General features: G+C 57.3%; 31 protein-coding genes, 1 tRNA gene and 1 pseudogene (1 of these 33 cut by a window edge). 21 read left to right on the top strand and 12 right to left on the bottom strand.

Features of this window, described 5'->3' with window-relative positions; all coding sequences use genetic code 11:
- Positions 1 to 551, bottom strand: the 5' portion of a protein-coding gene (locus tag ACP15U_RS08045) for an alpha-hydroxy acid oxidase (RefSeq protein WP_425044634.1). 613 nt of this gene lie to the left of the window's left edge; 551 of the gene's 1,164 nt are visible here — the first part of the coding sequence; the start codon lies at positions 549 to 551; its stop codon lies beyond the left edge, outside the window.
- 221 nt (positions 552 to 772) lie between these two features.
- Positions 773 to 1,564 carry a tryptophan synthase subunit alpha gene (gene trpA / locus ACP15U_RS08050; protein ID WP_425044635.1) on the bottom strand — a complete coding sequence of 264 codons (792 nt, stop codon included), beginning with the start codon at positions 1,562 to 1,564 and terminating at the stop codon, positions 773 to 775.
- 176 nt (positions 1,565 to 1,740) lie between these two features.
- Here trpA and ychF point away from each other — a divergent pair, with 176 nt between their 5' ends.
- The 7 genes from ychF (at position 1,741) to ACP15U_RS08085 (ending at position 9,810) form a co-directional block, all read left to right on the top strand.
- The gene (gene ychF / locus ACP15U_RS08055; RefSeq protein ID WP_425044636.1) at positions 1,741 to 2,838 is read left to right on the top strand and encodes a redox-regulated ATPase YchF; all 1,098 of its coding nucleotides are present in this window, start codon (positions 1,741 to 1,743) and stop codon (positions 2,836 to 2,838) included.
- A 193-nt stretch (positions 2,839 to 3,031) separates the two neighbouring features.
- Positions 3,032 to 3,121 (top strand) — tRNA-Ser (locus tag ACP15U_RS08060).
- 381 nt (positions 3,122 to 3,502) lie between these two features.
- Positions 3,503 to 3,739: a helix-turn-helix transcriptional regulator gene (locus ACP15U_RS08065; protein ID WP_425044637.1), complete on the top strand. Its 237-nt coding sequence runs from the start codon at positions 3,503 to 3,505 to the stop codon at positions 3,737 to 3,739.
- Positions 3,740 to 3,861: 122 nt separating this feature from the next.
- A complete protein-coding gene (locus ACP15U_RS08070) occupies positions 3,862 to 5,658 on the top strand; it encodes a DUF927 domain-containing protein (RefSeq protein ID WP_425044638.1) in 1,797 nt (598 codons plus the stop codon).
- Between the two features lie 269 nt (positions 5,659 to 5,927).
- A complete protein-coding gene (locus ACP15U_RS08075; RefSeq protein ID WP_425044639.1) occupies positions 5,928 to 6,329 on the top strand; it encodes an XRE family transcriptional regulator in 402 nt (133 codons plus the stop codon).
- A gap of 1,240 nt (positions 6,330 to 7,569) precedes the next feature.
- A complete protein-coding gene (locus tag ACP15U_RS08080) occupies positions 7,570 to 8,895 on the top strand; it encodes a hypothetical protein (RefSeq protein WP_425044640.1) in 1,326 nt (441 codons plus the stop codon).
- A gap of 63 nt (positions 8,896 to 8,958) precedes the next feature.
- Positions 8,959 to 9,810 (top strand): hypothetical protein, encoded by an 852-nt coding sequence (locus ACP15U_RS08085; RefSeq protein ID WP_425044641.1) that lies wholly within the window; start codon positions 8,959 to 8,961, stop codon positions 9,808 to 9,810.
- Here the strand turns inward: ACP15U_RS08085 and ACP15U_RS08090 are convergent.
- Positions 9,807 to 10,412 (bottom strand): hypothetical protein, encoded by a 606-nt coding sequence (locus ACP15U_RS08090; RefSeq protein ID WP_425044642.1) that lies wholly within the window; start codon positions 10,410 to 10,412, stop codon positions 9,807 to 9,809. The genes ACP15U_RS08085 and ACP15U_RS08090 overlap by 4 nt on opposite strands.
- 141 nt (positions 10,413 to 10,553) lie before the next feature.
- On the opposite strand from ACP15U_RS08090, the gene ACP15U_RS08095 reads away from it, so the two are divergent.
- Genes ACP15U_RS08095 through ACP15U_RS08105 form a run of 3 tightly spaced genes read left to right on the top strand, consistent with a single transcriptional unit; the run spans position 10,554 to position 12,660 of the window.
- On the top strand, positions 10,554 to 11,021 hold the full coding sequence (locus ACP15U_RS08095) for a hypothetical protein (protein ID WP_425044643.1): 468 nt from the start codon (positions 10,554 to 10,556) through the stop codon (positions 11,019 to 11,021).
- Positions 11,021 to 12,499, top strand: coding sequence for an HNH endonuclease (locus ACP15U_RS08100; RefSeq protein ID WP_425044644.1), 1,479 nt, complete (start codon positions 11,021 to 11,023; stop codon positions 12,497 to 12,499). Before ACP15U_RS08095 ends, ACP15U_RS08100 begins: the two co-directional genes overlap by 1 nt.
- Entirely contained in the window at positions 12,496 to 12,660 is a 165-nt protein-coding gene (locus ACP15U_RS08105; protein WP_425044645.1) for a hypothetical protein, read from the top strand. The genes ACP15U_RS08100 and ACP15U_RS08105 overlap by 4 nt, the downstream gene beginning before the upstream one ends.
- Before the next feature lie 314 nt (positions 12,661 to 12,974).
- On the opposite strand, the gene ACP15U_RS08110 is transcribed toward ACP15U_RS08105, so the two are convergent.
- Positions 12,975 to 15,035, bottom strand: a complete 2,061-nt coding sequence (locus tag ACP15U_RS08110; RefSeq protein ID WP_425044646.1) for a hypothetical protein — start codon at positions 15,033 to 15,035, stop codon at positions 12,975 to 12,977.
- A 327-nt stretch (positions 15,036 to 15,362) separates the two neighbouring features.
- On the opposite strand from ACP15U_RS08110, the gene ACP15U_RS08115 reads away from it, so the two are divergent.
- From ACP15U_RS08115 to ACP15U_RS08135, 5 genes are all read left to right on the top strand, one after another.
- Complete coding sequence (locus ACP15U_RS08115; protein ID WP_425044647.1) at positions 15,363 to 18,383, top strand: BPTD_3080 family restriction endonuclease; 3,021 nt, start codon at positions 15,363 to 15,365, stop codon at positions 18,381 to 18,383.
- A gap of 130 nt (positions 18,384 to 18,513) precedes the next feature.
- Positions 18,514 to 19,224, top strand: coding sequence for an NYN domain-containing protein (locus ACP15U_RS08120; RefSeq protein ID WP_425044648.1), 711 nt, complete (start codon positions 18,514 to 18,516; stop codon positions 19,222 to 19,224).
- Positions 19,224 to 22,121, top strand: coding sequence for a site-specific DNA-methyltransferase (locus ACP15U_RS08125; RefSeq protein ID WP_425044649.1), 2,898 nt, complete (start codon positions 19,224 to 19,226; stop codon positions 22,119 to 22,121). Before ACP15U_RS08120 ends, ACP15U_RS08125 begins: the two co-directional genes overlap by 1 nt.
- A 2-nt stretch (positions 22,122 to 22,123) precedes the next feature.
- Entirely contained in the window at positions 22,124 to 22,555 is a 432-nt protein-coding gene (locus ACP15U_RS08130; protein WP_425044650.1) for a hypothetical protein, read from the top strand.
- The gene (locus ACP15U_RS08135; protein ID WP_425044651.1) at positions 22,552 to 24,549 is read left to right on the top strand and encodes a UvrD-helicase domain-containing protein; all 1,998 of its coding nucleotides are present in this window, start codon (positions 22,552 to 22,554) and stop codon (positions 24,547 to 24,549) included. The genes ACP15U_RS08130 and ACP15U_RS08135 overlap by 4 nt, the downstream gene beginning before the upstream one ends.
- On the opposite strand, the pseudogene ACP15U_RS08140 reads toward ACP15U_RS08135, so the two are convergent.
- Positions 24,550 to 24,669: pseudogene (locus tag ACP15U_RS08140) on the bottom strand (integrase core domain-containing protein); the annotation flags it as partial.
- Between the two features lie 123 nt (positions 24,670 to 24,792).
- Here ACP15U_RS08140 and ACP15U_RS08145 point away from each other — a divergent pair.
- Positions 24,793 to 27,699 carry a UvrD-helicase domain-containing protein gene (locus tag ACP15U_RS08145; protein WP_425044674.1) on the top strand — a complete coding sequence of 969 codons (2,907 nt, stop codon included), beginning with the start codon at positions 24,793 to 24,795 and terminating at the stop codon, positions 27,697 to 27,699.
- 183 nt (positions 27,700 to 27,882) lie between these two features.
- Here ACP15U_RS08145 and ACP15U_RS08150 read toward each other — a convergent pair whose 3' ends face one another.
- A complete protein-coding gene (locus ACP15U_RS08150) occupies positions 27,883 to 29,130 on the bottom strand; it encodes a tyrosine-type recombinase/integrase (protein ID WP_425044652.1) in 1,248 nt (415 codons plus the stop codon).
- A gap of 261 nt (positions 29,131 to 29,391) precedes the next feature.
- Between ACP15U_RS08150 and ACP15U_RS08155 the strand changes: the two genes are divergently transcribed.
- The 3 genes from ACP15U_RS08155 to ACP15U_RS08165 all read left to right on the top strand — a co-directional run bounded on the left by ACP15U_RS08155 (position 29,392) and on the right by ACP15U_RS08165 (position 34,675).
- Complete coding sequence (locus ACP15U_RS08155; RefSeq protein WP_425044653.1) at positions 29,392 to 31,113, top strand: DUF6538 domain-containing protein; 1,722 nt, start codon at positions 29,392 to 29,394, stop codon at positions 31,111 to 31,113.
- Between the two features lie 114 nt (positions 31,114 to 31,227).
- Positions 31,228 to 32,253, top strand: coding sequence for an AAA family ATPase (locus ACP15U_RS08160; protein ID WP_425044654.1), 1,026 nt, complete (start codon positions 31,228 to 31,230; stop codon positions 32,251 to 32,253).
- Positions 32,219 to 34,675, top strand: a complete 2,457-nt coding sequence (locus ACP15U_RS08165) for a S8 family peptidase (protein WP_425044655.1) — start codon at positions 32,219 to 32,221, stop codon at positions 34,673 to 34,675. Before ACP15U_RS08160 ends, ACP15U_RS08165 begins: the two co-directional genes overlap by 35 nt.
- Positions 34,676 to 34,923: 248 nt before the next feature.
- Here ACP15U_RS08165 and ACP15U_RS08170 read toward each other — a convergent pair whose 3' ends face one another.
- From ACP15U_RS08170 to ACP15U_RS08195, 6 genes are all read right to left on the bottom strand, one after another.
- Positions 34,924 to 35,097, bottom strand: a complete 174-nt coding sequence (locus tag ACP15U_RS08170) for a hypothetical protein (protein WP_425044656.1) — start codon at positions 35,095 to 35,097, stop codon at positions 34,924 to 34,926.
- 142 nt (positions 35,098 to 35,239) lie between these two features.
- Positions 35,240 to 36,226 carry a hypothetical protein gene (locus tag ACP15U_RS08175; protein ID WP_425044657.1) on the bottom strand — a complete coding sequence of 329 codons (987 nt, stop codon included), beginning with the start codon at positions 36,224 to 36,226 and terminating at the stop codon, positions 35,240 to 35,242.
- A 346-nt stretch (positions 36,227 to 36,572) separates the two neighbouring features.
- Positions 36,573 to 37,127: a recombinase family protein gene (locus ACP15U_RS08180; protein WP_425044658.1), complete on the bottom strand. Its 555-nt coding sequence runs from the start codon at positions 37,125 to 37,127 to the stop codon at positions 36,573 to 36,575.
- 172 nt (positions 37,128 to 37,299) lie between these two features.
- A complete protein-coding gene (locus ACP15U_RS08185; RefSeq protein WP_425044659.1) occupies positions 37,300 to 38,871 on the bottom strand; it encodes a sulfatase family protein in 1,572 nt (523 codons plus the stop codon).
- Positions 38,868 to 40,784, bottom strand: a complete 1,917-nt coding sequence (locus tag ACP15U_RS08190; protein WP_425044660.1) for a TRAP transporter permease — start codon at positions 40,782 to 40,784, stop codon at positions 38,868 to 38,870. The genes ACP15U_RS08185 and ACP15U_RS08190 overlap by 4 nt, the downstream gene beginning before the upstream one ends.
- Before the next feature lie 71 nt (positions 40,785 to 40,855).
- Entirely contained in the window at positions 40,856 to 41,863 is a 1,008-nt protein-coding gene (locus tag ACP15U_RS08195; RefSeq protein ID WP_425044661.1) for a TAXI family TRAP transporter solute-binding subunit, read from the bottom strand.
- 89 nt (positions 41,864 to 41,952) lie between these two features.
- On the opposite strand from ACP15U_RS08195, the gene ACP15U_RS08200 reads away from it, so the two are divergent.
- Positions 41,953 to 42,864 carry a LysR family transcriptional regulator gene (locus ACP15U_RS08200; protein WP_425044662.1) on the top strand — a complete coding sequence of 304 codons (912 nt, stop codon included), beginning with the start codon at positions 41,953 to 41,955 and terminating at the stop codon, positions 42,862 to 42,864.
- A 511-nt stretch (positions 42,865 to 43,375) separates the two neighbouring features.
- A complete protein-coding gene (locus ACP15U_RS08205) occupies positions 43,376 to 44,308 on the top strand; it encodes an IS5 family transposase (RefSeq protein WP_425043710.1) in 933 nt (310 codons plus the stop codon).
- The last annotated feature ends 53 nt before the right edge of the window (positions 44,309 to 44,361 follow it).

Genomic DNA, 44,361 nt, shown 5'->3' on the forward strand with positions numbered 1-44,361 from the left:
ACTGATTTTGCAGTGAGCTTTGGCGGCGCGCTGAGCCCGTTCTTGAGATCCTTGTGCCTCTGCCCCATCAGTTGCAGATCGACGGTAATCACTGCGGCCGAGCATTTGGCAGCTTTTGCCCGGTCAAACAGGCGCTGCATGAAATCACTGTCTTTCAGCGTGTAGACCTGCATCCAGAAGGGCTTGTCCGTGTTCTCCGCCACATCCTCGATCGAACAGATCGACATGGTGGAAAGCGTGAAAGGGACCCCGAAGTTCTCGGCCGCGCGGGCCGCTTTTATTTCTCCGTCTGCGCATTGCATTCCCGTCAACCCAACCGGTGCGAGAGCGACGGGCATGGATACATTCTGCCCGATCATCTGGCTGGCCGTGTTGCGGCCCGTCATGTCAAAGGCGACCCGCTGGCGCAGGCGGATCTGCTCGAAATCCGACGTGTTTTCCCGAAAGGTCTGTTCCGTCCAACTCCCGCTCTCCGCGTAGTCATAGAACATGCGCGGAACGCGGCGTTCATAAATCCGCCTGAGATCCTCGATGGTGGTGATTACCGGCATTTGAACGACCTCTTCCCAATTTGGTTAGTTTTTCTTACCAATTAGAGAGGCGGGGTGCAAGAAATTGGTCGGCTCACGCTCGGGAGCAGATGGGATTCCTTCGGAAGGTCGCCAAAATGAGCGGTTTCAATGTGTTATGAACTTCATAGTTTCGACAGTCACGGGCGCGGCGCAGCTGCCGCAGCCTCGTTAGTCAGAAAACCGATCAGGATCTCAAGGAATCAGGCTGAGTGAGCGCCATCGGCCAGAGATCGCACAAAGGCCAATACTTCCGGTACGGGCTTGCCGGCACCGATCTGGCTGACAATGGCGGATCCCACCACCGCACCATCGGCGATTTCTGCGATCGCACGGGATTTTTCCGGTGTATTGATTCCGAACCCGACAATCACCGGAAGGTCGGTCGCCGACTTGATTCGCGCGACTTCGGGGCCGACATCTCCGGACTGGGCTTCGGCTGCCCCGGTTATCCCGGTAATCGAGACGTAGTAGACAAAACCGGACGTGTTCTGCAGAACGCGTGGCAACCGTTTGTCATCAGTTGTCGGCGTGGCAAGCCGAATGAAGTTCAGCCCTGCCTTTTGCGCGGGCAGGCACAGTTCGCTGTCTTCTTCCGGGGGAAGATCCACGACGATCAACCCATCAATCCCGGCTTCGGTCGCCTGCGCCAGAAACGTATCGACGCCGCGGCTGTAGATTGGGTTGTAATACCCCATCATCACGATCGGTGTCGTGTTGTCGGTTTCGCGAAACCGCCGGGCCATCTCCAATGTGCGGTCAAGCGTCATGCCGGCTTCGAGCGCCCGCTGACCGGCAAGCTGGATTGTGGGTCCGTCGGCCATCGGATCCGTGAAGGGAAGGCCAAGCTCGATCACATCGACACCAGCGCCCGGCAGTCCTTTGACGATTTCCAGAGAGGTGTCGAAATCCGGATCACCGGCCATGACATAGGCAACGAAAGCCTTCTTACCTTGCGCTTTCAACTCTGCGAATTTGGCGTCGATACGGGTCATGCGGTTTCCTTGATCTCGGGTTCCTGCCCGATGTGCAGAAACTGAGGGGGAAAATCAATCCCATCCGGAAAAACAGCCGCATCAGAATTTGGTTTTACGGGTTCGCTGCCGTGGCAACTTGCGTCTTTGTCCATTGCTGCCTAGAAGCAGCGGTCGAATGGCATCAGGAGGCCGGCATGGGCTTTAAAATGGGAATCGTGGGTCTGCCGAACGTGGGCAAGTCGACCTTGTTCAACGCGCTGACAAAAACCGCGGCGGCACAGGCGGCGAATTTTCCTTTTTGCACGATTGAACCCAATGTCGGAGAGGTCGGGGTTCCCGATGCCCGCCTCGACAAGCTGGCGGCAATCGCCAGCTCGCGGCAGATCATTCCAACCCGAATGACTTTCGTGGATATCGCAGGGTTGGTGAAGGGCGCCTCCAAGGGTGAAGGGCTCGGCAATCAGTTTTTGGCCAATATCCGCGAAGTAGACGCGATCGCCCATGTGTTGCGCTGCTTCGAGGATGGCGACGTGACGCATGTCGAAGGGCGCGTGGATCCGGTTGCGGATGCTGAAACCATCGAAACCGAATTGATGCTGGCCGACCTCGAAAGCATCGAAAAACGGCGGGCCAACCTCGTTCGTAAGCTCAAGGGCAATGACAAGGAAGCCCAGCAGCAGGACCGACTGCTTGCCGCCGCGCAAGGCATTCTGGAAAGCGGTAAGCCTGCCCGTCTTGTCGAAGTCGATGCCGAGGACGCAAAGGCCTGGAGTCAATTGCAGCTATTGACGACCAAACCCGTTCTATACGTCTGCAACGTTGGTGAGGTCGAAGCGGCCGATGGAAACGAGCATTCCACTAAGGTTGCTGAGATGGCTGCTGCTCAGGGAAACTCCCACGTCATCATTTCTGCCCAGATCGAGGAAGAGATCAGTCAACTCGAAGACGATGAGGCGACAATGTTTCTTGAGGAAATGGGCTTGGAGGAAGCTGGTTTGGATCGACTGATCAAGGCCGGATACGAGCTATTGCAGCTCGAAACCTACTTTACCGTCGGCCCCAAGGAAGCCCGCGCCTGGACCATTCGCCGTGGCACAATGGCACCTCAGGCTGCCGGAGTGATTCACGGGGACTTCGAGAAAGGATTCATCCGGGCAGAGACGATTGCCTACGATGATTACATTGCCTGCAACGGCGAACAGGGCGCCAAGGAGGCGGGCAAGATGCGCGCCGAAGGCAAAGGGTATCTCGTCAAAGACGGCGACGTGATGCATTTCCTTTTCAACACTTGAACTCGCGTCCGGCTTCATCGTTCCGAATTCCCTTAGGCGCAAAGACTATCGGCCGAGTTTCGGAATCGGACTACGCCAGCCCGTCGGGAAAGGCAGGAGGTTGATCGTCGGGATGAACGTCATTTGGCAAATTTTCCAACCCCGTTGCTTTTGCCCTTGTTCCCGCCTCGCTTCCCCTTGTATAGCGGTCGGCGGAGACGTGGCCGAGTGGTCGAAGGCGCTCCCCTGCTAAGGGAGTAGGCGGGAAACCGTCTCGAGGGTTCGAATCCCTTCGTCTCCGCCATCATATCGACCAATATATTGTTATTTAACGATTATTGTGGTGGCTTGCGGCGTGCGCCACCATTGTTGCCACCAAAAATCATCCTATTGAATGCAACAAAATGCATCGGGCTGCTATTCCGGCGCTTGTTGCGCCTGTGTGTTCTCTCTCTGAAGTCCTCACGTAGCATCGCGGCCCAAGTGGACACTTGGAGAAGTTACCTTGGCAGTTCGGCAACACCAAGTTTGGAGAAAGCAGAATTCTCCCGAATTCTCAGGAAATTCGCGAAAATTTCTGCTATAAGCAAACCATACATCAACATGCACCCGTGTGGCTCTGCCGGATCAGTAGGACTGTCCGAAGCAGGCTGCATTCGTGTGCCTAAATAGGAGATCATCGACAGTGACTGCCCCCGCGAACACCCTCTACCTTTCTGTTGATCAGGTTGCGCATCGGTTCGGCGTTTCCAAGGACTCGATCTGGCGCTGGAAGCGCAAAGGGGACTTCCCGGCGCCCGTTAAGCTGGGAGGCACTACGACTCGCTGGCGCCTTGCCGACATCGAGGAATGGGAGGGGCAGCTCGCCTGTGGTCTTGTCGCTTTTCTTGAGTTCGAGCCGGATGCCTTGATGGCAGGCTGACGGTCCACTCCTCCACTTGTTCATCCTGATCCAGCGCTCCTGCTTCTGCAGCGCGCAATGCCGCTAGGCGGCGCGACTACTGTCGCGCCGGTCGCTATCCTTTTGTCAAAGAGAGAGACTAAATGACCGACCAGACTATCACTTCCCGTCCCGGCTCCAACATCCAGAACGTAGTATCCTTCCCCCGCAATGTCGGGGCGCAGGCAGGCATCGCGCTTTGCGCCAAACCGGTGTCTGTCTCCGATGGTATGCCCTGTGACTACTCGCTGAACGCCGATGGAATCCACCAGTTGCGGCCGGGCGAGGATGATGACCTTGTGCCTGTGCGGATCTGCTCACCTCTGATTGTGAAGGGGATGTGTCGCTGGCCGAAAGGCGGCGGCTGGGGCCGGGTGGTGGCTGTCGAGGATCCAGACGGGAATTGGAATGAGGTGATCCTTGAGGCTCGGGACGTCTCAAAGAAATCTGCCACAGCTCTGGGTCCCTTGTTCGATCGTGGGTTGGAGCTTGCGCCTATCGAGGAGGCGGCACAGAGCGTGGCGGCACTGATCGCAGCCTGGAGGCCGCAGGCACGGTATCTGCGCTCGGATCGGCTGGGATGGGCTGACAAGAGCTTCAGTGCCTTCACTCTGGGGGATGGTCGCGTGCTCGGCGAGGGGTTGGTGGTAACTGATGCGGTCTCGGATGATGTCGCCGCCGCGATGCATGCAAGAGGCAGCCTGGAAAGCTGGCGTCAGGCTGTGGCCGAGCCCTGCGTCGACAACCCGCTGATGATCCTCGCGCTGTCGCATGCGTTCACCGGGCCGCTCCTGTCGGTTCTGGGGCGCGATGGCGGCGGATTCCACCTGCGCGGCGTCTCCTCGCGTGGCAAGTCCACGCTGTTGGGTGTAGCGGCGTCGGTTTGGGGCGCGCCGTCATTCATGCAGAGCTGGCGCGGCACGGACAACGGGATCGAAGGGATCGCCGCAGCATGCAATGATAGCCTGCTGGTGCTCGACGAGCTCCACCAGGTAGATCCGAGCGTGGCCGGGGAGATCGTCTACATGCTGGCGAATGGCCGTGGGAAGATGCGTTCGAACTCGAACGGTAGGACCCAGCGCACGCTGAGCTGGACGGTGCCTGTGCTTTCCAGTGGTGAACTCTCCTTGGAGGAGCACATGGCGAGCGGCGGCCGCACTATGTATGCGGGGCAGGACATCCGGCTGATCGACCTTGCCGCTGATGTCCGCCTGCGTGGAGCCTTCGACTGTCTGCATGGAGAACCTGATGGCCGGGCGTTCGCTGAGCGGATGAAGCAGGCCGGGCAGGAGAACTACGGCGTTGCCGGTCCGGTATTTGTCGAGAGGCTCATGAAGAACTCGGACAAGCTGGAAGGCTTCAGCCGCGTTGTGAGTGGCTACTGTCGCATGTGGGACAAGAACGTAGATCTTCCGCCCGACGGCCAGGTCCAGCGTGTTTTGGTTCGTTTCGCTATTGCCGCGGTCGCTGGCGAAACGGCGACGAAATTTGGGCTCACCGGCTGGCCTCGCGGCGCCGCGCAGGCGGCTGCGTTCGAGCTGTTCCAGAGCTGGCTCGATGCGCGCGATGGGGCCACCCGCGCCGAGATCAACGGGGCTGTTGAGCGGACCCGGACATACGTATCGAAGAACCTGGAGCGCTTTGCGGTGGTCGGCACTGGAAGCGGTGAGCCTCTCGACGGCTGGCGGGATGAAGGCTGGATCTACATCACTCCTGAGTGCTGGCGTCGGATCCATCAGCACGACGATGCGGTCGAAATGGCGCGCGTCCACAAAACTGCTGGTCATCTCAAGACACAGAAGGGTGATGGGCTGCAGTTCAGGCTGGGTCGCGCAGTGCCTGGGCGCCCGAACGTATACGCGGTTCGCGCTTCGGCACTCGTTGGTGCCACTAGTAGCTGACGGCAGCATCAAGAAACCAGGTGCGCAGCTGACGGTTGCGCGCCTGATGCGACTTGGACCGCTCAGACCTGCAGGACCATCGTTGACAAGGGGCACACCCGGCGTTGACAAGGGGCACACCCGGATTTCTGCTGGTCCGAGTGGTCCGAGTGGTCCGAGTGGTCCGAGTGAAGTGTCAGGTTGATCTCTTCCCGCCACAAATCCCCATGCACGTCCTTTCTATAACGAAGATGAGCAGCGCGTGCTGCGTCACTTCTGAGAGGATTGAGATGAGCAAGAAACCCCATGAGGACAGCCGGTTGGCGAAATACGTCGAGCGCCGGGTGTTGGAATTGAAGTCGAAGAAATCACAGTTACAGATCGCCAGCGAGGCCGGGTTCCCGAATCCGAACATGGTGACCATGATCAAGAACGGCACCAGCAAGCTGGCCCTGGATCGCGTGCCGTCGATGGCGCGTGCCCTGGAGTGCGACCCTGCCTACCTTATGCGCCTGGCCCTTGAGCAAGCTGTTGGCGATACGTCGGCTCAGGCCATCGTGGAGATCTTCGGCACACCGGTCACCGCAAACGAGCTGGGGTGGCTTCAGGAGATCCGGGATGCCGCTGACCACAGTGATCCGCGGATCACCAGTAGGTCACGGGCAGCTCTCAGGGCGATCTTTGGGAGGTAGTAAATGTGTGATCAGAAAGACCTGACACAGAATGAACGGGCCTGGCTGAGCTTCCTGCGCGACATAAGCCTGAACCGTGATCCTGCGCCTACCTTGCGCCGGGTGCAGCTGCTGCGCAGGATTTGTAAGAGATCACGGCCTTAGTGTTGCGTGATCTGGAATGCCAATTGGGAATGGCTGCGCTGTCGGCCTTCCCCGGATCCCAATTCGGTTTTCCCGGAAACGCCACGTTGGGTTTACATGCCGTTAACATTCTGGACGAAAAAGGTTGCCTTAAGTTTACATGAGTAAAACAGTTGGAAACCTTTGAGGGCCAATTTGGGGCATTTTTGGCCTAAAATGCCCCAAAAGGTTTACATTAAGTTTACATTAAGTTGACAGATTTTGCCCGAAAATCACTTTTTTCACGAGAAATGTTAACCCTTGCGATGCTATAGACCCAAGAAAACATAGGTATCGGTTGAAACCGGTCCATGTGGCGAGCAAGAAATGGTGGGCATCGCCACTCTCCGCGTGAGTGAACGAGCCGAGTTTTGAGGCACTCGCATCGTCACACAAGGCGGCTCCAGGTGCACGCCTGATAGTGTTCCCCAAATTGTATATGAACCATGACGATTGCTGCGATGAGGTCGGTCCTGAAGTTAAGGTAAGCGGGTCGCTGGCATGGTTTTGATCCATATATCGTCCGCAGGAGCTTACAATACGGCCACGCAAGCGACAGCTCCATCACCAAGCGCAACGGCAATCCTCCCGGAGAGCGTGCAGAACGAACTTACACAGATGTGTTGCGTGAAATCGATGAGCCTCACAGTCTTACGCACAAGCAGGTGGTCGACCTTCTGAACATGAAAGGGCTCCTCACACTTCAGGGAAAGGAATGGACAGCGTCCCGGGTTCGGATACCGTTGAAGAAAGTGCGTGAACTGCTGCTTGACGAAGAGGATGCAGAGATGCGGAACCAGCCACATTTTGCGATGTTCTGAACCAGGGCGAGGAATGGCTGCATATCCCGGGACCGGTAGATGGGCATGCTAGGAATTTGGTCGAAGTCCTAGAGATTTTCGAGATTTGTGATGGGGATGCATTCCGGCGCCGCCAAGTTGGGGTGGTTGAAACCTCCTATATGTGAGGGAGCGACGTTGTTGATGTTCTTCATTCCCCTCAGCCCAAATCAGTCAATGGCATTTAGTCTATCTTTCAACGACTTGCTAATGCTGTCTTCGTTGTCCATGTTCTGATCATGAACCAGGCAAACGATCCGACAACACCGATCACTGCAACGTCCATTCTCTCTGGCCTCGGCTCTCTTAATCGCGAAGAGATTTGCACTTTCCTCGCAATCCTAGAGGGGATCGGCGCGATCTCGTTGGCCAAGGGCGCGCTGGAAGATGTCGGCAAGCGAATGAAACTCGTCGACGGCACGTCGGTGTCATCAATTGACCAAGCGAAACAACGATTGATGGATGCTCCCACCTCTGACGCGGTCTTGCGACATCGCCTATGGGTGCGACTTGCCGAGGCGCTGATGGTGCCGACAACGGTTCCATTATCCAATCGCTCTGCGCGCAGAGCCGCTGCGTCCCTGGCCGTCCGTGCATCAGAAAGGCTGACCCCGTCCGTCGTGGAGCAACGCAAGGAGAAGAAGACGGCGCAAAGCGACGAAGACCTCGCTGTCCTTGTGGGCAGAAAGGCAGCTGATCTTTGGAATGCCGGGAAGAAGCTGCTCGCTCGCACGGACCCAATGTCCTTTCCGGATCTGGTGCACGAAGAACTGCTGAACATGCTGGCGGATGAGGATCTGGTGGCAGCGGCCGCCATGCAGGCTGATCCGGAAATCCAGGATGCACTGCGAAAGGCCCACGGTGCCGCTCAGAAGGCGATCGCGGCTGGTGGTGGCTGGGTCGCATTTGCGACGATTGTCGGGAACGCTGGCTTTCTACCTTACATTCTGGCCGCCCAGCTCAGCGCCTGGATCCCGATGGTCGGTGGTCCAGCGCTTGTATCGCTGCTCGCAACACTGGTTAACCCGCTTACGGTCGTCGCCGGCTTAGGATCTCTCGGCTGGCTTGCAGTGGGTAAGGGATCACAGGTCGTCCGCAGCCAGGTCGCCGCGCGCATTTGTGTGCTCTTGGCGATCCCGGGAAGCCAGAGCAGCGCAAGCGGCTTGGACGGCTTCCTGACTGACATGCGCGCGTTGGACCAAGAGCCGCCACCGGCCGGTTCGACTCCGCCGCCCTGGAATCAAAGTCCACACCAACTTGATGTCGCAGAGACCGCCCTTGTGACCTCGCTGACGGCCGGAGAAATGCTGTGGCATGCCGTTGCCATCGACGAGAACGTAATGCAGGCTGCCGACTTTTCGCGTGCGGCCGATCTTGGCGATCCGTTGAGTTTTGCAGCCGCGGCGCAGAGCTTTGTGCTGAAAGGTGCAGGCTATTCTTTAAAGGGGTATGCCGCCGAGAGGCTTGTTCTGGATGCACTCGTCGCGGACGGTCACGACGTTGAACTCGCGGAAGCCAGCAATACTCCCGGATTGGACTTGATTGTTGATGGTAGCCCCGTCTAGGTGAAATGCGGCTCAGAGCTTTCGAACCTATCGGAGCACTTTCAAAAGTATCCGGACATCCCCGTGATCGCGAACCAGGAGCTTGCTGAAGCGGCGGCAGAGAGCGGCGAGGTCTGGGCGGACATGGTCACGACGCTTCCCGGATTTGAGATCCAGGTCGTCGAGGCTCAGTTGGCGGAAGCGCTCGAACATGCAGGAGGTCTTGCGAATCCGGACATTTTGGAGTTCGCGTTCTCTATTGGCGTTCTTCGGGGCGGTATCGAGGTCATGCAGGGTCGGATCCCCGCAAGTGATATACCCGCCTGGCTGCTGCTGGATGGCGCTTCACGAGGTGCGCTCGGATTTGCAGGAGCGCAAGCCGGGGGCTGGCTGGGGTTGGTTGCGATCGGACCTGCCGGTGCGCTTGTCCTGGGGCCGGCAATCGGGTGCGCAGCTTTGCTTGGCAACAGTGCGGTCAAAAACAAGGCGCAGGAGCTCCTGATGCGAAATTGGATCAGCGAACTGCTCGATCTTGGTTCAGAACTTCACAGCGCGCTCACAGCAGCGCTGGAGGGGCGTATTCGGCATCTCTCAGATCGCACGACCAAGCTGCCGTCGGTGTCGTCAAGTGAAGCGGCGCTGAACGCCTGGATGGCAGCCCGCTCACAGGATGATCTTGTCGCCGCGATAGAAGATCTGTCTGAACTCGGTGAGCAGCCGACCAAGGAAGAGCATTGTATCGAACTCCTGTTCAAGGCCTCGGACCTGGCCCCTGCCAATGGCTGCGTGTTGTCCTCGGCAAGTAAGCTAAGGCGCAAGTTTGGCGAAAAGCCCGGACTGCAAGAATTGCTTGTTGGTAAGAAACTCGACATGGTCGGTAGTGCCTACGACAAGCACCTGAGATCCCGTCTCGGTTCCTGGTTTGCCCGAGGTTAGTTCATAATGAACCTGTCAGTCTCATACACATACACGCGATCCGCGGAATTGAACGAGCATTTGTGAAGCTGAAGCACTTCCTTGAGCCCACCGAAGGAATCAATTCGTTCGGAGATAACAAACTTCATGGCCACGTCACTACTGTATTCTCGAATTGACGCCATTGTTCTCTCTATTTGAGCCGAAACAAGAGAATGACCAGAAGCCTCAGATCCAAGAGAAGTTGCTCTCAATCCCATAAGTGTTGCATCCCTGATTGACCTGAACTTGTCCGGGTCAAGATCGACGAAGTCCCAACCAAAGTTTTCTTTGTTGCTAAACATAGTCGTAATTGACTCCACACATTTCTGGCCGGCAACTTGAAAGTCGCTCCTGGTCATAGCAACCAGTTGTTCATGAGCTATCTCTCGAGCTCGCTGGGCTTTCTTCAGTTCGTTCTCCACTCTCTCCTTCTCGGTCGTCAATCGTAACTCTTCGGCGACACGGTGGTTTTGTCTCGCTTTGTTTACCACTGATATGCCAGATGCTATCGCGATGGCGAAAATGAATGCAACAGCGGCAATCGCGATCGCAGAAGATGGCTTGTTTCTTTTTTGTTCCAAAGGTTTTCCAGTTTCTCAATTGATTGGGCAGGATACAATCCAACGCCGACGGCAAAATCAACCATAAAGTGTAACCTCGATCACGCTTGCACTTGACGTCAAATCGGAACATTTTGCCCAAGAACAAGAACAGAGGCACATATGAGCGGCACCGACATCAACAGCTTGGGCAGTTTCGCCTGGCCGACTGCCAAACTTCCACAGGACGATTTCATGCAGTCCGAACATGGCAAAGTCGCGCTGCCCTTCGTGACTCTGCGTCGCCTCGATTGCTTCTTGGCACAGACCAACGAGGCCGTGCTCTCCCTGGCCGACACCTTCCCAGACGACATGGACGAGATTGCCCGGTCGCAGATCCTCTACGCGGCCAGCTGTGATGGTATCCCGCTGCCGTCACAACATGAGAAAGCGCAGATTTCTGCTGCAATCGAAGCCTCGAGTCAACAATCGCCGGAAACATCTCGGCGAGTAATCGAATCCATCGACCGCCTCCGCGAACACCGCGCCGCTCCGGTCACTGCCGCAGTCACACACCATATCGACGTGAACAGATACGGCAACCAAAGCGCAACCGACCGCACTCTCGACCGGATCGAGGAGGTGGGCTGATGAGGCGCTATGTGATCAAGACCAATGGTGCGAGTTCATTCCCGAACGGCGTCTGCCAGCCGAAGTGCGCTTCAGAGTGGGCTGGCGGGGAACTTCGATGTGCCATCACTCCAGCTCTGGCCCAGGAGGGAGAAAAGCAGGAGGCCCCTCCGATCTCCGAAGGCGACGAATTGTGGCTATGGGCCCACGAGTCGAAAGAATATGGCGGCGGCCTGGGGATAACAGCGAAGGCAACCGCAGGACCGCAGCGAGTCGACGGCGATAGGTTGTATGTGTCGTTGCAAGACATAGACGTTCTCGATCGTCCATTCGGTTTCAAGGACATCGGCATGGAACCAAGCGGTAGCCGCTTGTTTGATTTCCTGAAAACCTACCGTCAGCGCACAACCTATTTGATAGAGGACAACGACTATCCGGACTTCATAGGACTCGTCGATACACATGCCTCGGTTTTGCCTGATGAGAAGCAATCTCCTAGTGAATCGGAAAGGCCAGGCGAGTTTCGAGAGAACAAAGGTGAAGCATCGGAAGCTCTCGCTGACAGACGGGTGAACCGGTTCTTTCTCAAAGTGAATGGCGTGCTGCACTGCCCAGACGGGATCTGCCGACCTACCAAGGCTGAAGAATGGGAAGGCGGGGATGTTCTGACACCGCTCGCCGGGCCACTGAGAGCCGAGCCTGGCCTTAGCCAGGAGGCTCTACAGATCCAGCCTGGTGATGAGCTTTGGATATGGACACACGAAGACGATCAGTTTGGCCGCGGTTGGGGCCTGACCGCCAAGGCGATCGCAGGGCAGCGAAGAGATACTGGCGAACACTTGGCTGTCCCTGTGACCAAGGTAGAACTAATGTCGCGCCCCTTCGGGTTTCGTGACCTAGGTGACGGTGCTACTGGGTCTCGCCTGCTCGACTACGCGCGGTCCCGCAGACATTACCAAGTCTATCTGATCAAGGACGCCGACTATGATGATTTCCTTCGGGTGGTCGAGGAACGCTCCGTGCCGATCTCGGAAGAAGAAAAGAAGAGATACATCAACGATCGAGATGTCGCGATTGATCGGCACAAGGCAGATCTTCTTGCCGCGTCCGAGGAACGGCGGCGAGGTCTGCGAAAGCTCCGCCCACATCAACAGCGCTTCAGAGAGACGCAAATGGAGCGCCATCGCGGTCGGTGTGTGATCTCTCGATGCCGGGTGCCAGAGGCGTTGGAAGCAGCTCATGTGGTGCCACATAATGGCGATCCGGCCTTTGAGGCGCCGGATAATGGCCTCCTTCTGCGCAGCGATCTCCATAGGCTGTTCGATGCCTATCTTTGGTCCATTCATCCAGGCTCCGGCAAAGTCCGCATTTCCTCTGAACTCAAGGACACAGGATACGCCAAGTTGTCGGGTAAGGATGTTGAGCATAAGCTGGCGCAAGAGTTTCTGACATTTCATTTCAAGCAGTTCGAGAAGGTCGAAAAGGATCGACAAGGATGACCGAAACCCATCCCACCCATTCCATCCACAAGGAGATCGTCGTCGAGGAACGCATCGTCTCACAACTGGTCAATGGGCTGGGTTATATCGAAAGTTCGCCCGAGGCCTATGGCAGCTCTGACTTCGATTCCACTAGCCGCCACGATCTGGCGCATGATTAGCTCCTAAGGCGGCCAGTTTGACGCCAGTTTCTCGGATCGCGGCACCGCGAGGAGCTGATCGGAGCAGACCGAGGGCCTATTGGGGATCAGTAAATGCTTACTTTAAGGCGTTCTGCTACCTCCTGCGGAAGCTGGAGAGTCGTGCGGCCCTATTAACTGGGGAACCCCATAGATCTATATACCCCTTCTACTACACCATACCTACTCCCACATCACCACGCACGAGGAAGAGGCAGGTGCAAAGGGGTGGGTTACGAAGCTGAAGGCGCGCCCTCCAAGCACGTCCGGCAACCATGTCGATCGGCGCGGAGCGTCTACGTCCACGAGAAGCCGCTCCAGCGACGCTGCAGCTCGTCTAGAGATTTGCCGACCACATCGTTCATCTCCCCCCAGCTCTGCAGACCTTGGCCCTCGCGATCAGTTTTCCGCGGCAGTTTCTCACCCGCTCGGCGCAGTTCTTCACGCTCCTCCAACGCTTGGGCGCGGTTTCTCAGCTCAATGCCGTAGACGCCGCGTGTTCGCATCTGAACCTGGGCGTCCTCCAAGAGATGCTGCCAGGGCTTGGACGTGCCGAGCGCGAACGAAAGGAAGGGCTTGGTCAGTTTTCGGAACGAAACGGACCCCAGATCATCAATGGTGGTGAGACCGCGTTCCATGAGTGTATCGCTCCCGGAGATTGTGACCTCGATGCGCGCGCGGCGTTCGTGATCCTCCAGGATGTCCCTCGTGTTTTTCTCTCGGTTTCTGCGGTTTGCTATCTTGTGCTGGATGCTCACCTGGCAGTCGGCGTTCTTCGCGCCCTTCCACAAGGTCGAGTTGAGGTAGAGGTTCTCGCTTGGTTTGTGGGTCAGGATGCGCTGTCTGATCGCCGGGATGCCGATGGTGCTGTCCGAGTGGAAATGATCGCCTGCCTGGTGCGCGAACAGGTATCGAGGTCCGCGCCGGTCACCGTGGATCTGACGCGCATCGACATATCGCGGAACGGCCGGATCGTGGTGGTGAAATCGACTGTGAGGTGCCCAGTGATGGCGATGAAGAAGGCCGACCATCTGCTCGCGGAGCAGTATGGAATCCTCGGCCGATCTTGTGCTGCCCGGATAGAAGTCGACCGAGACCTCGATCAAGTGAAATGTGACCGCACCGTCGATCCCGTGGGCGTCGCGGATCACGTTCAGGATAGCACATAACAGTTCCGGCTTGGGGTCCTGGATCATAATCGCGAAGTGTTGACCCGTTGCTGCCGCGGGATCTTTGATCGGAAGCGCAGCGCCCCAGTCATTGTTGCTGCCCTGCGCTTTCAGATCATGCACGTAGATCTTCGCCTCGGTTGCCTTGTCTATCTTGTCGTGGAGACAATGCGGTGCTGTTGGGGCCGTGGTGTTGACCAGGATCACCATCCGGTCGATCAGCGCCTCGACTTTGTAGCTTTCGCGGATGGCGACATCGGGCATCAAGACGATCTTGTCGGTCCGATCTGCGCGGACCTTTCCTCTCGCGGATGTGGATGGGGTCGAGGTGGGTGAGTATCGCAGATGCGACGGCGGCAGAGAGGTCGCGGCACTATTGCGATACTCCTCCTCCTGCGCAGGCGACGAGTAGCCAAGCTCGATCTCAAACGGCGACGGCTTTGCCGGCACAGGTATCACTGGCTTGGTCATCGCGGGGGCCTGCGCCCTCGGTCGAGTCTTGTTCTTGTCGGTAACCGCCTTTAGCACCTTCTCGATCTCAGGCGATTTCATAATCTGCTTGCCGTCAACTACAAAGCCCCCGGACTTCATGTGCTCCAGGTAGGCGGGCAGGATGCGCTTCATAGACCGCAGCCGGGCATCGAAGAAGGAGGGCTCTTTTGGCGAACCGAAGATCCCGTGCCATCGCAAGGCTAGATCCTGTTTCGTGATCGCCTTCGTGCGGCTATTCCGCCCGGTTTGGTCAAGACCGTGCTCTTGGAGTTTCGGCCGGACGCGCAGCTCATACATTGCGACCGCGACACATTGCAGGATCGCGCGCTTGTTGGGCTGACGGCCGCCAAGCTTTTTTATCCCAGGGTGTCCATCAAGAAGTAGCCAGCGCCCGAACGCGGCCACCTCGGCGTGGGTGCTCAGAATTCCAGTGACAGAAACAGCGTGTGCAAGATCGATAGGTGTGTTTTTCTCGGCATCCTTGAAGCGTTGCGCCACGATGGTATTGAGGCGGAGACTGAAGCTTTGGTCAGAAATCTCATCTGAGAGCTCGCCAATTTCGAATAGGGCAGAAGCGGCCGCTAGGCGTTGCGCGCGCATCACGGAACGCGCCTTTGTTGCCGGTGTGTTCATGTTGGGATTGATAGGTTTTTCTTCTAACTGGTTTTGTTTACGTGGTGGCAGCAAAATGCTCAAGCTGCACAATTCCCGAACGTTGCGGCGTGAAGAAATAGAGCAAGCGACAGAAATGATGCGCTTTTTCGCCCAGGTCCGCGGTATCTTTCTTGCAAAGTCCGCTTCACCGCACACCATCAGCATCTGAAAGAAACCGGAATTTTTTGACACGCAAAAAAGCTGCGCCGAGGTCAACCTGCCGTAGACTATTCCCAATAATCCAAATATCTATCGCGCAATTTTTTGTTTCTAAGTAATAGCTTGCCTCCGTTCTTTGCATTCGAAACAACCATTGCATGTATGCCGGGTAACTGATTTGGTATGTGAAAATCCTACCGTGAGGCACTCGTGTCATTTTTCGAACATCCCATCCTCAACTCGCCCTACACCGTTCCTGCGGAACATTGGGAACTTGACACAAGCGGCCGCCCTACAGATCGGATCATTCCGAGTCGCCGGCGTTCTGATCTCATCTCGGCGATGCCGAAGGCAAAGAGCGTCAAGAAGAGCGGTGGCCAACAGGCGGAATTGGGTCTGAATGAAGCTGGCCTTGAGACCCAGGAGATGGCCTACAACGTAACTGAATTCGTCAACGACTTGCGTAGCCAGGTTGATAGCTGGCGCGCCCTGCCTAACCCGAACGACTGGCGGGTTACTCCGACGACACAGAGGTTGTTGCAACACTGGCGGGCCATCCAGCAGGATGAAAGCCAGACCATCCGGCCGTTTTTCTGCCAGCTTGAGGCAGTGGAAACAGCAATCTTTCTGGCGGAAGTCGCGCCGAAGATGGGCCCGAGGGGCAAACGCTTCCGGACCAGGCTAGAGGCAGCGAACGCAGAGGCGAACCCTGACCTATTCAGGGTGGCAATGAAGCTTGCCACGGGAGCGGGGAAGACGACCGTGATGGCGATGCTGATTGCCTGGCAAACGCTCAATGCTGTGCGAAGCCCCAACTCCAAGTCATACTCCCGTGGTTTCCTGATCGTTACCCCGGGTATCACGATCCGCGACCGCCTTCGTGTTCTCCTCCCGAACGATGCCGAAAACTACTACATGCGCATCAACCTTGTGCCGACGGACCTCATGCAGGACATGCAGAAGGCCAAGATCGTTCTCACGAATTATCATGCGTTCAAGCTGCGCGAGACGCTTCAGCTTGCCAAGGGAACAAGATCGGCACTGCAAGGCCATGGAAGCCAGCTCAAAACGTTGGAGTCCGAAGGGCAGATGATAAAACGCGTCATGCCTGAGCTGATGGGGCTTGGAAAGATCAACGTCATCAATGACGAAGCTCACCATTGCTACAGGGAGCGTGCAAACACCGAAACCGAGCGCCTCAAGGGCGACGAGAGGAAAGAAGCCGAAGAAAACGCCGAAGCTGCCCGGCTTTGGATCTCAGGGCTCGAAGCGGCCAAGCGTCAGATCGGCGTGCAGATCGTGTATGACCTGTCTGCTACTCCCTTCTTCCTTGCCGGATCGGGGTGGGTAGAGGGCACGCTTTTTCCCTGGGTGGTGTCTGATTTCTCGCTGATGGATGCCATCGAATGTGGGATCGTGAAGTTGCCCCGGGTCCCTGTCGCTGACAACCTACCGAGCGGCGAGGTGCCTCTTTACCGCGATCTGTGGAAAGAAATTGGTAAGAAGATGCCTAAAAAGGCGCGGGGGAAGACAAAGCCTAATCCGCAGAGCCTACCCATCCCGCTAAAGACAGCGATCGACGCACTGTATGGTCATTACGAGAAGACCTTCAAGCTCTGGCAGCAAGGAGGTGTTCAGATACCTCCCGTTTTCATTGTCGTCTGCAACAACACCACGAACTCCGAGCTGCTGCGTGACTACATGTCTGGGTATGAACGCGAGAACCCGGACGGCACTATCGAAGTTGTTCACGGAAAATGCCCGCTCTTTGCCAATTTCTCTACCACCGATGATGAACGCCTCCCACGACCACGCACGGTCCTGATCGATAGCGCTACGCTGGAAGCGGGTGGTGACATCGACAAGTCCTTCCGCGACGCACACGCCGACGAGATAGAAGCCTTTCGCCGGGAGCAGGCGGAACGGGGTTCATCTGAGGACCTGACAGATGCCGACATTCTTCGCGAGGTGATGAACACTGTCGGGAAAAAGGACCGGCTCGGAGAGCAGGTGCGTTGTGTTGTTTCAGTCTCCATGCTGACGGAAGGGTGGGATGCAAACAACGTAACACACATTCTCGGCCTTCGCGCGTTTGGAACGCAGCTCATCTGCGAGCAGGTCATCGGCCGCGCCTTGCGCCGTTTGTCTTACGACCTTGACCCTGACACAAAGCTCTTCCGCACGGAATATGCCGACATCATGGGCATCGACGGATTGAACTTCTCCGACCAGCCTCGTGTCGCTCCACCGCAAAAGCCGCGAGATGTAATCCAGGTGCGTGCCATGTCGCCGGAACGCGATAACCTGGAGATCACATTCCCTCGTGTGCAGGGCTATGTGGCTGACTTGCCGTCTGAGAAGCTTGAAGTCGATTTCTCGAAGACAGAGCCATACGTCCTGACACCCGAAAAAGTCGCGGCAACCGTCGTGACCATGCAGGGCATTATTGGTGAAAGCGAAAAGCTCAACCTCGACTATCTCAAGACGGCGCGGCTCTCGACCATCGCCTACAACGTCGCCAAGCACATGATCTTCGAGAAGCTGCGCGACGAGAATGGGGCGCCCAAGATGCATCTTCTGATGCCGGCCAAGCGGATTGTTCTGCAGTGGTTGAAAGAGGGCCATTTCGTCTGCAAGGGCGATACTGTGCCTGCCCAGCTCCTTTATCGCGAGCTGGCCGATGAGGTTTGTGACATCATTTTCGGTGCGCTCATCGAAGGGCCGCGTGGCGACAGCATTCTGCGCGCCGTTCTTGATCCCTACCAGCCCGAGGGGTCGACCATGGGTGTGCATTTCAACACCTCTGTCGCCACGCGCTATTCGCCACGTCCGGACCGCAGCCACCTGAACTGGATCATCACCGACAGCGACTGGGAGGACAAGCTGGCCGCCCGGATCGAGGATCACCCGAAGGTCCTCGCCTACGCCAAGAACCATAACCTAGGCTTCGAAGTGCCCTACCTCAGGGAAGGCGAGCCACATGTCTACCGTCCCGACTTCCTGATCCGCCTTGACGCGCCGGAGCCGGTGACGCTGGTGATTGAGGTCAAGGGCTTCCGTGGACACGATGCCATGCTCAAGGCCGAGACCATGCGCAACAAGTGGATCCCGGCAGTCAATCGGCTCGACGGCTTCGGCCGCTGGGGCTTTGCTGAACTGCGCTCCGCTCATGACTTTGGCCCTGACCTGGACACGGCAATTGAAGAAATGCTTGGAGCGGTGTCTGCATGAGCCAAATTTTTCTTCCAATGTGCAGAATGTGCGCCTATATATTTCTTATCCGCCCCTCGGCAGTAAGCGTTGCTCCTCGAAATCCAGAGTTTCGCCGACACCTTGGGGCTTTCTCGTTTCTGGCGTTCACATGACAAAGGTCGCAATCCTCATAGATGGCGGCTACTTTCTCAAACGCCTACGCACGGTTCGCCCTAAAACGGACACGAACGACGCCACTGCAGTTTGTCGTGACATCAGTCGCCTGGTGTCCAGCCACCTAAAGCAGATCAACAAGGTCGAGCGCGTTCCGCATGCACGTTCATTGCTATACCGCTCTTTTTTCTATGACGCGCGGCCGTATCTCGACAAAGGGCATTTGCCTGTCAGCAGCAAGGGCATAGACTACAGCAAGACAGATCGAGCCCGCTTTCACCTTGATCTGCATGACAACCTTCGTCGCACGTCCAACATGGCGGTGCGACTGGGAGAAGTTCGGCGAGACCCAGACAGCCTTTGGGAGTTGAAGCCGGCTGTCCTGCGCGATCTCCTGAAGAAGAAGCGTGATTTTGACGATCTCACTGATGATGAGTTTCGCCCTACGTTTCGGCAGAAAGCCGTCGACATGAGGATTGGATTGGACATCGCGTCTATCACGCTCAAACGACAGGCTGACATAATCGTTCTGGTCGCAGGCGACAGCGATTTCGTGCCAGCGGCCAAACTCGCCCGGCGTGAGGGTGTGAAATTCGTTCTCGACCCGCTGTGGCGTAAAGTCGACGAGAATTTGTTTGAACATATTGACGGGCTGCGCAGTGGTTTCCCCAAACCGACGCCAAAGACCGAACCGAAGGCAGAGTAATGACTGACAAGAAAACCCCCATCGAGCCCATCACCCACGAGGACGAGCGCCTGAACATCCCCACGCCGGAACTGGCGCCGATGATGGATCCCGAGGACGCACGGCCGATCAAGGTGGCCTATGAACAGCGCAACCCGGATCTCGATCCGCAGCTGATCTGGCGCGGCAAGGATATCGACCAGGAGGCGGTGACGGTGGATGCGCCGCCGATCTACCTGCAGGAACAGGTCCACCCTAAGGCGATCATCGAGGACCTGCGCGCCGGCAACAAGCGCAACGGCGAAGGCGGAGGCGCGGACCTGTTTGATCATTTCGGGCTGACCGACGAGGACCGCGAGGCGGAGATCGAGTTTTACCGCCACCATCGCAAGTGGTCGAACCGGATGATCCTGGGCGACGGGCTCCAGGTCATGGCGTCCCTCGCCGAGCGCGAAGGGCTGAAGGGGCAGGTGCAGGCGATCTATATCGACCCGCCCTATGGCATCAAGTTCAACTCCAACTTCCAGTGGTCCACCACCTCGCGCGATGTGAAGGACGGCAAGCTGGAGCATCTGACCCGCGAGCCCGAGCAGGTGAAGGCCTTTCGCGACACCTGGCGCGACGGCATCCATTCCTACCTGCAATACCTGCGCGACCGATTGGTCGTAGCGCGGGAACTGCTGTCCGAGAGCGGGTCATGCTTTGTTCAGATCGGGGACGAGAATGTCCACCGTGTGCGCGCGCTGATGGATGAGGTGTTCGGTGAAGAGAATTTTGTCGCGCAAATCTCGGTGAAGAAAACGAGCGGTGCGACTTCCGATTATATGCCAGGCACCGTGGATTACATCGTCTTCTTTGCGAAGAATAAGCCGCGTTTGAAATATCGACAGCAGTATCTCGAGCGCGAACTTGGAGATGATGGCGACAAAACCTACAGGTTCCTTGACGGTGAAGATTTTTCGAGACGCGGGTTGTCGGCCGTCGAGATCGCCGAGGTGAAGAAAACTAAAGCTCGTTTTCGTGTCTTCCGGCAGCAAACAATGACCAGTCAGTCAATCGGACGGGAAAAGGGCGAAGGCGCTGCAAGTTGGTTTGGCGTCACACTTGCAGGAAAGACGATCAAACCGCCGGCAACTGCACGCTGGAAAACTAACGAAATCGGAATGGAGCGATTGGCGAAGTCCCGCCGTGTTGAGCCGACTGGGCGACTGATATCATATATCCGGTTCCATGGCGATTTTCCGGTATATCCTGTCACTGATCTTTGGACAGACACACAATCCGGAAGCGCGATGGGCAAACTCTACGTCGTGCAAACGAGCCAGAAGATCGTCCAACGCTGCCTCCTAATGACCACCGACCCGGGCGATCTCGTGCTCGATCCCACCTGTGGATCCGGCACTACCGCATCTGTGGCCGAGCAATGGGGACGGCGTTGGATCACCATCGACACCTCCCGCGTGGCCCTCGCCCTCGCCCGCGCGCGGATCATGGGCGCGAAATACCCCTGGTATCTGCTTAAGGACTCTGAGGCTGGGCAAAGGAAAGAGGCCGAGGTCACCCGCTCCGCCCCCGCCACGGCAGCGACCTACAACGACATCCGCCACGGCTTCGTCTATCAGCGCGTGCCCCACATCACCCTGAAAAGCATCGCCAACAACACCGAGATCGACACGATCTGGGAGGCGATGCAGCCCGCCGTCGAGGCCGCCCTGTTGGACCTCAACGCAGCGCTCTCCGGCCACGCCGCGCCTTTCGAGGTCGAAACCGGCGGCCGCAAGGGCGACAAGATCGACTTCACCGCCTCGGGCGAGGTCGAATTGCCCAGCGGAGAGATGGCCCCGGCAAACGGTTTCATGGAATGGGAGGTTCCGCGCGAGGCTCGGGAGGACTGGCCCGACGCGGCGAACAAGGCTTTGGCCGCGTTCTGGGAAGCGCGCATCGCCCGCCAGAAAGAGATCGACGCCTCCATCGCCGCCAAGGCCGATTACGAGTTTCTCTATGACAAGCCCTACGAAGACAAGAAACGCGTCCGCGTCGCCGGACCGTTTACCGTCGAGAGCCTGTCACCCCACCGCACGCAAGCCGTGAACGAACATGGCGAGCTGATCGACGAGGTAGAGGCCGCGCGTGGTAAGCGGGCTGCGGATGCGACTGAGGCCGACAACTACCGCGCCTCTATCCTAGAAAACCTCAAGAAGGCGGGTGTGCAGCAGGCGGACAAGGCCGATAAGGTCGAGTTCACCTCGCTCCAGCCCTGGCCTGGCGAATGGCTGGCGGCCGAGGGGCGTTATTTGGAGGGCGACATGGAGCGCAAGGCCGGCATCATGATTGGCCCGGAATACGGCACTCTGCAACGTGCGGACATAGTCGCAGCCGCTCGGGAAGCGGTGGAGTGCGGTTTCGATGCCTTGATCACCTGTGCCTTCAACTACGACGCTCACACGGATCGCGTCAGGATTGGGGATTTGACGATACTCAAGGCACGGATGAATCCGGATCTTCACATGGCAGGAGATTTGAAGGCTGGGGGCGGCAACCTGTTCGTCGTGTTCGGCGAACCAGACATCGAGGTGAAGGAGGATGGCGACAAGCTACGGATAGATTTGCTTGGCGTCGACATCTTCAAACCGGCGACCGGCCAGGTGGTGTCGTCTGAACCGGACGACATCGCGTGCTGGTTCATCGACACGGACTACAACGAGGAGTCGTTCTTCGTTCGGCACGCGTATTTCCCGGGCGCGGATATTCCCTACAAGCAGCTGAAGACGACCCTGAAGGGGGAGATCGACGAGGAAGCCTGGGACAGCCTGAAACGCACCGTGTCGCGCCCCTTCGCGCGCCCGAAGTCGGGGCGGGTGGCTGTGAAGGTAATCAATCACCTCGGGGACGAGGTGATGAAGGTGTTGGGGGTTTAGTGATGCCCAAAAAGCGAGGATCCTACCTTGGCGGAGGCTCGATAATAAGAGCCCATGCTATTGGCTACCGAAGGCGCGGACCGGTAATTCGCAAGGAAGGTATTTTGAAGGCCGCTGTTGAAGAATGGAAACCTGAGGGTGCGAAGTCTTGGGTCGTTTCACCAAAGGACGACGAAGAACTCGAGCGCCAAAAAAAGCGCAAACCGAAAAACAGAGGAAAACGCTATCGCAAAACTGCGAAGCAAGTCCTTAAAGAGCGCGAAGCGGAGGTGGAACGCCGGCGAGCAGCCAGGCTGGAAAAAATCGAACAAAGGCGGAATCATGATTCTGACTTTGATGCAAAATACCGCGAAAAAGTGAAAGCAGCAGAGGAAAAGCAGGCCAATCGTAAGAGGTTTGTGGTCGAAGTGCGTAGTAAGAGACGTTCCTCATGACGCATCGCATTGCCGACACTTTCTACGACGCTCTCGCGAAGCTGACTCAGCAGGAACAAAAGCAGGTCAAGACAGCCGCATTCGATTTTCAAATGGATCCAAGCCTGCCCGGGCTCTCGATGCATCGGGTGGACCGCGCCCGTGATCCGAATTTCTGGACCGCGCGCGTGAACCGCGACATCCGCATGGTGATCCACAAGAAAGATGGCCAAACCCTTCTGGCCTGGGTCGGCCATCATGATTCAGCCTATCGTTGGGCCGAGACGCGGAGGATCGAAAGCCATCCTCGCACGGGGTCGATCCAGATCGTCGAGGCGCGAGAAACCATCGAAGAGGTTGTCGTCCAACGTTACGTAGAGAAAGCCGTCGAACTGCCGCGTCCTTTGGCTGCCAAGGATGACGATACACTCTTGTCCTGGGGTGTGCCGTTAGACTGGCTCGATACCGTGCGGGATGTGACCGAGGACACGGTGCTCGACATTGCCGGGCGGCTGCCAACTGAGGCGGCAAATGCTATCCTTTCGGCCGCTGTTGGCGAGACACCCGTGCCAGCTGTCGTGTCAGTAGAGGGGGCGGACCCGTGGACTCACCCCGACACAATGCGCAGATTCCGCGTCCTGGAGAATGTCGAGGAATTGCAGGCTGCTCTGGACGCGCCTTGGGAGAAGTGGGCCGTATTCCTGCACCCCGCGCAACAGGAATATGTGGATCGCGACTTTAATGGTCCGGCACGCGTGATTGGTTCTGCCGGAACTGGCAAAACCGTAGTTGCGCTCCACCGAGCGGCACGTTTGGCGGAAAACCCTGGCGTGAAGGTCTTGCTGACCACGTTCAACCGCAAGCTCGCGGACAACCTCCGAGAAAAAATCCCACAGGTTGCCTCGTCCGATGCGTTGGACCGCATCGTGGTCGAGGCGCTGCCGGTGCTCATCGCCCGGCTGCATCGCGAAACTTTCGGGGATAGTGAAATCGTTGATGAGACATCCTTGCGTCACTTCCTAGTCGAAGCGGCCAGTGAACAGGAGATGCAAGTTGATCCGGATTTCCTGTTCGACGAATGGTCTCTGGTCGTCGATGCATGGGACATCAGCACGCAGGAAGCCTACCGCGATTTGCCGCGCCTAGGCCGAAAAGTTCGCATGGCAGCGTCGAGGCGAGACGCTCTCTGGCAGGTATTTGAATCGGTTCGCGAGAGGCTTGTGCGGGAGTTGGTTAAAACCGAGGCACAGCTCGCCCATGAGCTTTCCGAGAGTGGAGCTCTCCCCTTTGACCATGTCCTTATTGATGAAGCGCAGGACATCTCGGTAGCAGAACTGAAGCTGCTTGGACGCCAGGTTGGAGACAAGCCGAACGGCTTGTTCTTTGCCGGCGACATTGGTCAGCGCATATTCCGTGCGCCATTCCCCTGGACAGCGGCCGGTATCGAATTGCGAGGGCGATCTCGCAGTCTAAAGGTGAACTACCGGACGTCACATCAAATCAGGTGCCAAAGTGACAGGTTGTTGCCTGAAACACTGGTCGAGGCAGACGGCAACGAAGAGTCCAGAACTGGTGTTACTTCGGTGTTCGATGGACCCGTGCCAACTTTTCGCGCATTTGAGACATCCGACGCTGAACTTGAAGCGCTGGTCGAGTGGGTGCGTGACCGGCTAACAACCGACGGCGTGCCGCCTTCTGAACTCGCAGTTTTGTTGAGAAACGAAGTTGAGGTGGAGCGCTACGCCGAGGTTTTGTCGGTAGAGAATGTGCAGATCATACTGATGCACGACGCAAAAGGTGCCGAGTATCGTGCCGTGGCGATTGGTGGACTGAACGACGGGACACTCCCAGACGAGATGCGGTTACTAGCTGCAAAAGACGAAGCTCAATTAGACGAAGTTATGAACACCGAACGGCACCTACTGTATGTGGCCGCAACGAGGGCTCGTGATCACCTTTGGATGTCGGGTGTTGCGCCAGTCTCCGAGTTCTTGGTTGATCTCTTGGAGGAGTGAAAGCGCCACCTTGCGTCTGGCATCGTCCAGACTGTCGAACATCTCCTCGTTTAAGAGCTCGTCGCGCAGGCTGCCGTTGAATGACTCGATGAAGGCATTCTGCTGCGACTTGCCCGAGTCGAGTGCATTGTCCGGCATAAATGAAAATAGTAGGTGCCCAATCGTGCCTGCAATGCGTCCCACAAGGGTTCCCAAGTGTCCGACATCTGCTACACCTAGGGAAAGACTGGCAATTTGGTGCTCATGAACCTCGCTTCAAAATCCTTTCTGGGGTTCCTGATTGACCCTTTCAGGCGACATCCAAGGTCCTTGACCCTGCAAGAAAATGGTATTGCAGCGCGCGGCGCTGGATCGCCCTGGATTGGATTTGAAGCTATCGCCACGCGCCCATCGGTCCGGAAGGGCCTTCTCTCGTCGTCTCTTTCGCTCGATCTTGGGGGCGACCGAAACCTGACCTTACCTGCGGTGGAGCCCTCTGCGGCCAGAACCTTCGCGGACGCGGCTACAATAGCCTGGGTGAATTTCAATCGGGCGGAGCTGGAAAAGGAGGACGCCACGGTCCGGCGAATCCTGCACGCGCTCGATGCGCTCATGGTCCCGGAGGTTTATCCTGCCGCATGCCACGTATCGCCGCTGGCGCGCGATGCTGCCGATCTGAGCAGCCGCGTGCTGTCCAAGCTGAACGCCGAGGCCGTGGGCGACAAGGTGATGTCGCGGATCGCGCCGATCATGGCGTTCGCTGCCGATCCGAATGCCGCCCGTGAAGTAGCTATCGAGGCGTTCGTGGAAGATCAATTGCTTCGTTGGAAGGATTTCTTCGACACGGTCGAGTCCATGCCGCTGACGCCGGAACAGCGGCTGTCCGTCGTCGTCGACGAAGACGCAACGCTGGTTCTGGCCGGCGCGGGGTCGGGCAAGACCAGCGTGATCAGCGCGAAGGCCGCCTACCTCGTGAAGGCCGGGATACGAAAGCCAAGCGAGCTCCTGCTGCTAGCCTTCGCGAAGGATGCCGCAACTGAGATGTCGGAGCGGATAGAGGCCAGGTGCGGGGTCCCCGTGACAGCGCGCACCTTCCACGCATTGGCCTATGAGATCATTGGCGAAGTGGAGGGCGAGAAGCCACCCTTGGCGCCGACCGCGACCGATGACAAGGCGTTCCTGTCGCTCATCAAGGAGATCCTCCGGCACATCGTGGCGACTGCCAGCGAGATCGCACAGACCGTGATCGGCTGGTTCGCTGGTTTCTTCGACGACTTCCCGACAGAGTGGGATTTCAAGACGAAGCACGAATGGTATGCGCAGATCGAAACCCGCAACTTGCGGACGCTGCAAGGCGAGACGGTGAACAGCTTTGAAGAGCTTCTGATCGCCAACTGGCTGTTCCGGAATGGCATCGCCTACGAATACGAGCCGAGCTACGAGCACAAGCTCCGGAAGACTGGGCGCCGCACCTACTTGCCCGATTTCCGGCTGACGGAGAGCGGCGTTTACATCGAGCACTTCGGTGTGCGTAAGAAACGCGGCAGGGACGGCGTCGAGGAATTGACCACGGCGCCTTACGTCGATCGCGATGAATACCTCGAAAGCATGGACTGGAAACGGCAGGTCCATGCCGAGCACGAGACGGTTCTGGTGGAAACTTATAGCTGGGAGCGTGAAGAAGGCAGGCTGCTCGAAGCGCTTGCCAAAAAGCTTGAACCATACGTCACGCTGCGGCCGATCCCAGACATCGAGATTTACGATCGCGTGGCCGAGGTCGGGGTGGTGGACAGCTTTACCTCGCTGATGGGCACTTTCCTACGTCACTTCAAGAACGGTGGCTACCGGGTCGAGGACTGTTCAGACAAGGCGCAAACGCTGAAGATGGGCAAACGCGCCGAAGCATTCCTGAAGATCTTCGGCGCCGTGTTCCGCGAGTATCAATCCCGCCTGGGTGATCGGATCGACTTCGAGGACATGGTGAACTATGCGACCTCCCTCGTCGAAAGCGGGCGCTACCAAAGCCCATTTCGGCATATCCTCGTAGACGAGTTTCAGGACATCTCGACCGGACGGGCGAAGTTGATCCAGGCCCTCAAGCGCCAGCATTCCGATGCCAAGGTGTTTGCCGTCGGCGACGACTGGCAGTCGATATACCGCTTCGCCGGGTCGGACATCCACATCATGCGCAACTTCGGCGCTGAATTCGGTGGCACCTATGCAGGAGCTACTGATGTCCATCGGACCGTCGACCTCGGCCGGACCTTCCGATCCGTCGACAAGATTGCCCTGGCGGCCCGTCGCTTCGTTCTGCGAAATCCGGCACAGATCACCAAGACGGTGGTCCCCGCAGGCGAGACGGACGAGCCGTCGATTAGGATCGCCTGGAGGCGCCGCGACACCGGGGAGACGACCTTGAATGACACCGTGGCCGCTCTTGCCACTACTGAAGGCAAGGGGGGCGGGAAACCGTCCATCCTGATCCTGGGGAGATACCGTTTCCTGAGGCCCGATGTCGGGCGGCTTCAGCGCCAGAATCCCGAGGCGACGATCACCTTCAAGACCATCCATGCATCGAAAGGCCTTGAGGCTGATCACGTGATCATCCTTGGCGCCGACAACGCCAAGATGGGTTTCCCGTCGATGATCGTCGACGACCCTCTGCTTAGCTTGGTATCGCCCGAGAGCGAGCCATTTCCGAATGCCGAAGAACGGCGAGTCATGTATGTCGCCGTGACCCGGGCCCGGCGGACGGTGACCATCCTTGCATCCGAATCGCGCCCCTCCGTCTTCGTTGAAGAGCTGATGAAAGAGCCCGAGTTCGGCGTGGTTGTGCCTTTGGAGGCTCAGAAGCACACCCACACCTGTCCGGGTTGCGGTGGACGTCTGCTCCACATGGCCGGCAAGGACGGTCGCGATTGGTATCGCTGCGAGCATGTGAAGCTGTGCGGCAGTCGTATGCCGGCTTGTCCCGCCTGTGGTGTTGGACTCCCGGTCCGTTCTCGGGCCAGTGGTGATCTGATTTGTAGTGATTGCGGGGTAACCCAGCCGGCTTGTCCTAGTTGCGACGCGGGATGGCTTGTCGAACGACGCGGTCGCTATGGAGCATTTCTTGGTTGTGTCCGTTTCCCAGATTGTGATGGCAAGGCCAAGCTGCAGAAAAGCGCGTGACATGCTCAAAGAGCGGGATCCAGCCGTCATTGGTGCGATCAGCCACAACGGTCCGCAGGCAGCGCATCCCCTACATTCATAATTGCCTCGGCGAACGGTAGCTCCCCGCCCTGAAAGCTCGATTGCTTCAGCGTCATCACGCAATCACGGCGGTCATCTCGTTAACATTCTTGCAGTCCCAATTTAACTCCCAAGAAATCGCCCCCAATCCTCCATCATCTCTCGCCTTCTCTCGACCATGTCACTCCGCCTGTAGGCACGTTCAACGTCGCTGCCGACATTGTGTGCAAGAGCCAACTCGGCCATGTCGCGAGGGTAGTTCGTGCGTTCCGCCGCCCAGTCCCTAAAGCTGGAGCGCAGCCCGTGTGGAACCGCTGGCCGGCGCGAGCGAGGGTCAAGAAAGCCAGATCGTCCTTCTTTCTCCTCGGCAGCTTGGATCCTGCGCATCACGGCTGAGATCGTCATGTCGGACATCTGTCCGTTTTTTGGGGACGGGAAGACAAAAGGGCAGTCCATCAGCCGGGGTTGGCCGGCAAGCAGTTCGACTGCGGTGGCGGAAAGGGGCACACGATGCTCGCGCCCGGCCTTCATTCGATCCCCTGGAACCGTCCAGATACCGTTGGCCAGGTCGATCTCATCCCAGAGCGCGCCTCGCACTTCGCCTGATCGAGACGCGGTCAGGGTGAGGAACTCCAGCGCACGGGCCGCCATGCCTTCCCTGGTGCGCAGCACGCGGAACCAGTTCTCGATCTCGTCCAGGGCGACGGCCGGATACCTGTTCTCCTTCTGCACCTTGTTGGGGGAGGGGAGGATCTGTTGTAGGTTACCTTTCCACCGCGCCGGGTTCTCGCCCTCGCGTAGCCCCATCACCTTGGACCAGTCCAGAACCGCCTCGATGCGCTGGCGGACCCGGGAGGCGGTCTCGTTCTTCGTGGTCCAGATCGGGCGCAGAACAGCCAAGATGTCCTCAACCGCGATGGATGCGACTCCCTTGTCGCCTATCACCGGGAAGGCATAGGTGGTCAGTGTCGAGCGCCACTGTTTGATGTGCTTGGCGTTCTTTAGCTCGCCTTGCACCTTTTCCGCGTAGTAGCGTTCGAAAGCATCCTCGAAGGTGGTTCGCTGTCTCTGCTCGACAGCGAGTGCGGCACGCTCGACCTGGCGCTCCTCAACTGGGTCAATGCCAGCACTGATCTTGCGCTTCATCTCCAGTGCTCGTTCGCGCGCTTCTGCGAGGGATACCTCTGGAAAAGGGCCGAGGCCGATATGTCTTCGGTTGCGTCCAACCGTGACCCGGAATATCCATGATCTGGCCCCGGTATCAGTAATATTCAGGCTCAGCCCGGCAGGGGTTCCACCGACCGCGTGGCGGCCTGGCTCAGACAGTCTCTTTACTTGGATCGCTTTTAGCTCTTTGGCCTGTTTTGGCATTTCTTGCCACCATCCTTGCCACCAAAAATTATTCTATTGATTGCATGTCGATGTGGCGGTGTGCAAGATGCTGTGGCGGTAGTTGATTGATAAATAGTAGTAAAATTGCGATGTCTGCCGCGGGGTGAAACTCTATGCAGCTCCAGATAGGCGGACTTCGTCTCCGCCATCACCTCATTTTTCCGTTTGTTTTCCATAAGTTACTGAAGTTTCAGATTCTTCAAAAGTGACTTTGCTACAGTTTGATGCTACAATAGTGGTATGAACCCGCGAGTCGCAGTCCCCAAATTATTCCGCCGCAATGACCGCTGGTATGTCCGGGTCCAGGTCCCGAAAGCCATGCAGAATAGACTCAGGAAGCGGGAATACTGGATTTCATTGAAAACCTCGGACCGTCAGGAGGCGATGATGCTCGCCCCGTCTGTCGTTGCCGAGAAACGGACGATCATCAATATGGTCTACAACCGGCTGGAAGGTATCCGGCAGACCATAACCGAATTCACCGACGAACAGCGTGAGGCGCTGTTCCGGGAAGCCTATTCGGACCACGTGTCTTCAAGCTCGAACCTGATATCTGAATACGAGCAAAGTCGGTTTGGATCACTTATCGAGTTCGCTAACCACCGAGAAGCAACAGTCGAAGACATGATAGCCCGCCTGCGGGTATCACAAGGCAACCTTCCAGCCATCAACGTGATGATGCTGAAACTCGCAGAGGCGAACGGGATAACGACCCCTGAGGGGACAAAGGCAGAAGAAACGCTTCGGGCCGCTTGTATTGAAGGGTTCATCGAGGCCAAACGCAACGAGGTCGCCTTGCTACGTGGCAGAGCAGTTCATGCCGATCCGAATCCAGTGATCGTCGATCCTGATTCCGGTCGCCCAAGGGAGTTTACGCCCCTGAAGACCATCCTTGCCAGACCACCAGAAGAGCCGGTCAGCCTGACCAAACTGGTCGAGGAGTTCATCGCCAACCCGAACAAGATCAGAACGCCCAAGACCAAGAACTCTATCCGGGGGTCCATGGGAGTTGTCATCGAAATCCTAGGCGATGCCACACCGCCTGATGACATCACTGAACAAGAGTGCGAGCGTGTCCGCGATCTCATCATGCAGTTGCCGCCGAACTTCAAGAAACTTCCGGCCCTTCGAGACCGGCCCATCGAGGAGATGGCAAGGATTGCTAGAGCCAAGGGCATGGCAAAGCTATCCCCAACCGGCGTCAACACCTACCTCAAGTGGCTGACCACCTTCCTCAACTGGTGTCAGAAAAAGGGGAAGATCGCCCGTGTGCCGACCTCATTCAGCGAGATTCGGGTGGCCGACCCAGAGAGGAAGGAACACAAGCGCCTTCCATTCACTGATGAGCAGTTACAGACCTATTTTCACAGCCGTATTTTTGCTGATCAGGATCGGTCGAATTCTATCTTCTGGGTGTCCCTGATCGCGCTGTGGAACGGGATGCGGTCCAACGAAATTTGCCAGCTTGATGTTGCCGATGTGGTTGAGGTTGAGGAGGTTTGGGGGTTCGATATCACTTATATCAGCACCTCGGGAGACGATGACAAGTCGGTCAAGACTGGGGCCTCCATTCGCTTGATCCCAATTCACCCTAAGCTGATCGAGTTCGGGTTCCTGGATTTCCACGCCTCCCGACCGAAGGAAGCCAAGCTGTTCGATGACGTCACACGTGGAGCAGACGGATACTATTCGAGCACGTTCAGCAAGAAATCCAACCGGTATCTGGCCGAGGTCGGTGTCCACGGACCGAAACGAAAATTTCACTCCTTTCGCCACAACTTCCGCGACGCACTTCGGCGTGGACGGGTTGATCGGGAGATCGGGAAGGCTCTGGGCGGATGGCAACGCGGCAACACGGAAGCATTCGATATCTACGGTTCCGGGTTCCCTCTGGAAGAATTGGCGGATGAGCTTGGTCGAGTTGGTTATCCGAAGGTGATATGGGATCATCTGATCGTATAAACCCAACTGCTACTAGGTTCGACCGGCACGCAACATACCCGATGTTTTGCGCCCATGTCGCCACGTCGCAGTCGCAATCCCCAAAAAACCGGGTAAGGTGTTGACTACAGGGAGATGACATCGGTGGCCACCGCGAAGCAACTCATTGGGCTCCTGAAGAGTCATGTTGAGGGGAACGAGGACAGATTCTTCGATCTCGCTCTTCAGCTTGCCTCGTCGGAGGAACAGAAGGGTCATACCCGGTTGGCAGAGCAGTTGCGTCAATGGGTCGAAGCTGGGCAGAAACCGAAGCCGAGTTCGTCAGCGCCCACACTGATTGCAAAGCCTCGTGGGGAATTGGGCGCGATCATCGGGACGGCATATCCCGAGACCAGATTGAACGACTTGATCCTGCCCGACCAAGTGTCGTCGGAGTTGGAACAGCTTGTCACCGAGTTTCGCAAACGCAGCATACTTGAGCAGCACGGCCTGACGCCGAGACAGCGTGTATTGCTGGCGGGGCCTCCTGGCACAGGCAAGACGATGAGTGCGTCGGCACTGGCTGGAGAGTTGAAGCTGCCACTCTATTCCGTGTTGCTCCATGGCTTGATCTCGAAGTTCATGGGTGAAACCGCATCCAAGCTCAACGCGATCTTCGAGGCCGTTAGGACCCAACGCGGTGTATACCTTTTTGACGAGATCGATGCCCTCGCCGCTGCACGTGATGGCGACAACGATGTCGGTGAAGCCCGTCGAACCCTGAACTCTTTCTTGCAGTTCATGGAGGAAGACACTGGGCCGTCGCTCATCATCGCGACAACCAACCTGCCGCGCATCCTGGACAAAGCCATTCTGAGGCGCTTCGATCTGGTGCTGATGTATGAGTTGCCTAGCCCGGATGCCGTGCAGAAGGCAATGTCCAGACGATTGATTGGGTTTGATTTATCGGAAGTTATCTGGGACGATGTGGTTGAGCAGGCTCAGGGGCTTTCATCCTCTGATGTAATTCAGGCCGCGATGGATGCAGCACGGCGGGCCGTATTAGACTCGAAAACGAGCATATCGTCGGGTGACCTTCTTCGTTCTATAGGTCGCCGACGCGACCTACAGGCGTTAGGGGTAAACATTGGCGGATCGGACACTTCCCCACATAGTTCTTAAAGGGGTATCGAATTCAGAGGAGTTCAATGGTCGAGGTGGCGGCGGGACACCGAGGCCATCTCAAGTCCCGGATCGCGTAGCTCATGCACAGCGCCTAGTCGCCGCCATCGAAGCCATCCAAACCGAGACAACCGCAAGTGCAGCCTACGTTGAGATCGTCGGTCGCCCTGGTGAACCATTCCTTCCGGAGAAATTCGATGTCAGCGGTCTCTCTCTTCTGAACATGAAGGAAGCGGACCCAGACAACCAGGTATCGGGTCGCGCAGTTGTGAGAGCCAGCAAAGCCGAGGGCGGCCTAACCAAGCTGAAAGGAAAACTGAACAAGTTCGCGACCGAAGACGGTCAACCGAACGAGTTGGGTCAAACTCGACCAAGGAATGCCGATCTGGCCAACAGTATCGATGTCATTGCCCAGGCAGGTCTACGTGACCTGTGGCGTCACCCGAGAAAGCCGTTCCCTCTAGCGGCTGGGCCGATCCCATGGGAAGTCTGGGTTGAACCCTCAGAAGTCGATGCCTTCTTGGGGCGTGCCGAACAGGAGGGGCTAACTGTATACGGGGATCGTTTGGAATTCCCCGAAGATACGGTGATGCTGGTTGAGGGGGATATCGGCCAGATGGCGAGGACAGCTATCGGCACTGGATCAGTCCGTTCAGTTTCACCTCCTGGAGTTCCACTTGAATTCGTGGAAGGCATGGACGCCGAAGAACAGGCCGAATGGGCTCAAGATATTCTTGGGCGGGCTCAATTTGGACCAGAGGAACATCAGGCTGCATCATACGTTACTTTGCTAGACACCGGTGTGACCCTGGCCAACCCACTGATCCAGCCAGCGTTGATCGCCGCCGACCGCCATGCCGCTGATCCCGGTTGGAGCCTGGATGACAACGATGGGCATGGTTCTCGCATGGCAGGCCTTACCCTTTATGGGGACCTGCGCACCCACCTATCAAGCACCGCAGCAATCCCGGTCCCTCATCGCCTGGAGTCCTCGAAGGTGATCCCAGACGTGGGCCAGAATCCGCACCATCTTCTGGGTGACCGAACTCAAAAAGCCGTCAATGCCGTTGAGGTGGAGCCGGGCCGTCTGAGGACGTTCGCACTTGCTTCTACGACGGAGGACGACACTCCCCACAGCGGTGCCCCAACCTCGTGGTCAACAGAACTCGATCAACTAGCTGCCGGACGATCTGGGATTGTTAAGCACCAGCGGTTGATGGTGGTCTCGGCTGGCAATATTGGACCGCAGCACGGCGGGACGGCAGACTACCTCGCCAAGTGCGATGACATTGACGATGCCGAGATCGAGTCGCCAGCCCAAGCTTGGAATGCAGTCGCAGTCGGGGCCATGACAGAGATGAGCGGCATCGGCGGTCCGACGCATGGCCAGACATTGGCAGAGGTCGGGGACCTCGCCCCAATGTCTCGAACGGCCAGTTGGGTAAAGACATGGCCGATCAAGCCGGATGTCGTCCTGGAAGGTGGGAACTGGTATGATGATGGCACCGCAACGCCAAACCAGCACTCAGACCTCATGCTTGTCACGACGAGCCGCAACGCACCCTTGAGGTCGTTCACGCACATGTCCGACACCAGCGCCGCCACCGCCTTGGCTGCACGGGACCTAGCACTCATTCGTGCGCAGTATCCTGACTTATGGCCCGAAACGATCAGAGCCCTCTACGTCGCCTCCGCACGATGGACCGACCGAATGTGGTCCCACGTTGCTCCGGCGGATCGGTATCGGAAGGGGGCCTATGATGTCATGTTCACCCGCTACGGGCTCGGCCAGCCGAACCTGAACCGAGCCCTGAATAGTGCCAACAGCGCGATCACACTCATAGCCGAGGATCAAATCCGCCCATATGAGAACAAGGGTTCCGGGCGGAAGTTGAACGAGATGAGACTATTCAATCTACCTTGGCCAAGTCAGGTGCTGCGGGGCCTCATGGCGGAGAACGTGACGCTTCGGGTGGCTCTGAGCACGTTCATAGAGCCCAACCCTTCAGAGGTCGCCCGTGGTCGAAAGAACCGTTACGCATCACATGGTCTTCGCTTTGCCCTGAAGGGCCCTGATGAAGACGTGGACGCATTCAGACAGCGGATTGGCCGGACTGCAATGGAGGACCAGCAGGACGACAATGGTCCTGGCAGTGCCGAATGGGATTTCGGCTACAACCGCCGGAGCGTAGGGTCGCTCCATATCGACGCCATGACCATACCGGCCAATGACCTGGCACAACGCGGTGTCCTGGCCGTCTATCCCGTTGGCGGATGGTGGAAGGAAAACCGCAAGGTCGATCCCGAGCGTTGTGTCGCCCGGTTTTCTCTGGTTGTTGAGATTGACGCAGGTGAAGCTGAAGTGGACCTCTATACAGAAGTCCAGCAACACATCGCGGCACAGGTGGCTATTCAGGTCTGAGCCCTATTGGGGCGGACAAAACCAAAATTCGCCTACACCGTCTTGGTCGAGCGCGAGTTCCTTTCATCATCGCCCCAAAGGGTCCGAGACCAATCAACCATGTAAGGCCAATCAAAAAACGCTTCGTGACGAAGTAAACGTGGAAACCCCAACAACCTATTGATTTTGTTGACTTGGGTTTTTCGCGAACAACTTTTTTCTTGAATCCGGCACTGACTCACCACCTTGGCCCGCTTTTTGGACCAACATTAAACCGGACACCTGCCGCCTTCTTCCACTTCGTCATAGTGCAGCGTGATATATGCTTCGATGCAATCCTCGATGATCACGGCAAGCTGCCTTCGCTCATTCCGGCGGATGTCTCTGAGAGACTCCAGGACCTCCTCGTCGCAGTTCTTGACTGTCAGTGTTCGTCTATCCACGTTACTGGCCTCCTGAGACTATTTAGGCAATTTCGGCTCACTGATGCCCGGGAAACCACCCGTAGGCGGTAGGAGGGAACCCTGAGCGTGAAAATCTGGTGCTAGATGCCCGTGCTTGGCATCGAGCCGGAAGCTGCGGGGGTCAGTGACGTATGCGGGTCGTTTGAAAGCGAACCTGCACGGGAAGACTGTGCCGGATGTGATTGAAATACGGGTGGTGTGAGGAAAGATCAGTATCCGCCGGTCTTACACGGTTGATGATCCGGGTCTGAAAACGGGTCAGGTTGTCAAGTCGGGCTACTCGACGCGATGCGTTTCTTTTCCTTCGGGTTTCAATCTGGAAGCTGAGGATTTTTCGTCTGATGCGCATCCGGGGTCGCCGATAGGAATCCTCGGCATACCGCCACTTGGTGCCGTGTCGTTTTTTGAACTGAGTTAGCCGGAGTGGCGTGAAGAAAAGGCCCTGCCCGGTGCGTATTCCGAGGTCTTTTAATCGGTCGCCGACCTGTGCCAATGATGATCGGCGTCCTCGGTTCTCGATGGCCAGTTTGCCGACAACCCGCAGAACATCGTCACGTCGTTCACAGGCAATCGCCTGGGCCCTGGCCGAACCCTTTTGGCTTTCCCGAGCAATTTCTTTTCGACCAAGAACGCCACCGGACTGCTGGTAACGCCTGATCCCAGTTCTGCACGCTTTCCGGTGAGCCAGGAACTGTTCTTCAATCTTCTTGTGCTTACCCGCCCTGATGATGTCACTGACAGTCTCGCCACTACTCAGATCGACAACTCTGCCACCAAGGCCCTGAGCATCGATGCGTTCGAATATTTCTGCCTTTCTTGCTATTCGATCAGCCTCGGTGACGACCATGATCGCGTCCGGGTTTCTATGGAGAAATTTCAGGCCCACCCCAAGTTTTCCAGCCATCCTCTTCTCAGGTGAAGCATAGCCCGAGATGACCTCCTTCAAGTCCAGGTTCCGGTCGGCTGTAATCCGGAATCTTGGGTGCATCACTTTCAGTGCCCGCAACTGATGCCTGAAGTCACCTTCAGCTTGAGCTTTCGTGCTGACCCGCCGGTAGAACACGACAGGGCCGGATACCATTCTCCGGGAGAGTTCGTTTCGATCCATGACCGCCTCAATGTGTAAACCCTTGTCTATTAGGGTGGCCGGTTCTTGTGGGTCGAAATGCAACTCGCCTCAGGACACACCACCAGCTTCATCTATTTAAAGGTTGGTGAAACTGCCGAGAAATCAATGGCCGCTGCTGTTCATGCTCTACGCTCCGAACCGAATGTGCTGCTCGTGCAGAGGACCCGGAGCCCTTTTCCGGCCCACTTGTGTCCGCTGGGGTATGATGTAGCGGAGGAGGCAGCATATCAGACCCGATTGACTGCTAGGGCCGGAATCTCTTCTTCTTTAGATGATGTTTCAGCGGTCGCTCCGTCAGTGGCCGAGCGCCGGTCCAGGTCGTTTCCTATCGTGCCGATCCAGGCAGATATCGATACACCGTGGGCACTGACACTCCGACCGCTGCCGCCGCATCCTTCACGGGAGTCCCGTTCTCAAGCAGGGATCGAACAGCATCAATCTTATCGTCGGTCATCCGTCGTGGACGCCCACCGACCCTGCCTTTGGCCCGAGCAGCTTTCAATCCGTGCATAGTTCGTTCACGGATCAGATCACGCTCGAATTCAGAGATTGCCGCCATCAGATGGAAGAGCAGCTTTCCCCCAGGTGTGGTAGTGCTAATCTCCTCGGTTAGGCTTTGGAAACCGATGCCTTTGGCCTTCAGTAGGCTCATGATCTCGATCAGGTGGGAAAGGCTTCTGGCTACTCTATCCAGTTTCAGCACCACCAGCACATCTTCAGGTCGGAGGAATTCTAGGGCCTCAGCCAGAACTCGGCGGTCCGCTTTTGCCCCCGATGCCGTCTCCACAAAGACCCTCTCGCACCCGGCGGTTCTCAGAGCCGACACCTGCGCTTCCGTCGATTGATCTGAAGTGCTCACCCTTGCATACCCGATCCTCATTTGCCCTCCTTCTCAAAACTCATAGCGAGGATGCCGGGATGGGTGATTCGTTTCAATAGGGGTTTATGAGAAGTCAGGTGGCATGTAGTTGCTGAGCATCACATATCAACGATCCCGACAGTATCGAGAACGTTGAAAACCACCGATTTCAATAACCAGATTGCAACCTAGGTTAAGCTCGATAAGCGGGAAGCGGTGCCCGATCTTGTAGATCGATCAACCGACGGAGCATTACATCTGATATGGTGGCCTTCACATCTGCGAACTTGGCATCGTCATGAAGATTAACAGCCTCTTCAGGGTCGTTCTCCAGATCATACAACTCGTGCCAATCCTCGCCCTGACGCAACGACATTCGGTATCGGTCTGTCACGACTGTGCGCACCCTTTGAGGGCGGTCAAAGCCTGTCATGATGCGCTGGCTGTCTTCCTCCACGATTATGGCCTCAGGTGGCTCAGTGGTAAGCAAGTCGCGGCCCTGGAGGCCATTGAAGGGTTGTATACCGGCTCGGGCGAGGATGGTGGCAGATATGTCGATGGAAGAACCCAGTCCTTGATCGACATTGCCAGAAGAGGGTGCAGCAGGATCGTGCCAGATGAAGGGAACTCGGATGATCCCCTGATAGTGCAGCAGCAGCTTCAGCATGAGGCCATGGTCGCCCATGTAGTCGCCATGGTCCGAGGTGAAGATGACCACCGTGTTGTCCGCCAGACCCAGTGTTTCCAACCGTTTCAGAACCCGCCCAATGGCGTCGTCGATCATGGTGATCATGCCATAGGTCAGGGCGATAATGGCCCGGGCCTCGTCTTCGGTCACGGCAAAGGGGTTCTGGTTGTCGCGAGGGTCGGTTCCTTTTTCCATCGCCGCCTTCATTGCGTTGATGGGGGGCAGATCACCCTGGCCGAAGGATGCGGGCAAGCTTATGTCTGCGGGATCATACATATCCCAATAGTGCCCGGGCGGCGTGAACGGGTGGTGCGGATCGGGGAAGGACATTTGCAGGAAGAACGGAGCGTCCTGTTCGGCCTGTTCGGCAAGCCAGGCTTCCGAGCGGTCGGCAATCCATGAGGTGGAGTAGAGTTCCTCGGGAACAGCGGTGCGCCACGCTTGAGGGGCGTTGATGCGGTTGTCGGGCAGTGCGTTCTCAGGGCCGGTCAGATTATCAAAATCTGGGGTCTGCTCACGGGCCCACAACAGGTAATCACCAGATGCCTGGTCACCATGATCGGCACAAACCTCGACATGATCGAACCCGTAGAAATCGCCTTCTAGGCGTTCGGCCAACGGCTTGTCCCATTTGGGGGCAACTTCAAGGTCATAGTCGGACGAGTGGCGATTGTTCTTGTAGGCATCCCGCAAATGCGCCGAGGGGGCGGAAAGCCCTTCCTTGGCTTCGAACTGGTTTGTAGCGGGCAGTCCGGTAAAGCTTTGTAGGTGGGACTTTCCGATTAACCCGGTTTTGTAACCGGCGTCCCGCAGGAGTTCGACAAAGGTGGTGTGATCTTTTGACAGAGGAATGCCATTGTGTCGGGCCCCGTGCACAGAACACATCCGTCCGGTCATGATCGAAGCCCGGTTGGGCATGCAGATCGGGTTTGCGACATAGAAGCGGTCCCACCTTGTGCCACCCGCCGCGATCCCGTCGATGTTGGGCGTCTGCACGACCTTGTTGCCATAACAACCAAGGTGGTCCGCCCTGTGTTGGTCGGTGATGATGAACAGAAAGTTTGGTTGCTTCGTCATTGCGTCGCCTCGGAATTCGTTGCCACAGACCGGGCCGCACGGACATCGAATGCGATGAGTGCGAGACCCAGGCCAACGGCAGGCAGGTGGAACATGGGATCGGTAGCCAGGCAAGTAAACGCGGTGACGAACCGGATCACGATCTCGGGGATCGACAGCTTACGCCGGTCGAACCCGGACAAGGCCGAAGAGAACAGCCAGATACAGAAACAGGTCCGGGCCACGATCCAGAGGAACGGCAGCAGGCTGAACTCTTCGACGATCAGGATCGTCGGGTAGAAGGCAAAGACAAACGGGATGATGAACTTTGCCATGCCGAGCCGGAACGACATGAAGGCGGTCATCAGCGGGTTCGCCCTTGCGATGGGGGCAGCGGCATAGGCGGCGATGGCGACCGGTGGCGTGAGCGACGAGGCGACACCGTAGTAGAACACGAACATATGTGCGGTCAGCATTGAGACACCCAAGGCCTGGATCGCCGGGCCCATGACCAGAATGATGATCAGGTAGGCAGGCAGCGTCGGCATACCCATGCCCAGGATCAACGCCCCGGCCATGGCGACGAGCAGGGCGGAGAACAGGCTTTCGCCCCGGATCGCCGCGATCACATTGGCCAGCTTCAACCCCAGTCCGGTCGAGTCCAGCGACCCGACGAGGATGCCGATGGCGGCAATGGCGATCAGCAGCGTCGCCCCGGATTCAGCGCCTTTTAGGAAGGATTTCCAAACCCGGCCCGGATCGGCACGCACCTCGGGGTTGATGACCGACAGCGCCACCAGAACGACGACGGCATAGAACCCGGCAGCCGAAGTGGAAAGCCCCGCCAGCAATGATCCGATCACGACAAGGATCGGCCCGGCAAACAGCACCGAATTGATCATGTCGGTGCGGGTGATGTGGTCATCCACCGTCATTTCCTGAACTTCGATACCCTGTCTGCGGGCCTCGACCGTGACGGCGGAAAACAGGCTGAAATAGTAGAACAGGGCCGGGAACAGGGCCGCGATGATGATGCTGAGATAACCAACCCCGGTTAGGTCGGCCATCACCAGGGCCGCAGCCCCCATGATCGGCGGCATGATCTGTCCACCGGATGAGGCAGTGGCCTCGATCCCGGCTGCGAAGGTTGGCGAGAACCCGCGTTTCTTGATCATCGGAATGGTGAAGGTGCCGGTGCCAACGATGTTGGCCACGGTCGAGCCCGACATGGTGCCAAACATCGACGAGGCCAGAATGGCGGCGTGGGCTGGTCCGCCTCTTGTGCGACGTGTAGCGAGGAAGGCGAATTTCAACAGGGTGTCGCCCGCCCCGGTGCCCTCTAGCAGGACGCCGAAGATGATGAAGATAAAGACCGTGCTGAGCACGATATTGGTGATCGAGCCGAACACGCCCTTATTGGTGTTATACCAAAGCGCCTCGGCCACTTCTTTCAACGAAAACCCCGAATGGGCCATGATACCGGGCAGGTCTTGGCCGAAGAGGAGGTAGACGACGCCGAATGTCCCGACCCCGAACAGGCCCCATCCCCACAGGCGGCGGCAGAGTTCGAGGAACACCACAAGACCGGCCAGCGCAGGCCAGGCATCCTTGGTCGTTACGTCATAAAGTGCCGTTTCCATTTCGGTCTGCACGAAGTGGAAGGACCAGATCGACCACAGCCCGGCGAGGACAAGAGCGGCATCAATCGCGAGGTAAAGCGGCGTGGTAGCGCCACGATCCGCCCGACGTTTTTGTGACACGGCGACCGCGACGATCAGGGCCAAAGCAAACCCGGTGGCCCGGTGCAGCTTTGGATCGATCAAGCCGATGCCTGAACTGTAGAGCGTGATCAGACCCAGAGCGAGGCAGGCAAGGGCGGCAGCCATTGCAAACAGGCGGGTCGTGACGCTGGCTGTGGGGGCCGCATCCGTCATGGCGTGTCACTTTCTGAAGGCGTGGGGCTGGTGCCGGGCAACGAATGCCGCCCGGCAAGCTACTTGCGTGATCAGGGGCGCAGTTCATCCGGGATCGCGATGCCCGCTTCGTCATAGTAGCGCACAGCACCGGGGTGCAGCGGCACGTTGACCGAGGTGAAGGCGCTCTCCTTGGTGACTTCTTTCAGGAAGAACGCGGTTGCATGAACCTCATCAAGGTTCTCCCAAAAGGCCTTGGTGGCATTGTAAACCACATCATCGGATACACCGGCATGGGTGCCGACGAACTGGGTAAAGCCGAGAGCGGTGATCTGACCACCGGTCAACTGACCCTTGTAGACTCCGCCATCGAATTGCAGCATGCCGCGACCGGGGCGACCGAACAGCGCCTTCATCTCGTCCGCCGCGATCTTGTCTTCGGGGATCGTAAGAACGCGGAACTCACCCGACAGGCCGAACCGTTCGATGTTGGCTGACCCGATTTCGGCAGGGCGCACCATCATGTCGATCTTGCCATCGGCAAGAGCCGCGTAACCTTCACCCCAACTCAGGCGCACAGCAGTATAGTCGTCACCGGCCACGTAGCCTGTAATGATCTTTATCAGAGCTTCCGACGTGGCAGAAGCCGACCCAGCGGGCGGGCCAGTAAAGACGGTTTTGCCTTTGAGGTCCGCCCAGTCTTCGATGCCCGATCCGGCCAGTGTCACGGGATGATAGGCCCCGGCCTTGAAGCCGAGAATGGCACGGATGTTCTTGGAGAGCTCCCCGGCACCTTCGACGTTCTTATACATTTTCTTCTGACCCGCCATCAGGTTGACCAATGAAGGCACGGTCGAGAAAAAGTCGATATCGCCCTTGGCGCCCTTGAGCATCGATTTGGTCAGTGTTTGACCCGCGTTCACCTGAATCTCGACCCCGGCCTTGCCGGCCTGGTTGGCGAAGGCCACGAACATGGTGTGGACCGGATCGCCGACCCCGGCAGTTTCGCCCTTGAAGATTTCGGCAGAGACAGCACCTGGCAAAGCCAGCGCCACGGTTGTGGCCAGAATTGTCCGGCCCAGTGATTTGAAGTGAAACATCGAGTCCTCCCATAGACGTTTGGGCGACACTACCAGTTTCAATTGATGTGGAATAATCAAACTTTTGGGTCTATACATATCAATTAGGCATGAAACTTGACCCCAAACATCTGGCCCAATTGTCCGTCATCGTCGAGGCGGGTTCTTTCCAGTCCGCCGCAAACCGGCTGGGCACGACGCAACCAGCACTCAGCCGGAACATGAAAGCTTTGGAAACCCGGCTGGGGACGCCTTTGTTCCAAAGGGAGGGTCGCCGGTCTATTCCAAACAGTTTGGGCTTGAGGTTGGCCCGCAACGGGATGGCGATCCGGCTGGCCGAGGAACAGGCAGGTATTGTCGCAGACCAGACTGTGAAGGGATCGGTGGGAGAATTGCGCATCGGCGCTCCGCCGATTGTATCGGGCAGGTTTCTCAGCGATCCGATGACGGAGTTCATCAAGGCCAATCCGAATTGCAGTGTCGAGATACGCACCGGGCTGGTCCATGAACTTCGGACCATGTTGGAACGGGGCCAGGTCGATCTTGTCTTCGGCCCAGAAAGCCTGGCTGAACCGGTGGACGGGTTGGAGTTTGAAGAACTTATCGATGACGGTGTCGGAGTGATGTGTCGAACCGGCCATGCCTTGGCCACGCGTAAACAGATCATGGCGTCGGACCTCGAAGCTCAGGTCTGGCTGGCCCATTCCAGGGGTAGTTTGCTGCGGCAACAGACTGAGGCCGCGATGATCGCCTCTGGTGTCCGGTCAATGCAGATCGGCTGTGAAACTGATTCAATTCGTTCGGTGCTGGAAATCGTGGCTGAAACGGACCTGATCACCACGATGCCGATGGCAACAACTGCCCCTTACCTTGAAGACCGATTGGTGTTTCTGTCCTTCGATCATCCGCAGTTTCACCGGCCTCTTGGGACCATTAGAAGAAAAGGAACACCATCGAGCCACATCGAGGACCGTTTTGTAAATGCGCTCAGATTGACTCTGAATAGCGGCACCCCACAATGAAACCTCGAAGCCTCTCCGGTTAGTCGTGAGATCGAAGCCTGTGTCGGAATCGAACGGGTGATTTGCATGTGTAATGTCGATTTGCTACGGTTAGATGCTACAGTAATGTTATCAATTGATAGTTATATATTTTAAAACAATGCATTAGTAGACATAGAGGAAACTCCCTTCGTCTCCGCCACTACAGCACTTCAATTGAAGTCATACCCCTTGAAATTATGACTATTGCTAGGCACATGTGGCTCTCGTGGGTCCATAAGAGTTCATAGAGGCCCATCCCATAGGTGGGCTTCCAGGTGGGCTAAGTGTGCGAACAGGTGTTCTTAACAAGCTAACAGCGAAGGCTGTTCAATCCGCAAGTGATGGCATGCACAGTGATGGCGGTGGGTTGTTTTTACGTGTTCGCGGTAATTCTAGGGTCTGGTTGTTCAGATTTACGCGCGACGGAGGCTTTGTTGCACAAATCGGTTGAGGGATTCACTGTGTGAATCCAGCGTGATAGCTGTGCGTCATGAGCAGTTGGGCCCCCACGAAATACAAGACCAGGAATTGGTCATCTTACAATGAGGCGTTGAGACGGCGCGGGTCGCTGTCGATTTGGTTTGACCCTGATATGGTCTGGGTTCCGCCACCGAGCGGCAAGCGCGGTCGGCGACACAGCTTTAGTGATGCTGCGATCCAAACCTGCCTGACGATCAAGGTGCTGTTTGGCCTTCCGCTCCGACAGACGACAGGCTTTGTGGAAAGCTTGTTGCAGTTGGTCGGGCTGGACTGGGCAGTTCCCGATTTCAGCACGCTGTGCCGCCGCCAGAGGACGCTGAACGTGGACCTGTCGTATCGTGGCAGTACCGGCCCGCTGAACCTTCTGGTTGATAGCACAGGCATCAAAGCTGAAGGTGAAGGCGAATGGAACGCACGCAAGCATGGCGGTCCCAAACGACGCATTTGGCGCAAGATACACATAGGGATCGACGAGGAAACGTTGGAGGTTCGAGCGGTCGAGGTTACCAGCAGCAACATCGGTGACGCGCCCATGTTGCCTGAGTTGCTGAACCAGATCCCCAACGACCAGGACATCGGATCAGTAACCGGCGACGGGGCCTATGATACGCGCAAATGCCATGACGCGATTGCCGCCCGGAATGCCCACGCTGTCATTCCGCCGCGTAAGAACGCCAAGCCGTGGAAACCCAGCAGCGCCGGAGCCATCGCCCGGAACGAAGCGGTTAACGCCTCACGATACTTGGGCCGCGCCATTTGGCGACAATGGAGCGGATACCACCGAAGAAGCCGTGTCGAGACCAAGATGCACTGTGTGAAGCTGATGGGGCAAAGTCTCATGGCGAGAGACTTTGATCGGCAGGTCGCAGAGATCCAAATCCGTGTCGCAGTCCTCAACCGCTATACCGCTCTTGGCATTCCCGTCACAGAAGCCGTAGGCTAAATCCGTCCGGGGAAAGGGGAAGTCCCATCCTCACAGGATTTGTGCAACAAAGC

It is taken from the genome of Primorskyibacter sp. S87 (genome assembly GCF_049801055.1).
In the GTDB taxonomy this organism is placed as follows: Bacteria; Pseudomonadota; Alphaproteobacteria; order Rhodobacterales; family Rhodobacteraceae; genus JBNAGF01.

Excerpts from the sequence above, each read along its gene's own strand:
- trpA (WP_425044635.1), bottom strand. The coding sequence starts at position 1,564 with ATGACCCGTATCGACGCCAAATTCGCAGAGTTGAAAGCGCAAGGTAAG.
- ychF (WP_425044636.1), top strand. The coding sequence starts at position 1,741 with ATGGGCTTTAAAATGGGAATCGTGGGTCTGCCGAACGTGGGCAAGTCG.
- ACP15U_RS08070 (WP_425044638.1), top strand. The coding sequence starts at position 3,862 with ATGACCGACCAGACTATCACTTCCCGTCCCGGCTCCAACATCCAGAAC.
- ACP15U_RS08075 (WP_425044639.1), top strand. The coding sequence starts at position 5,928 with ATGAGCAAGAAACCCCATGAGGACAGCCGGTTGGCGAAATACGTCGAG.
- ACP15U_RS08080 (WP_425044640.1), top strand. The coding sequence starts at position 7,570 with ATGAACCAGGCAAACGATCCGACAACACCGATCACTGCAACGTCCATT.
- ACP15U_RS08095 (WP_425044643.1), top strand. The coding sequence starts at position 10,554 with ATGAGCGGCACCGACATCAACAGCTTGGGCAGTTTCGCCTGGCCGACT.
- ACP15U_RS08100 (WP_425044644.1), top strand. The coding sequence starts at position 11,021 with ATGAGGCGCTATGTGATCAAGACCAATGGTGCGAGTTCATTCCCGAAC.
- ACP15U_RS08105 (WP_425044645.1), top strand. The coding sequence starts at position 12,496 with ATGACCGAAACCCATCCCACCCATTCCATCCACAAGGAGATCGTCGTC.
- ACP15U_RS08120 (WP_425044648.1), top strand. The coding sequence starts at position 18,514 with ATGACAAAGGTCGCAATCCTCATAGATGGCGGCTACTTTCTCAAACGC.
- ACP15U_RS08125 (WP_425044649.1), top strand. The coding sequence starts at position 19,224 with ATGACTGACAAGAAAACCCCCATCGAGCCCATCACCCACGAGGACGAG.
- ACP15U_RS08130 (WP_425044650.1), top strand. The coding sequence starts at position 22,124 with ATGCCCAAAAAGCGAGGATCCTACCTTGGCGGAGGCTCGATAATAAGA.
- ACP15U_RS08135 (WP_425044651.1), top strand. The coding sequence starts at position 22,552 with ATGACGCATCGCATTGCCGACACTTTCTACGACGCTCTCGCGAAGCTG.
- ACP15U_RS08145 (WP_425044674.1), top strand. The coding sequence starts at position 24,793 with ATGAACCTCGCTTCAAAATCCTTTCTGGGGTTCCTGATTGACCCTTTC.
- ACP15U_RS08150 (WP_425044652.1), bottom strand. The coding sequence starts at position 29,130 with ATGCCAAAACAGGCCAAAGAGCTAAAAGCGATCCAAGTAAAGAGACTG.
- ACP15U_RS08155 (WP_425044653.1), top strand. The coding sequence starts at position 29,392 with ATGAACCCGCGAGTCGCAGTCCCCAAATTATTCCGCCGCAATGACCGC.
- ACP15U_RS08160 (WP_425044654.1), top strand. The coding sequence starts at position 31,228 with ATGACATCGGTGGCCACCGCGAAGCAACTCATTGGGCTCCTGAAGAGT.
- ACP15U_RS08175 (WP_425044657.1), bottom strand. The coding sequence starts at position 36,226 with ATGGATCGAAACGAACTCTCCCGGAGAATGGTATCCGGCCCTGTCGTG.
- ACP15U_RS08180 (WP_425044658.1), bottom strand. The coding sequence starts at position 37,127 with ATGAGGATCGGGTATGCAAGGGTGAGCACTTCAGATCAATCGACGGAA.
- ACP15U_RS08185 (WP_425044659.1), bottom strand. The coding sequence starts at position 38,871 with ATGACGAAGCAACCAAACTTTCTGTTCATCATCACCGACCAACACAGG.
- ACP15U_RS08190 (WP_425044660.1), bottom strand. The coding sequence starts at position 40,784 with ATGACGGATGCGGCCCCCACAGCCAGCGTCACGACCCGCCTGTTTGCA.
- ACP15U_RS08195 (WP_425044661.1), bottom strand. The coding sequence starts at position 41,863 with ATGTTTCACTTCAAATCACTGGGCCGGACAATTCTGGCCACAACCGTG.
- ACP15U_RS08200 (WP_425044662.1), top strand. The coding sequence starts at position 41,953 with ATGAAACTTGACCCCAAACATCTGGCCCAATTGTCCGTCATCGTCGAG.
- ACP15U_RS08205 (WP_425043710.1), top strand. The coding sequence starts at position 43,376 with ATGAGCAGTTGGGCCCCCACGAAATACAAGACCAGGAATTGGTCATCT.